Consider the following 57,671-nt stretch of genomic DNA (forward strand, 5'->3'; position numbering starts at 1 on the left):
ATTGTGACTGGTGAACTCCTGGAATTACAAGAAAAATTGGTTGCAGAACGCGTGCAAAATATCACAACGATACTTGTCGATCTATCTGGCGAAGTGGTTGATGAAGATATGCCTTATGGTCCACTTGAAACGCTGTGGCATCTGGATGCAGATTTAGCAATACGCCAGCAATTTCCAGCCCTTCATCCGATATATTCTACTTCTTCCATTCTTGAAGGGACAGATTTGGACCAACGTCACTTTAATTTAAGACAACGTGCACAAAAACTACTACGTAGATATCGTGAGCTACGTTCAGTGATGACTGTGCATGGTTTGGAGAAAATTCCGGCAGGTGAGTTGGGAACATATCAGCGGGGCGAGCGACTGGAAGCATACTTTACCCAGCCATTTTTTGTTGCAGAAGACTTTACAGGCCAACAAGGAAAAGCCGTACCGATGTCACAAACTCTACAAGATGTTGAATCCATATTAGATGGTAAGGCAGATCAACTGTCAGTAGATGAGTTGAAATATTGTGGAAGCTTAGTGTGATGTAACTAAGAGTGGAGAATTTTCCACTCTCTTTTTTTGTCGAAAAACGTGTAGATATCTAATCTTAAAATAAAGGGAATAGGTGTACATGTATCGAAATAGTATATAGTATGAATTTTTAATTTATTAACTAAAGAGGAGGAATTCTGATGACTTTTAAAGTTCAACGAATAGAAGATTTGAAGAAAGTCGACGTGTCGCAGTTGGTAACCGAAAGTGAAGAAGAAGGTTACCGTTTCTTAACTCGTTTAGTACATGATTATGAGGATGGATCTAATACGTTTAATAAAGATGGTGAAGCACTTTATGGTGTATGGGAGGGTCCTGAAAAATTAATCGCTATCGGCGGAATTAATCAAAACCCTTACACAGAAAATAAAGACGAAGCCCGTCTGAAGAGATTTTACACTCTTGGCGATGCACGCCGACAAGGTGTTGGGTCACAATTACTGTCTGAACTAGTAAATCACGCAAAAGGAACTTTCAAGAAAATTACGTGTCGTACAGAATCTGCAAAAGCAGATGCTTTTTATCGGGCAAATGGATTTGAAGAAACCCATGATACACCTGATACCACTCATGTACTGAAATTAGGATAAAAGCAAAATGAGGAAACGCTTGAGTATAGCGTTTCCTCATTTATTCATAAGACAAAAAACTCAATAAGGTTATTTAACGATTTTAAAGGTTTCTAACATGCGGTGGAACCTAGCACCGTGTCCTTCTGCAGCTTCCAAGAAGTAGTACTGTGTGATAACAAAACTTCCTTCTTGACCGTTACTAATCACGTAAGCATTGACGATTTTACTATCGGCTTCATTACCAGCTGCACCGTGTAAATTAAATCCTATGACTGGTTCGGTTACTTCTTCAACTTCTCTTAACTCAGGAAAGTCTTTTTTCAGCGCTGCTTCGATGGTATTTACAAKATCTTCTGGTTTTTCATCTGCAACTTGTCTAATTTCCATAGTTACTTCTGGATATTTTTCAGGTAGTGGGATGATGGTAGAAATGACATCTGAGTTTTCACCATTAGTTAGTTCGTAGCGAGTCTCATCGACGTAGATAATATACTCGGAATCCTTTCCTTCATTTAACTGAACTTCAGTCTCTTCGTCGGTGCCCTCTATGTTTTGTATTATTTGTTTTTCGGGAACAAAGATTTCTTTAATTTCTTTCACAAACGCAGTACCTGTATCTGTTTGCAAACTCAATGCTATAAGCAATCCAGCAGCAACAGTAATGATAAGTGATATTGCATAATTTTTCTTTTTCAATTTTTTCACCTCACTTCTTATTAATGGATCTTCACTAAATAGTTCTTGTTCTAATTCCTCCCATATTTGATCCTTTAGAACCTGTAGATGTTTATCTGTTCGCGCATGCAATTCATCAGTAGCTCTCTTGTCAAGATTACTCACTATTATTCAACCTCCTTTCAGTAGGAAACAGCTGATCTTTAAGTCGTTGCCTACCTTTGAACAATCTTGACTTTACTGTGTTGTGATTAAGTTCAAGAATTTCGGCAATCTCTTTTTCTGTGAACCCTTTTAAATATTTTAGAATGAGTGGGATTCGATGCGCGTCATCAAGTGACTGAATTACAGTATATAAATCAGAAAGACTATCAAAAGATTCTTCTGCAATGGATGGTTCATTTTCTAAGTCAGGATGTTCGAACTTCGAGTAAAATGAGTTTTTCTTTAGTAATCGCATACATTCATTAGTTAATATTCGGTAGAACCACGGATCAAAAGGAAGGTTTGGATTATAGCTATCTATTTGTCGGTATACACGTATGAAGGTTTCCTGTACAGCATCCTTGGCCATTTCACGATTCCGTGTAATCGCAGAGGCAGTTCGAATTGCATATTCTGCATATGCTTTGTACAAGTGACGAAATGCGTCTTGATCGCCGGCCTGTATTTGTTTATACCATCCATCGATATTCAATTATTATTCACTCCTTCCGGAACAACTGAAATCTGTTATTCTTACTATATTTACCCTTAGTAAGGCTAAGAAGTTTTCGACGTTTAAAATAAATAGTAAATGTAAATTAATTCGACCAAAGTGACAGGTGCACTTAACTTGATGTGCTTTTTCACATTCTTATCTGAAATGGAGTGATTTTATTTGGCAAGTGTGACAGGAATTGGTGGAGTGTTTTTTAAGTGTGAAAACCCTGTAACTTTACGAAATTGGTATAGAGAAAAATTAGGTATTGAATCAGATGAGTACGGTAAAACATTTCTTTGGAATTCAACAAAGCCATCAGAAGTAGGAAGTACAGTGTGGGCACCGTTTACACAACAGACATCCTATTTTGAACCTTCTCAGAAACAGTTCATGATAAATTTCCGAGTTGATGATTTGATTGAATTAGTTGGAGAACTTCAAACGAAAGGTGTAGAAATTATTGCACCAATTATAGAAGAGAGTTATGGAAAGTTTGCTCACATTTTAGATTTGGAAGGAAATAAAATTGAACTATGGGAGCCTGTTGATGAAGTCATGTTAGATTTGCTGAATCAAGAACAAAGTTGAATAAATAAAAACCTAGTTGAAACAGCCAAGTGCTACTTCAACTAGGTTTTCTGATTTTATTAAATCCATGTTTGACATCAAGCGTGAATCAATTTATACTAAGTTTAACTACTTTGTAAAACAAGGTAGTTAATTATTTAGTTGCTATCTTGTTTTACCATGTACCGTTTAGGAGGATAGAATATGTCACTTAGAAGTCAGCTGCTAAAAGGAATATTAGATGGTTGTGTACTGGCTGTAATTTCGAAAGCACCGGTTTATGGCTATGAACTTTCAAAGAAACTGCAAGATCTTGGATTAGGTGACGTTAGTGAAGGAACCATTTATCCTGTCTTATTACGCTTACAGAAACATGCACTAATAGTGGGGGAAATGAAACCTTCAGAATCTGGTCCCAACCGAAAATATTATTCGTTGACGCAAGAGGGTTTCGTAGCACTCGACAGGATTTCTTCAGAATGGCAACAACTATCGGTGCCGATTAATGCTTTATTAATGAAAGGAGAGAATCTTCATGAACGTTAAAGAATTAATCGAACAAAATAATGAAAAACGAAAAGACTTGAATGAGGAAAATAAAAAAACCTACACAGATTTGATGTTATACATTCGCACTAAGTTAACATTGTCTGAGAAGCAGTCAGAAGAAGTATTAATAGAAATGTTAGATCATTTATTAGATGCTCAAGAAGAAGGGAAGACGGCTAATCAAGTGTTTGGTGAAAATCCACAAATTTTTGCGGATGAACTCATTGAACAATTGCCGGAAGAAGAGAAGCGTGACATGGTCAAGTTTGTAGGACAGCTTGCCTTTAGCTTAGTGGGCTGGTTTCTAGTTGCGCGTGGGATAGTGTTGTTATTATTTTCTTCCTTTGTAGAAGTTAGCACTACTGTCTATATGATTCCGACCCTCATTATTTTTGGATTGCTTGCCAGTATTGTGTTTCTAGGTGTAAAAGTAATCTTTGGATTAATCCATCATTCACTCTTTAAAGAAAAATCGAATGATAAGATGAATATGGTCAAAGCAGGTTTGTTTGGGGGAGGGAGTTTCGCGGTTATACTAGCAGCTAATTATTACATCCGTGGTTTCGGTCCAACATTTGAATTTCCATGGACAGCATCAATTGGAGCGGGTACCGTATTTTTATTAATTTCTTGGTTAATGAAATTCAAAACGAAGATTTAGGCCGGGGTAAAGATAGTATTCTTGCATTGTTTAAAAAGAGACTGACTCCAGACAGAGTCAGTCTCTTTTGGTTAATTATTACTCTTAAGCGCCTTCAAGACTCATCAATGTTGCTTCATACTCAACTAATGCTTCATCAAGTAATTGCAATCCTTCTTCAATTTGTTCTTTTGTCACAACCAATGGAGGGATCATTCTAATGACTTCTCCATGGTTTCCGCATAGATAGAATAAAACGCCTTTTGTAAGCGCTGAATCAAGGATTTTTAACAATCCTTCACCATTTGGTTCACCTGTTGCTGGATTAATAATCTCAATACCGATCATTAAACCTACCGCACGGATGCTTCCAATAACACTGTGTCGTTCTTTCATACTCTCAAGCAGTTTGACTGCATAACTACCCATTTGTTTTGTGTTTTCAAGAAGATTTTCTTCTTTCATCACTTCTAATGTTGCTAGTGCTACAGAACAAGCGATTGGATTACCACCAAACGTTGTACCATGACTTCCAAGTGGCCATTGTTTCATTAGTTCACTAGACGCAACCGTTGCACTAAGTGGAAGGCCTGATGCAATACCTTTAGCAATCGCCATAATGTCCGGCGTCACATCAAATGTTTGCGCTGCAAACCATTCACCTGTTCGACCAAATCCAGTTTGTACTTCATCAAAGATAAGCAAAATTTGATGACGATCGCAAATTTCTCGAACTTTCTTTAACCAGCCTTTTGGTGGAACGACATAGCCGCCTTCGCCAAGGACAGGTTCTAAAATTACACAAGCTACTTCTTCAGGTGTTACTTGATGGCTAAATAAAGAGGCGAAATCTTTTTCCAATTTCTCGATTGAGTAAGCCTCAGGGTCGGAATCGGCTGGGCATTCTTTAACATTTGCGTAGGGTACTTGATATGTTAGACCAGATGGTTGCATAAATTTACGGTATTTACTTTTTGATGTAGTTACACTTAATGCTCCTAATGAACGTCCATGAAAACCACCTGTGAAGGACACGACATAAGGGCGTTTTGTTACATACTTAGCAAGTTTAAGCGCACCTTCAACGGCTTCTGTACCACTATTAGCGAAGAAGAAACAATCAAGATCCCCGGGCATGATTTCGGCAAGCTCATCTGCTAAACGTAAAATAGATTCATACATAATGACGCCTGAAGGACCATGCATCAAACCGTCTGCAGCATCTTTAATTGCTTGAACCACTTTTGGGTGACGGTGTCCAACATTTGTAACAGCAATTCCAGAAGTGAAATCAAGATATTTCTTTCCATCTACTCCGAAGTAATAACAGCCTTCTTCTTTGACAACCGGTAGATTTGGATGATCTTTCGCCATACTTGGTGCTAAGCGATTTGGCATATTTTTAACAAGATGATCCCATTTCTTTTCCATACAATTGACCTCCATAATCTAATTGCCATACTCTATAAGTTTACTAACAGGGAACAATGTCTTTATTTGATGGATTTCAAACTTTCTTCCCGTATTAGAGATAATAATTCGTCTTTATAATGCCCGAATTCTGGTGTGCTTTTCATACTGAACTCTCTTGGTCTTTCAAGTGTAATCGGAATTTTCTTCTTTAATCGTCCTGGTCTTGCTGTCATGACATAAACAGAATCTGCTAAGAAGATGGACTCGTCTACATCGTGTGTAATAAACAAAATTGTCTTTTTAGATTCTTCCCAAGCTTTTAGTAATACTTCCTGCATGATGGTTCTTGTTTGGGCATCTAATGCTCCAAAAGGTTCATCCATTAATAAAATTTTAGGGTCATTTGCCAAAGCACGTGCTATAGCTACACGTTGTTTCATGCCACCTGATAACTGTATTGGGTAATGCTTTTCAAATCCTTCTAAACCGATTAGTTGCAAGTAATGTCTCGCCAAATCATCGCGTTCTTTTTGAGAAACTCCATTTAACTCCAAACCGAATGTGATATTATCTTTGACATTTAACCAAGGGAATAAGGTATAAGATTGAAAGACCATTCCACGATCGGGTCCAGGACCATTAATTTCTTTACCATCCAGAAGAACTTGACCTGAATTAGATTCTTCTAAGCCTGCGACTATTCGCAAAATGGTTGATTTTCCACATCCAGAAGGTCCTAAAATAGTAACAAACTCACCATCAGCCACAGTGAAGGAAGTTTTTTCAAGTGCCGTGGTTTCTCCAGCTTTCGTTTTATATATTTTACCTACATCTCTAATTTCTAATTTAGGTGTAATGATTTGAGGAATAATAATCTCCTCACTTTTTGAAGCGAATTTTCCTGTTGTAGTGAATTCTGATTTTTGTGCAACCATGTTAAAAACCGTCCTTTCTCATCCAAGAAAATGAAGCTCGGTAGATGGATTTAAACATGATATCCGTAATAAGCCCAAGTAAACCGATAATTAATATACCAACAATAATTTTTTCGGGTTGTAGAAAACGAGAAGCTTGCATGATCATATAACCTAAACCACTAGAGGCCCCAACAATCTCTGCTACTACTAAATAAGTCCAAGCCCAGCCAAAGGTAATTCGAAGTGTATCAACGATACCAGGTAGGGAAGCAGGCAATATGACTTTCGTGAAAATTTGTGCATTTTTTGCTCCTAATGTATACGAGACATCAATTAAATCGTTTTGTACATTTTTTGTAACATCCATCACCATAAGAGTAAGTTGGAAAAACGTACCTAAAAATATGACCGCCATTTTTTCTGTTTCACCAAGACCAATCCAGAGAATTAATAAGGGAATAAACGCTGAAGCGGGCATATATCGAATGAATCCAATGATAGGCTCAAAAGCTCCTTCCATTATGCGTAATGAACCCATCAGTATCCCTAATGGAATCCCAATTAATGCAGCAATCATAAATCCAGTAAATACTCTTGAAAAACTTATGCCAATATCAGCAAATATTTCTCCACTTACAAACATCTCAGTTGCAGTTGCTAAAACGGCTGTAGGAGTAGGTAAAAAGAGTGGATTTACAAATTCACTGTAACTAAGTAGAGACCATATTCCAAGAACAAATATAAACGTTATAAATCCGGCTGATGAATAAATCTTCTTTGATATTTCTTTATTTGGAGTTAACCATTTTGATGCCATTAAAATCCCTCCATCTATGTATCTATTTGAAATAAAGTAGAACACAAGAGGCATAAACGATGCCTCTTAAGTTAAACTCTGTAATATCGTTATTGGTTCAGTGAAAAACGATACGCCTATACGTAGTCTATTACTTTATTCTTGAATAAAACTGCCATTAATTACATCGTCAGCCTTCAAGTCTTTTTCAAGCATATCTTGGTCTTTGTAAAACTGAATCGCATTTTCTGCTGATTGATAAATCGAACCTTTTTCGCTCTTTGTACCGAATAATGTTTCATTATCTTCTTTTGCAAAGAATTTCAATCCTGTTTCAGTTGCTTCAAACTCTGCTACATCAATATTAAGGCCTTTTGCCATAATTTCATTAGCTTCTTTTTTATTCTCTTTCCAGTAATCCATTGCTTCACCCATTGCTTTAACAAATGCTTTTACATCTTCAGGACGTTTATTAATAACGTCTTCTCTAAACGCAACCGTGTCAATGATAATACCAGGCAAATCTTTTGTTGATAATAATACTTTACCGTTCGCTTCTGCTCCTTTAGTTAACCAAGGTTCCCAAGTTACAGCGGCATCAACTTTTCCAGCAGCAAAAGCTGCCCCAGCATCACCAGCAGACATTTGAACGACTGTTACATCTTCTTCTGTTAATCCACCTTTTTCTAATGCAGTTAATGCAAGCATTTGGCTGGTTGAACCTACTTCAAATGCAATTTTTTTCCCTTTTAAGTCTTTAACATCTTTAATTTCCTTTTTAACAAGAATTCCATCCCCGCCGTATGAATCATCCAATAACCATACAACTTGTACTGGAATATCAGCACCTGCCAACGTTACTTGAACATCCAATGCTGTTGCCATTCCATCAATTTTGCCGCCAGCTAAAGCTGCTTTACGTTCTGCAAGTCCTTCAATAATTGATAGCTCAACGTCTAGACCATTTTTTTCGAAAAAGCCTTTTTCTTTAGCCAAGAACAGTGGTCCATATCCAGTCCAAGTAGGAAGCGTTACTTTTAACGGTTCTGATGACTTTCCATTTTCAGTCGCGGCAGATCCTTTTTCTTTTCCGCAAGCTCCCAACGCAAGTAGTAACATAAGTGAACATAAAATTAATAACCATTTCTTCATCCCAATTTCCCCCTATTTCATATTCATAAGTGAAGCTTCCATTAATGGCGTAGGCCATAGTAAGTGGTCCATGATGTATAAGTAATGTTAAGTAGGTCAATAAAGCAGCCCGCGCTAGTTATGTGTTTCTGTAGCAATGCTCTCCGGGTTTACTAAACACCTCCTTTACTATTTTCTATTGCCATAACGGGATTAAGGCATTTTAGGGAAATTACTTTAATCGTTTTCTTCTATTATTGAAGAGTTAGAATATTTTTTTAACTTACGAACGACAGAAGGTTGGCTAATTCCTAATACATGTGCCATCTCTGTTGTTGTTTTATAACGTTTTTGGGCATTCAATAATACTTTCTTTTCAACAAACTCCAAAATATGAGGCAGGGTTTGTCCATCGAACTCAATGCCGATATGTTCTCCTTCGGAAGGTTGGTACTGTAAAGGTAAGTCTTGAAGACTCATTTTAGTTGATTCACTTCCAATATAGAGTCGTTCAAAGACATTTCTTAACTCCCGAAAATTTCCTTTCCATTCGAGTTGAAGGAGGTGGATAAAGAGTTCATCTGCTATGTTTTTTTCGGATTTATACTGTTCATTTAACTCTTTTAAATAAATAAAAATGGCTTTTTGTAGATCTTCTGGTCTTTCACGTAATGGCTTTAACTGAATAGGAGCGATATGAAGTAAATAGAATAGATCTTCTCGTAATTTACCTTGTTTCACTAACTCTTCTAACGGAAATTCACTCATCGCAATAATCCTAAAAGATGACTGTTTATGAAGAAGATTAAAAAGAACTGATTGGGAAGCAAGAGTCAAGTGATCAATTTCTTTTAGTACAAGTGAACCACCATCTGCTAGGGTTAAATAACCTTGTGACTTAGAGTCTGGATAACCGGTGAAAGCGCTTTTAAAAATTGTATCGGGTATCGAGCCACAATTAACTTCAATAAAAGGTCCATCACTTCGATTGCTTTGCGAATGAATAAATTTAGCTAACGATGTTTTACCAACTCCGCATTCACCTTGAATAACAATTGGCGCATCAATTCTTGCCATTTTAAGAGCTGTCTTTACCGCACGGGTTGAAGATTGACTGACCATAATAGAGCCATTTATTTGAATGTGTTGATCTCTTAAATGAGCTAATTCTTCTTTTACTTTTGACATTTCAGTTTCTAAATCTTGCAAGTACTCTTTCATGACAATCAACTCAGAAAGTTCATAGGAATAACTAATAACAAACTCGACTTCACGAAGATCATTGAAAAGAGGAATCCCTGTAATAAGTACTTTGCGACCAGATGGAGTCGTTTGTACGGTAACTACTTTTTTCTTTTGCTTAACTACTTCAGGTGTAATGGCAGGTGAAAAAATCCCTTGTGCTTCTAAGTCATAAACAGACTTACCTAAAAGCTCTCCTGGCGATAGGCCGTAATGTTCGCCACTAATTTGCGTTACTTTAATAATTTTTCCTTCTCGCGTAGTGATAATAATATCTTCGTCATGTGTATCTATGATTTCCTCATCGGTATTTGGAAGTAATAACATTGAATTCATTATTGAACTCCTTTATTCATTCTTGTATAAGACTATACAATACTGAATAATCTAATTACAAGTACAATTTAAATAATTCTAATAATTTATTTTTTATAAAGAATTAATAGGGAATTGCAAGTGTGAGATAATTCCCTAAAAATCAAAAAGACGCCCTATTAAGGCGTCTAGTTTAGGCGATTTTTGTTATGAATCACTCAGAATGAATGGCTTATTGCACTGTTTTTACAATTATTTCTTCCGGATGACTTTCCATGAAGTCCTTGATATTTCTTCGAGTTCAGAAGCATCAAGTTTGAATGTTAAAGCACCTACATTGTCTTGTGCATGATGAACTTTAGTGGCACCTGGAATTGCAAAAACCGTCTCTCCGTGATAATGAATAGTCCAGTTTAAAGCAACTTGGCTAGCACTTACATTGTATTTTTCGCCAATTGCATCCAATAAAGAAATGAGGGGTTTAGATTCTGCTAACCCAGATTCTTTAAACTTACGTTGATGTCTTCTTGGACCTTTAGCATCTTGAATTAACGAAGGATTATCATGAAATTTCCCTGTCAGCAATCCTTGTTCAAGAGGTGAATAGGCAATAATAGAAATACCAAGTTCCTGTGCGCGTTCTAATGTTCCGTTCTCTTCAATTCTTCGATCAAGTAAACTGTATTTCACTTGATTTGAGGCAAGAGTTTGGCCGTTATCCTTCAAAATTCGATGTGAATTGCCCATGGCTGAAGCGTTAAAATTACTTACACCAACATGGTTGATGTGACCGTCTTCCACAAGACTAACCATCGCTTTGATTTGGTTTTCTACAGAAGAAAGAGAATACGGTTGATGGATTTGATACAAATCAATCGGTCGGTTACTTAATGCTTGTTTTCGAGTCTCAATTGTTTTTGTAATAGAGTTCGCCCTTCGAAACATTGGCCACCATTTGGTTGCAATTTTAGCATCTTCTGGTGAGGCTCCGATATTTTCAAGGGCTTTTGCTAATATCTTTTCGGACTCTCCACCACCATACACTTCGGCAGTATCGAACCAATTGATACCACCATCTAAAGAAGTTTTGATAATTTCTTCCGTCATTTGGTCATCTAAAACGCCCCAAAACTTACCTACGACACCAGTCCCTTTACTAAACTGCCATGTTCCGAGTCCAAGGGGGGACAAGAGTAATTCTGTTTGACCTAAAGGTCGTTTCTTTATGTTGTTTTGCATAGACTTCAATCCTCCAAAAGAGCGCTATTTGGGGTAAGTGTAACACTTTTTCTCTGAAGTTAGCGAATCTCTAACAGTTTGAAAGTTTTGTGAAATTACTCCATAATAAAAATTAGCAAGTTTACTTCATAAGGGGGAAAAACTGTGAAAAATGATTTAGAATTTGATATGGAAATGGCAAGAGAATACGATAAAGGAATTCGTCGTGCTTTGCCTACTTATGATGCAATGTTTCGCATGGTTCAGTCCTTTCTAAGAGCTCATGTAAAAGACGAAGCAAACATCTTAGTCGTCGGTGCTGGTGGAGGAAATGAAATCGTAACGTTTGGAAAAGCTAATCCATCATGGACTTTCGCGGGTGTTGATCCTTCTGAAGCGATGCTTGAAGTAGCGATGCAAAAAGCGAAAGATGAAGGCATTGAAGAACGAGTGTCAGTTTATACGGGGACGATTGAACAAATGGACTTTAAAGAAACATTCGATGCCGCTACCTGCTTACTTGTATTACATTTTGTAGAAACAGTTGAAGGTAAACTAAGTCTATTAAAAAAGGTAAAAGATAATTTAGAGCCAGGGGCTCCTTTCGTTCTAGTGTCAATGTATGGAGATCAGTCTAAACCGGAATTTGATGAACGTATGAATTTATGGAAGTCAATCTGGTTAGATTTAACTGACTTAACTCAAGAGGATGTAGAAGGGATGGAGGAATCGGTTCGTGAACTATCCTTTATTCCGTCCGATCAAATTGAAGACCTTTTAGAATTAGCAGGATTTGAGAGGGTTACACAATTCTTTTCTACCACACTATTTGGTGGATGGATTGCACATTCAACAAAGTAAAAAGACAGGGCCTAAGCCTTGTCTTTTTATTCTGTGTAGGGTGCTTGGAAATAAAAGTTAGCTTTTTTAGAAAGCTCAAGGGGATTCAACTCATGAAAATCAGTGTTATTTAAGTTTTTTCGCTCAAACACCATATTGAATATGGCACCATCATAATCTGGATTTCCGTTTAAATCCTCAATCGGAGTTTCGATGATTAAATCCACTTCTTGAACCTTCCGTTGTTTCTTAATATCTTGCAGAACATTTACACAACTAGCGAGGGTATCTGCTTTAAACTCTTCATAAGATTCATCTTCAAAAGTATAGGTAAAAACGATGATTTTCATCTTGCCAGTTTCCTCATTAAATTCAATAAGCTTTACTGCATCTTCTTCAATTTCATGACGATATCCGAAGTTTTCCATGATGGTGTGTCTAATTATTTGATCCGATTTGCTAATTGTTGTCCTTTTTTCTTCCGAATTGGCTTGTCCAGAACAGCCAGCAATTAAAGTTAAAAGGAATATCATAACTATTTTTTTCAATCGAACTCATTCTCCTTCAATTGGATTCGATAGAATTATAATCTAATACGGAAGTAATTGGTATATATTCCATTACAAGTTGTTGATTACCTCATTTCCCAAAGAAATTCTCTATTTAAATCAACTATGTTGTAAAAAGGTTTCTACTTTTACTATAACGGGAACTTTACATATAAGATTACTAGTAGAGGAAGTGCCTTAAATGGATACAATATCAAAAACCGAAGCTAAGAATAAAATGAAGGAAGCAAAACCATGGGTACGTCGATTTGGGCGATTCGGCTATATGACAAAAGGCGTTGTTTACGGAATGATTGGAGTTCTAGCAGCACTTGCGGCTTTCGGACCTAGAGGGGATACCACAGGTGCTTCAGGTGCGTTACAATCCATTTCGGAAATGCCTTTTGGAGAAGTGGTACTATGGATAATTGGAATTGGTTTAATTGGATATATTGTATGGGATTTCATCAAAGCCATTAAAGATCCTGAAAACGAAGGTACGGATGCAAAAGGTCTCATTAAACGGACTGGTTATTTTATTAGCGGAATCATTTATGCGAATTTGGCTTTTGGTGCCATTAAATTGGCAAGTCACACTGAAAACGCAGGTGGTGGTGACTCCGAAAAACCGATATCTGCTAAGTTAATGGAACAACCATTTGGTGTGTGGTTAGTTGGTATAGTAGGCGCCATAATAATTGGGTATGGTCTGTATGAACTGTTAAGTGGGATTAAAGAGAAGTTTATGGAGAAATTCAAAACATATGAAATGAACGATAAAGAACTTAAAGTAGCACGTATTTCTGGGAAGATTGGATTAATTGCACGTGGAGTAGTACTAAGTATGGTTGGATTCTTTTTTATCGAAACTGCCTATACCCATGACCCGAACCAATCGAAAGGTCTTGGAGGAGCTTTAGACGAGATGGCAAGTCAACCATTTGGTCAATTCTTGCTCGCAATGGTAGCGGTTGGTCTAATCCTATACGGTATTTATCAAATTATTCGAGGTCGTTATCAACATATGAATTTTGGCAACAAAGGAAAATAAAAAAGAGAACCTTTCATATATGTGAATGGTTCTTTTATGTTTACACACTTAATAATTCAGAAGAAATAGAATGTGATAATATTAGAAAATAGAAAGATTAGATACCTAATTAACGAACGAAGGTTCAGTAAAGGAAGAATTCATTATGCGCGTGTATGTAGCACTCGTTACTCTTAGTCTCGTTTGGGGACTTTCTTTTGTATTTATTTCAATTCTTAGCGAACCCGCAGGTGTATGGGGGACCGTTTTTATTCGCTGTTTAGCTGGGGCATTATTATTATTACCATTATTGTGGTATAGAAAAAAAGACATCATAAAACCTATTCCATGGAAACCATTATTATTAGTTGGTGTGATGAATGCTGGTTTGCCATGGGGATTGATTGCTCTTAGTCAAACTCAAATAGACAGTAGCCTAGCTGCCGTCCTAAATGCCTTTACGCCCATATTCACAGGATTAATGGGGTTACTGTTTTTTGGTTCCATATTACTAAAACAGCAATGGATAGGAATAGCGACTGGCTTCGTCGGCATTTTGATTATAATGGACTTTGATATTTCGTTATTATTTGGAGAAAGTTTTGTAGGAATTGGTACGATGATCATAGCCACCATGTGTTATGGTTTTTCTTCACATTACGTACGCAAACATTTAAAAGATGCAGGAATTATTATTGTTACAACTTGTACGTTAATAGTTGGAGCATTTGTAGGTGGATTAATGATGATTTTTACAGAACCTAATCAATTACTTACGCTCTCACAAAATTTGAATGGTGAAATCCTATTTGCCATTATTGGGCTTGGTTTCTTTGGTTCAGGAATCGCTCATTTATTATTTTTCTATTTAATGAGAGAGCGAAGTCCAGAATTTGCGACTTCTGTAACTTATTTAATCCCAATTTCCGCTATTTTCTGGGGATATTTTTTATTAAAAGAGCCTATTTCCATTCATATGATTATTGGATTACTGGTCATTTTATGTGGTGTATACTTAACAACTCGCCCGAATCTAACATTCAATTTTTTCGCAAAAAGAAATAACCTATAAAATCTTCAAAACCACAACTATGCCGTTGTGGTTTTTTCTATGTCAGCAGGAACATTTTCGATAAGGAACCTTTCCACTATATAATCTGGATTAAATCGAAGACTTTACAGGAATAGTAAAAAAGGAGTGGGAAACTTTTATTTGCTGCATGTTTTGCTTAACAAGCACATATAAAGAAATAGACATTCTAAATAGTCTCTATGAGAAAAGAATGTTTTTTAAAAAGTTTCCACAAAATACATAATATTCAAACTATATTATGATATGCTCATTTCCATACTAGCTATTAGGAGGGTAAACGTATTGAAATTTAAAAAATATATAATCTTTATGGTAATTGCAGTGCTTGCATTTTTACCATTTCTAATTGAGGATAGTCAACCAAAAGTAATTGCTACGGATGAATATGCCCAGTTAGGAAATAGCATCAATAAAATCCTTCAAGACCAACGGCTCGATGGTGCTACAACCGGAGTCAGTATTCGAAAAGCTACTACTGGTGAAATTGTGTATGATCATTTTGGTGAAACTAGATTACATCCGGCATCCAACATGAAACTATTGACAGCAGCAGCTGCTCTAGAAACTCTAGGTGAAGATTACCGTTTCACTACGGAAGTGTTAACTGACGGTCAACTTAAGGGTGGTGTTTTAAAAGGAAACGTGTACTTGAAAGGGAAGGGAGACCCAACATTACTGAAACAAGATTTCGATGCTTTTGCCCAAAATCTTGTTTCTAAGGGGATAAAGAAAATTAACGGAGATTTGATTGGAGACGATACTTGGTACGATAAAATCCGTTTATCATCAGATATAAACTGGTCGGACGAATCTTATTATTATGCTGCCCAAGTCTCTGCGCTTACTGCATCCCCAAATGCAGATTTTGATGCGGGCTCAGTCATTGTGGAAGCACATGCAAACTCAACTATTGGAGAGCAAGCTACAATTAAGGTGTCACCGGAGACTGATGTAGTGAAAATTATCAATCGCTCCACGACGGTTGCTTCAGGAACGAAAAACRTTACGATTGAGCGGGAACATGGAACTAATAATGTCGTTATTGAAGGCACAGTTCCAGTTGGGGGAACCGTTACACGTGAATGGATTGCAGTTTGGGAGCCTTCATATTATGCGCTTGATCTTTTCAAGAAATCATTAACGGAACAAGGCATAAAGTTTGTCGGCAGTAAACCTCAAGTGACTTTGGGGAAAGCGCCAAAACAAGCTCAATTGCTAACATCAAAAGATTCGATGACGCTTAAAGAATTATCGATTCCATTTATGAAATTGAGTAATAATGCACATGCAGAGGTATTGGCTAAAGAGATGGGCAAGGTAGTATATGGTGAGGGAAGCTGGGATAAGGGACTTCAAGTGATTGGGGAAAATTCTTCTAAACTAGGTTTGGATATGGAGAGAATTATGATTCGAGATGCCTCAGGGATGTCACATATCAATTTGATTCCATCAAATGAAGTAACAAATCTTCTCGTTTCTGTTCAAAAAGAACCTTGGTATCCTACATTTTTAAATTCTCTTCCAGTAGCAGGTGTAGCTGAAAGGTTTGTTGGAGGGACTTTGCGTAATCGTATGAAAACAGAGCCAACAGTTGGCAATGTCAAAGCCAAAACGGGAACATTAACTGCCGTTTCTGCTTTATCGGGATATGCCACTACGAAAGATGGAGAGTTGCTTGTTTTCTCGGTGCTCATTAACAATGACTTAGCAGCTGTAACTCCAATTGAAGATCAAATTGCCACTGCTATAGCCAACTATACAAAATAAAAATAACGACTAGCTTCCCAAATGAAAATGTGGGAAGCTATTTTTAGGTAGTACAAATACGAATTTAAGGAGACACAAATGTTAACGACTAAGCAATTAAAGGATATTGAAATACTTCAAAAAGAATGCGAAAGATATGACAGCTTACAACTAAAACTTAACTGGGAAATGCTACGTAGCCGTGAGACGGATCAATTTGATTTTCTAAAGTATGAAAATGAAGAATTGATCGCATTTTTGGGTGTATATTCATTTGGTTCAACTGCAGAAGTATGCGGAATGGTGAAACCTAACGAACGCCGTAAAGGTTATTTTAATGAGATGTTTAATAAAGCAAAAGAAACGATCAAAGATCAAGGTTTTAAGAAAGTACTACTTAATGCCCCAGCAAGCTCAGATGCAGCAAAAACATTTCTAGGCAAACATGGAGCTAGTTACAAATTCACTGAACATCAAATGCATTGGCAACCACAAATACTCGAAGCATCAGACGGTTTCATTTTGAGACACGCAACGATAGAAGATATAGACATGAGAGTTCGATTGGATATTGAAGCGTTCGGAGTGCCAGAAGAAGACGCTAGAGCGATGGAAAGTCGGATTGACAGCGATGAAGACACCGATATGCTCATGATTATTGTGGATGACAATACGATTGGAAAAGTCAGAGTGAAACGTGAAGAAGGAGAAGCTTGGATTTATGGTTTCTCCATTCTACCCGAGTACCAAGGAAAAGGAATAGGACGAAATGTACTTCGTAAAGTTGTAAATGAACAAAATGAATTAGGACATTCCGTTCATTTGGAAGTCGAAACAAAAAATGCACACGCATTAAAGCTATATGAATCGGTAGGATTTAAGGCAGTACATGCACAAGATTACTATGAGTACAAAATAAAAACCGACTCAAAGTGAGTCGGTCCGATTAAAGTGTATCTAATTTTTCATAAAAAAGCGAAAGCATCATTTGGATTTGATTAATATTCTTTTAACATATTGCTTTTCTTTTCATCGTTAAACTCAAGAACTTCATGTGAAGGGTCATAAGATTCACCATAGAAATGTTGATCTTTAAAAGTATGAATGTTTTCATATGTCCATTTCATGGCTTTATAAATATCTAATTCATCTTCATTAACTGGAGACCAATATAAAATTTCTAACACTGTATTTTCGCCTGTCGCGAGAGATCGTCGAATGTAACCTATGCGTGATGCATGTTTGAAGTCTTCACGAGCATAGAATTTAAGACGTTTTTCAGTGTCGGTATCTTCATAATTTACTGGTTCCACTTCGAGTAATATAGGCTTGTTTTTTTCTTTTAATTGATTTAATAGCTTACGACCTAATCCTTCACCTCGAGCATCTTTAGATACAAATAAGTAATCAACAAATACAAAATTCTCAAACTCAACGTACATAAGTACGTGTTTTGGACCTTCATCTTTTATATAAACATTACCTTTTTCAGCTAGTAATGTTTCCATGTGCTCTTTTGATTTCATTTCTTCAACTGGGAAGTATTGATTGAGTTTTTCGTACCAATTCATTTAAACAGTCTCCTTAAAAGTGTATTTACGCGGAGTTTTTGTTTGTGTAGTATCTTAAGAGGAAAAAAGTAGGCGATAAAAAATCCTCGGTATTATATTTACCCACTTTTCTAGATGTCTAAACATTTTTCTGGAAAGTTTTTATTTGAAGCTAATAGTTGATCGGGAAAGTTGTCAATTGGAAAGAAACCCGACCTAAAAGTTTCTTCTTTGTTTGCTTGAAGTGTTCCTTTAAAGGTGTTTGTTCGATAAACCACTGTTACTGAATAAAATTCATTTCCATTATCAATTTTAAATAATAGTCTGGACCAGAAAAAACGTGAAGTAGTTCTAAATTTGAAACGAATAATCCAGTCTCTTCTAAAACTTCCTGACTTGCGGTTTCTTCCAAACTTTCACCTAAATCCATAAACCCACCTGGTAAACCGAATAATCCTGGTTTACGTTCTTGCAACAGTATTTCATTAAATTCATTTTGAATGATGACCAACGCTCCCGGTAAGATAAGGGAAAGGTTTCCCGCATATTGACGTATTTCTTGATAATATTCTATGATTTTATCCTCCCTAAAACATTTATACTATGTATACCCTTTATTGCCAAAAATAACTTATAATAAGAGTCACAATCATATTCAAGGACGTGAAATTTTTGACGAAAAAGCTTTGGTTTCAAGTAGGAGTAGGAATACTACTCGGGTTAGTTATTATTAGAATGTTTATAGAAGTAAAAGGAATTTTCTCACCGCTGTTTATTATCGGTCAGACAATCTTCCTACCACTTTTACTTGGGGGAGTATTATTTTATTTAACAAGACCGATTCTGAATTTTTTAGATTCAAGAGGATGGAAGAGATGGACAAGTTTATTAGCCATCTTTGTAGCATTGGGTCTCATTTTCTGGATATTCTCATCCATCATTGGTCCTGCAATAACAAAACAAGTTAACCAATTAGTTGAAGAGGCACCTGCAATTACACAAGGCGTAGAAGACATGATTAATTTTGTTATAAATCAAAAGGACCGGCTTCCAGATTCTATAGAGCAATCAATAAACGATCAATCTAGTAAAGCAACAGATATTGCTAAAGGATTCAGTAATTGGGTAGTTGTATTCGTTCAAAGTATTGCTCAAGGGTTATTTGCATTAGTATTAGTTCCGTTCTTTCTTTTTTATATTTTGAAGGATCATGAAAAGTTCGCCCCTTTTATTGCTAACTTCTTTAGTGGCGAACGTAAAACATGGATTCGCAAAACTCTGGTGGACATCGATGGGACTTTAAAGGCATACATTCAAGGTCAGCTTGTGGTTAGTGTTGCAGTTGGGATTTTGTTGCTGATAGGCTACTTTATAATTGGTCTAAAATACGCACTCCTTTTAGCGTTTTTCGGATTGTTAACAAATGTTATTCCGTTTTTAGGTCCTTTTATTGCCGTCATTCCCGCATTGATTATTGGTTTCATTCAAGAACCACAGATGGCCATTTATGTAGCAATAATCATGCTTATCGCACAACAAATTGAAAGTAATTTAATTTCGCCAAACGTAATGGGAAGAGCACTGGATATTCATCCTCTAACCGTCATAACCATTATTTTAGCTGCAGGAAATATAGCCGGTTTATGGGGGGTCATTTTAGCTATTCCTACGTATGCAGTTATTAAAACAATTTTGAAAAATGCTTATGCTAGACGATCAGAAATTAAAGAAGCAGCAACATCAACAGTAGAAGAAGAATAGCAAAACAACAAAACCCGGTCACTGGAGCGACCGGGTTTTGTTTATTTTGGATATCTTTCTTCACTTGCTGAAGTGTCTTTAGAATGACTTTTATATTCTTCGTCTTTAACTTTTTGATTTAATTCCTCAACGGGGACGGCATCAACCGTTTGCATATCTTCATGCATATCGAAAAGACTTTCTTTTTCTGTTTCAACTAAATCGGGATTGTCTAATTTACGGCCTTTTTGATTTTTGTGTTCTTTATCATCAAAAGGTTTGTTCGTCATATCAATCCGTCCTTGCACATACTTATTTTCTCACCATATTAACTAACATGTGAGCTAAAGCATGTTGTTGATCTTTGTCGCCTGACTTCCATAATTCTTGTAACAAGTTTTCTTCACTGTTTTTTGGCTCTTCATTATTTGCTAAATATCCAGCTACTTTCTCAGCTGTTTTCGCTAGTTGTTCTTCACCCAGACCTAATTTTTCACCCATTGCAACTTTGTCGCCAAGATAAGATTTAAAGGTTGAAAAATTCGCTAAAATTTCATCTTTCTTTTCAGGACTAACGTTTTTTAATTCTTCTTGAACTTTACCTTGAATGTTTTCCATGTCGTAGACACGCTCCTTTTCATCTTCTTAGGTTAGGTTTATCCTAATTCCACTCAAGTAAAACATCCCAATGTGTAAAATGGGTATTTCATCCTATTCGTGAGGGCAAAAACCACATTTTAGCAAACCAGGGACATCTTTTGAAAAACAACATGTCGTACGAACTGTGGTATTCAATAATTGAGCAGGTTCTAAACCTTTTAAATACGTGTTGAAGAGAGATTTTGGAGCTATTCCATCCCAAACTTCATCTGATTTTAATATTTCCAAATCTATTTTGGCTTGCTTTGAAGTAGAGGAGTGGGAGAGCATAACTGCATAATGCCACAACAGAAATCCAAATACATTTTCCCATAATGTTAAAGGAGAAACAGATGAATGCTCACGGATTTTTATAAGCAAGCTATGTATTTGATCCTTTAATATTTTTCGGATTATTACTTGACGAGGCTCGTTTTCAATATCGACATAGTGATTTTTATTGATATACATGCTGATGCCTTTATTTCCGTATTCCACATTTGCAGCAAACTGTAAGTCATCAAGTTCACCTAACCATACTTCATCGTAAGTGGCTAACATGACAAATTGTGTTGATGCAAACATGCCATAGCGACGCATGAGATAAGAGGCGGCAACGGTTCTGTTGTCTATCCCTGTAACTGCTTGTACAACAGACAAAAAATCAATGTCTTGTAATTGTTTCAGTGTAAATAATGCATGAGCTGGTGGAGTTACATAGGTGCTGTACATATTTAATTGTCGGATTTGATCGTTCGTTAAAGTAGTCATAAATTAAGTATACAAAATTTTACCGAATAAAGTATTGACTTGTTAAGTGATAATGATTATCATTATCGTATAAGAGAATTTCTTTCTGAAAATTAGGGAAGAAACCATGTCAGCGACTTTTCTCCAAATCGACGCTGATTAACTTCAAACTTAACCCCCCTCATCGTTAAGTTGTGGAAGTCTAGATTATCGGATCCGTGCTCAATGCATGGATTTTTTTTGTTTCAGTGACTATTTTTTTATAGTTTGTTGTGACAATTTATATAAAGGATGATTGATTTCTTTGATGTAAGAGGGTTTTCAGTGCTCTTCTGACGCATCTTTTGTTGCACTATAATCTAGAGAATAAAGAGGTAGGCTTGCAGAAGCCGAAATTGTATCTTCAGCTACTTGGTTTGTTGAAGAGAGTGATGATTCATTAGTAAATCAAAATTTAAAAATCTAAAGGTTGTAGGTGAGCAACGAAGGCGTCCAAGCTGCAAGATTAACTGTACTAGTAAAAGGGGGACGTGACAAAGTCACATCCCCCTTCAAAAGCTCACCGGAAACCTGCGTATTTTTGTCGCTAAAAGGTTCTCAGTTTGCTTATTTTTATTATGCTCCTGTAGCTGCGTGTAATTCAGGTACTACACAGCGTCCGCGTCCAAAAGGAATACAATGAGGTGTACCGAACATTGGATCTTTGGAAACCTGACACTCCATTCCAAAAACAGAACGTACTAAATCACAAGTAACAATATCCTCAGGTTTTCCTTGTTCATGAACTTTTCCATCTTTAATAGCGATGATATTGTGTGCATAACGTGAAGCTAAATTTAAATCATGTAACACCATCACAATGGTACGATTTTTTTTCTCATTTAATTCAAATAACAAATCTAATATTTCTATTTGGTGTGTCATGTCTAAGTAAGTTGTTGGTTCATCGAGTAATATGATCTCGGTATCTTGTGCAAGTGTCATGGCAATCCAAGCGCGTTGACGTTGACCACCAGATAATGTATCAACTGCACGGTCACGTAAATCGCTAATGCAAGTTGCTGCCATAGCTGCTTCAACTTTTTCTGTATCTTCTTCTGTCCAGCGCTTTAACCATGATTGGTGTGGATAACGACCTTGTTTCACCAAATCATGAACCGTTAAACCTTCGGGTGATACAGGGGATTGTGGTAAAATACCCATTTTTTTCGCAACTTCTTTTGAAGACATACTGTGTACATCTTTTCCTTCTAATAAAACAGAGCCATTTGTTGGTTTTAATAGGCGTGCAATCGAACGAAGAAGTGTAGACTTCCCACAACCATTGCTACCTACAAAAACAGAAATTTCTCCACGGGGTATATGTAAATCCAAATTCTCAAATAATAATCGATCTGTATATCCAATTGATAGGGATTCAGTTTTAACAGCAGTAACCATGATTGTATAGCCTCCATCGAACTGATAGGTATTCTCACTGTGGTTATCATATCACATAATTGTCATCAAGTGAGAATGATTTTCATTGTTTGTTGAAAAGTCGTTTCAAACTTGTGAACAAGACAAAGGAACGAAGAATAAGTAGTTACGTTCATAAGAACGAAAGGCGAGGTATCGGACAAACCAGCTAAGAAGATAGTTATAGATATGGCTAGTTAGATTCCCGACGATACCAGTAGAATTATATGCCACTTGGTGCCATAATAGGCGTAAAAGTGGCCAAAGAAAACATCTTATTGAGTTCTTGGAAAAGCAATTTTTAATCTGTTACTAGAGACTGGGGCAATAGTTATAATGATAAAACAAAAAAACAAGCAAGATCTGTCTAAGAGACGGATCTTGCTTGTTTTTGTTTCAAGAGTTTTGTGTAAAAACTGTGTAAAAAGAGTCCAATAATAATGATAACTAGCCCGATAAACGCTACGGGTTCAGGTAAAGGAACACCTAGTAACATCATTTCGCCAGCTATTACAAATAAAATTTGTGTAGCTTGGGTTGCTTCAACTGCAGCAAGTTTCCCTTGATTCTCTCGAACACGATCTGTAGCCATGAAAAACAAGGTAGTTGCAATTACTCCTGAACTAATGCCAACTATCAAACTTTGGAAAACTTGGCTACTAGAAGGAAGGCCGACAGATAAGGCAGCATAAACTGCTAGTAAAATCCAGACCGGAAGTGATGCGATTGTCATCCCAAGGACGCGACTAATCGAATCGAGACGGCCCCCAGTTAGTTCCATCATTTTACGATTACCAAGTGGATAGGCAAATGCTGCAACCAACACTGGAAATGTTCCGAGCACAAGTGTACCTGTGGACACGTTGTTTGCATGTGGAATTTGAATTAGTACAATTCCAATCAAGATGACCATGGAAATGACAAGTGACACTAAAGGGATTTGTTGTCTAAACTTACGAATCCCATTAGAAGTATGAATCGTTATAAAAAACAGAGGGGCTAATAAAACACCAGCTATAATTGTCACTTGCCAGGTTCCCGAAATTAGCCAACCAGGACCGTAAGCAGCTGCATATGTAATAGGTGCATAGAACAAAACAAATGCAACAAAGCTCCAACCAGACCAGGGAAGAGGTCGACTCTTCATTTCAGCTAGGAGTGTTGCCATTCCTCCTCGAAGTACAACGATTAACATTAAAAAAGGTACCATGAAGAAATACCGTAATGAAGCACTCCACATCCAACTTCCTCCGGAAAGTTCCATTGACCGGTTTAAAATAAAAGTTACCGCAAAAAATAAAGATGCCAAGATTCCAAGCCCTATTTCTTTCAAGAATTCAACCCTGTTACTTGTTTTTCAAACAGTTGTATCATTTCAATCATTACTTGTGTAGCCTTTTCCATGTTATCAACCGAAATATATTCATATTTTCCGTGATAGTTTTCACCACCTGTGAAGATGTTTGGAGTAGGTAAGCCCATATAAGACAATTGAGATCCATCAGTTCCGCCACGAATCGGCAGGACTAAAGGATTAATAGATAGATTTGTCATTGCTTGATGTGCGATATCTACAATTTCTTTGACGGGCTCAATTTTTTCACCCATATTGTAATATTGGTCATTTAGTTCAACTGTAATAGCATGTGAACCATACTCTGCTTTAATTTCAGCCACTGCTTTTTCAAACAATCCTTTTTTTGCGTCGAATTTTTCCCGATCAAAGTCACGAATTATATATGACAACTGTGCTTCTTCTACATGACCGCTGAAATTCATTAAGTGTATAAATCCTTCATAGCCTTCAGTCTTTTCAGGCACTTCAGATGCCGGCATATAAGATTGGAACTTCATCGCAATAGTTAAGGCGTTGACCATTTTGTTTTTTGCAGATCCAGGGTGAACGCTAGTTCCGCGTGTGATGACTTTTGCCCCAGCAGCGTTAAAACTTTCAAATTGTAGTTCCCCAAGAGGACCTCCATCCATCGTGTAAGCATATTTTGCATCGAATTTTTCAACATCGAATTTATGAGGTCCGCGACCAATCTCTTCATCAGGAGTGAAGGCAATTCTGAGTTTGCCATGTTTGATGTCTGGATTATTTATCAGATACTCCATAGCTGTCATTATTTCAGCAATACCCGCTTTATTGTCGGCACCAAGTAATGTCGTGCCATCTGTTGTTATTAAAGTGTGACCGATATAATTGTTAAGCTCAGGAAAATCGGTAGGAGACATTACTGTTGTTTCGTTTAATGAAATGTCGCCGCCTTCGTAGCAATCGATGCGCTGAGGATTCGCATTTTTCCCAGTGTAATCCGTTGCTGTATCAACATGAGCTAAGAATCCAATTGTAGGCAATTCATGGTCTATATTTGAAGGTAATGTAGCAAATAAATAGCCATTATCATCAAGTGAAATGTCTTCCATTCCGATCGCAGCCAACTCTTTTTCAAGTTCATGGAGTAAGTCCCACTGACCTGGTGTTGAAGGGCAAGTTGAACTGTTTGCGTCAGATTGTGTATCAATTTTTGCATAACGCACGAGGCGTTCGATTAATATTTCTTGCATGACATTCCACTCCTTAATTTCATAAATCTATTATTAGTTTATCATTTTCAGAATCATCTAGGAATATTGAATGCTATTAAAAATCAGATAGGATATTTTTTAACCTAATAAGAGGCTGCTGCCAAACAGGTAAATGTAAGAAATATAGTAAATCCTCTTAGAATTCCTGTGGAGATGTCGTTTTTTTCTTTTTCATAACAGTAGACACTTTAGGTTCAGTTCCTTGCTTTATACGTAGAATGTTTTCTCTATGTTTCCAAATAGCTAAAGTGAAAAGAGCTAATGAGATGAAGTTCGGCCAAAATCCTCCCATAAACCAAAATACATAAACCAATAATGTAAGGTATAAAAAAAGAACGCCAATTGGTAAATAGTCTGTTATGAGAGTTATTAATATGAGCAAGGTCAATCCAATACAGCCCATTCTCCAATCGACAGCAAACATAATCCCAATGATTGATGCAGTTCCTTTGCCACCATCAAAATTCATCCACAAAGGATAATTATGTCCGATAACGACAGCTGCTCCTATTAATAAAAGTAGAGTAGGTGTGTAGCCATTAAAGAGACTTTGTGTATCTAAAATATAGGCCAATAATAGAACGGCGATAAATCCTTTACCAATGTCAAATAACGCAACTAAAGCCCCGAATTTCCATCCTAACACGATGGTAGCATTAGACGCCCCAGAATTCTTTACACCTTGATCTTTTACATTAACCCCTGAAATCCATTGTGCGATGTAGGACCCATGTAACCCCCCAATTAAATAGCCTGATAGGATAATCATGAGTGACAATAAAGCAAGATTCAAAATCTCAACTCCTTTTTTCTTCTCACTCTTTAAACGTTTGACTATTGGCTGAAGTTTCAAAAAAAATAATTATTTCTTGACTTTTTCTTCCTGGAAAACATATACTGTTTCTCAAGATGGAAAATTGAATCAAATACTCTTATCAAGAGCGGCAGAGGGACTAGGCCCTACGATGCCCAGCAACCGGCAAGTGATGAACTTGCAAAGGTGCTAATTCCTACAGATTTCTTCATGTGGATCTGAAAGATAAGAGGAGGTATACGCAATTGCGAGCCCCCTCTTCTTAAGCGAAGAAGGGGCTTTTTGTATTCCAAAACTCCTCTTTCGCCTCCACACTTCCATCTAAACCACAAACCAGGAGGGAAAAACAATGACTAATCTTCAACCAGAAACGCTACTTTTACACGGAGGGCAAGAGCCGGATCCGATTACTGGCTCACGTGCGGTACCAATTCATAAAACTACTTCTTTTGTTTTCAAAGATACAGAACATGCTCAAAAACTTTTTGCGCTGCAAGAAGCTGGAAATATCTATACGCGTATAGGCAATCCAACAGTCGATGTATTTGAACAGCGTGTTGCTTTGTTAGAAGGGGGTACAGCTGCAGTAGCTTTATCAAGTGGAATGGCAGCGATCGCTTTTTCTATTTTAAATATAGCAGGAGCAGGAGATGAAATCATTGCTGCTAGTAATTTATATGGTGGTACTTATAATTTGTTTGCTAAAACACTTCCAAAGTATGGAATCACTGTAAAGTTTGTCGATTCAACTAATCCGGAGAATTTCCGAGGAGCCATTTCTGAAAAAACGAAAGCCATTTTTGGGGAAATTATCGGCAATCCAAGTCTCCATGTTCTAGATATAGAAGCTGTGTCTACTATAGCCCACGCGCACGGAATTCCGTTAATTGTTGATAATACATTTGCTACTCCATATGGAAGTAATCCTATTGAATATGGTGCTGATGTAGTAGTACATTCAGCAACAAAATGGATTGGTGGACATGGTACTTCAATTGGAGGTGTGGTAGTTGATGCAGGAAAATTCGATTGGAATAGCGAGAAGTTTCCTGAGTTTACGGAACCAGATACTAGTTACCATGGATTGCGTTATGGGATTGACGTGCCTCAAGTTGCATTCGCTATTAAACTTCGAGTTCAACTACTTCGTGACTTTGGTCCATGTCTAAGCCCAGATAATGCATTTTCTTTCTTGCAAGGTCTCGAAACGTTACATTTACGTGTGCCGAGGCACAATGAAAATGCATTGGCGGTAGCTAATTTTCTAGAGAATCATCCAGCGGTGGAGTGGGTAAGTTTCAATGGATTTGAATCTCATCCATCTCATCAATTAGCTAATAAATACTTGAAGAATGGATACGGTTCAATTGTGAATTTTGGAATTAAAGGAGGACGAGATGCAGGGCGTAAAATCATCGATAACGTCAAAATCTGGTCTCATGTTGCCAATGTAGGAGATGCCAAATCGCTTATCATTCATCCGGCTTCTACGACACATCAACAGTTAAGTGGAGAAGAATTAAGAAAGTCAGGTGTCACAGAAGAATTGATTCGACTTTCAGTGGGATTAGAGTCGGTAGAAGACTTATTAGCTGATTTAAGGCAAGCGATAGATCAAGCAATCGTCGTACCGATTTAACTTGGAGGTGGAATTAGTGGCAACAGGAAGTGTAGAAATCGGAAACTTCCAAACAGAGTCTGGGAATCTACTGGAACAAGTTGAACTTTCATATGAATCTTGCGGTCCATTAGATGCACCTGTTATTTTAGTTTGTCATGCTTTGACTGGAAATCAATATGCTACTGGAACTCAGGAAAAACCAGGTTGGTGGAGTGGAATGATTGGACCTGGAAAAGTTATTGATACGAATGTATTTCAAGTAATTACATGGAATGTTTTAGGGGGATGTTCCGGTTCAACTGGTCCAGCTACAATTAATCCTACAACAGGTGAACCATATCGCTCATCCTTTCCAACCATTACAATTCGAGATATGGTCCATGCTGAAAAACAAGGATTACTAGCTTTGGGAATTGATAGACTTCATGCAGTAGTTGGAGGATCGCTTGGTGGGATGCGTGTGCTGGAGTGGGGACTACTCTACCCAAAAGATATGGATTTACTGATTCCATTAGCAGTTACCCCTTATTTAAGTGATACAGGTATTGCCTATAATTATATTGGCATTCATGCAATTGAAACAGATGCAAACTATTGCAATGGAAACTATAAGAGTTCATCAGATATAAAAGGGTTTGAAACAGCACGCATGGCGGGGTTAGTCACTTATCGTAGTGAACAATTACATAAGGACCGTTTTGCAAGAAAGACCAGAAGTGATGGTTTGTTCGAAATCGAATCCTATATGAAATACCAAGGGACAAAACTTACGGAACGTTTTGATGCGAACAGCTATCTTACCTTATTACGGGCAATGAACACTCATGATATCGGGAGGGATAGAGGCGGAATAGAAATAGCGGCGAAACAATTTGAAGCAAAAGTAATCACCATAGCATTCACACATGATTTACTATATCCACCTGAGGACATTTGCTCTTTTGCGCATCTCGTTCCTGATCATCATTTCTGCATGGTCAACACACGATTCGGTCATGATGGCTTTCTGACTGAATTTGAGACATGGGGAGATATATTAACTGTTCACTTGGGGGTAAAGTCATGGCAACGATTCAAGCAGCAATCTTAGGTTTTGGAACAGTTGGTCAAGGCATATTCCAAATTCTTAATGAAAGAAAACATCAATTAAAACAATCATTAGGATTGGATATAGAAGTAAAAGCAATTCTAATACGAGAACCAACAAAAAGTCGTATGGCAACGCCAGGCGTTATGGTAACTGACAACTTTCAAGACATTGAAGACATTCCCGATATTCAAGTTGTATTTGAGGCAATTGTAGGTGAAGAACCGGCATTTCAATATCTATGTAGGTCTATTCAAAAAGGCTGTCATGTGATTACAGCTAATAAAGTAATGTTCTCAAAGTATGGTTTAGAATTACAAGAACGAGCAAAAAGACAAGGTGTCCATGTCGGATATGAAGCAACAACAGCAGGGGGCGTACCAATAATAAAAACCTTGAAAAACCTTCTGCTTGTGAATCAGGTGCATAGAATTCAAGGGATATTAAATGGAACATCAAATTACATTTTAACTCAAATGCGAATACATGAAAGCTTGTTTCATGATGCCTTAGAAGAAGCAAAGGTACTTGGCTATGCAGAGTCAGATCCTTTTAATGACATTTCTGGTCAAGACGCATTTCGAAAGCTTATGATATTAAGTACTTTGGCATTTGGTAAACAACCGAATTGGGATGATGTAACGATTGCTGGAATTGCTGATATTACACTTGAACAAGTACAAAGTGCAACAAGAGAAGGTTTGCGTTTCAGGCATGTGGCAGAGATTATTGAAGAGCAAGACGGGTCCTTACATGCAAGCGTTGGTCTAAGATTAGTAGATCCCGAGCATCCGTTGTATGCAGTTGAGGGTGTAAACAACGCGATTGCGCTTGATACAAATTACATTGGGACTTTAACTTTAATTGGACCAGGAGCTGGTAAATTTCCCACAGCAAGTGTCATGGTGGAAGATTATGCAGAAATCATAGGAAAACACGCTCAATTTTTAGTTACCTTATAAGAAAATAGAACCGTTGCATTTGTCTCCATGTGGAGGAATGCAACGGTTTTTATGTATGAAAAAAACAAAAAAATATCGTTAATTATTATATAGAAGAAATACGTTCATAATATAAAAAATTTATTATCTTGATATCAGGATATGTGGTAATAGATGGGAAAAATAAAGAATCGATAGTCCTGTTTAATACCAAAAAAAGGGTGAAAAATGGATAATTTGATTTAACCTGGAAATAAATTCACTTTTTTGAAATGTCTATATATCAACGTTGATTGAAGTGGGTGAAAATTAATGACATAAAGTAGGTTTATTTACATAGTACAAGGGAACTAGCATATCAAGTTGTTATAGTTAGCTAACTTTGACAATTTAGAAAGGTAAATGGTAAATAGTAAGTGACCTTATACATAATTAATACAGCATTATACCTATTTCGGTATAAATCACCATTTTGAAATGAGGAATTGTTAAATGTTAGAGGCAAAAAGGAGAGCGGCTATATTTTTTATTATGGCATTTATCTTAGCAGCTGCAACTGGATACATGGTGCTGCAAAAAGTAAAGGATTTAAATTCTGATTTAGGTGCAATGACAAAGATTTATGTAGCAAAAGCGGATATTCCATCAAGGACAGTTATTCAAAAGAATCAAATCACCGTAATGGAGTTACCTAATAAGTTTGTTACTGAGTCGCATATCACCTCTTTTGGTGATCTGGAATCTCAAGTATCAGTCGTCCCTCTTTCTAAAGGTGACATGATTACACGAAATATGATTAAACCAGCTTCCAATCTACAAAATGAGAACAATAGATTAGTCACTTTGCATCGAACGGATAAAGTTCAATTCGATCAAGTAATCGAAGCACTAGACCGAGTAGATATTATTGTATCTACTGAAAATAAAGGCGAGCGTAATACATCTGTTTTCATGAAAGACGTTGTTGTCCGATTTTCTCAAGGTTCTGGTGAAAAATTTGCGGGTGTTGCAGTCGAAGTGACGGCTGAACAAGCACCGAAACTTATACATATGCAAAACTATGCTGATCACATTCGTATTTTAAAAGCTAATGTTGGTCAAAACAGTGTACCTTCCGAAGAAACAGAAGAAAAAGAGGCACGACAGGAAGAGCCTGCAAAGAAGAAAGTTGAAAAAAAACCAGCGACAACACCACCTAAAGAGAATGGTACTAAAAAAGAAACACCGAAAGAAGGACCTACTTCCGGGAGTGGACAGTAAGATGGAAAAGAGGCTGACGTGATGGAACTATCGGCAAATATCTTAATTGTTAGTGAATGGGAACAGAATACAGTGCTATTAAAAACGATTTCTGAAAGCTTCTCAAAACAAGTAACTAGTGTGAAATATTCAGATGCTATAAGAGAAATGAACCGAGAAACTCGTGACATTGTCATCGTTTCTCAATCGGAAACGGAAGCGTCTGTAGAGTTAGTCCAATCAATACGAATGGTCAATCCGGCTTGTCTCCTATTGTTTGTTGCAGTTGCTTCTGACTTTACATTGCTTCGAAATATTATACGATCAGGTGCGGATGAATTTTTCGTCTTTCCAGATGAAACTAGTTTATTCACAAGTAGATTTCCAACAATCGTCCAAAATTATGAAATCAAAAAAAATTCAATGGAAGAAGCAGCTGTAACTTATGGACGCAATCGAGGACAAATTCTGTCATTCTACAGCGGAAAAGGTGGAAGTGGACGTACATTGATTGCTTCTTCAGTTGCTCAAACTTTAAAGCTAGAGTCAACGGCTGAAGTGATTTTGATTGACTTGAACACCCAATACGGTGGGATTGAAAACGTCTTTTCCATTGAATCCAACCGATCGCTAGCTGATTTAATGCCTGTTGTTGAGGAATTAAATGAAAGCCACATTCGGAATGTATCTGAAACACAGGTGGATTCCAAATTGGAAATTCTCATCAGTCCTTGTGATGCGGAGATTGCAGAATCGATTGATGAAGAGTTTATTGCCAAATTGATTCGAACATGCAGACGTTCATTTGACTACGTTTTAATTGATCTGCCAAGTCATATGAATGGACAAGTCGTTACAGCTTTAGAAGAGTCTGACAAAGTTTTTTACATATTAGCGCCCGAAACATCAGCCCTCAAAACGTTAAAGCAGTTCGAAACACTAAGCACAAGACTTGGCATTCCATTGGCAAATCGTATGGAAATTGTACTGAATGAACTGTCCAAAGAAAACGAAGTCCAGCAAAGCGATTTGAAAAACGTGCTACGTTTTCCAGTGGCCGCTTCCATTCGCAGGGACATTAAAGGGTTGCAACCATATATCAATAAAGGGATGCCTGTCCGGAAAGTCCAGAAAGAACGTAAATTAATCCCATTTGCCAAAGATATTCGTAAGTTTGCACGAGATGTATTAAAGCAATAGGAGGTGAAGAGGGATGAGCTCACTGTTTGAAAAGAGAAAAGGGAAGCTTGTGCAGAAAAAGCCAACCTCTTACGAATATGAAAACCACCTCGTCGATGAATTAGTCGAACATTATAAGGCCCGTTTATTGCGAGACACAAACTTGGAAGCTTTAACGCAGCTGTCTTCAGGAGAAATGCGGTTGCGAATTGAGCAATATGTTTCAACTTTTATGTCCGAAGAAAAGGTCATTATTTCAAGGCATGATAAAGAACTTTTAATTACGAGAATATTAGATGAGTCAGTCGGTTTCGGTCCGCTCGAACCGCTCATAAATGATCCGGATATCACGGAAATTCTGATTAATGGGTACCAGGAAGTTTATGTTGAAAGAAAAGGAAAACTTCAAGAAGTACAAATTGCATTCCGGAACGATGAACATGTACGGCATATTGTGGACCGTATCGTCGCACCACTCGGTAGACGAATCGATGAAAGCTCACCAATGGTAGATGCCAGATTGCCCGACGGCAGCCGGGTAAATGCAGTAATTTCACCGATCAGTTTATCGGGCACACTTGTTTCCATCCGGAAATTCCGAGCAGAACCTTTTAAAGTGGAGGATTTACTGCAATTTGATTCTATGAGCAAAGATATGGCGACATTCCTGGATGGGATTGTAAGAGCCAAAATGAACACGCTCATCAGTGGAGGAACAGGCTCTGGTAAAACAACTTTGTTGAATGTAATCGCTACATCCATTCCTCATGGTGAACGTGTCATTACGATAGAAGATTCCGCAGAGCTTCGTCTAGACCGTCCAAACGTCGTTGGAATGGAAGCCAGACCGGCGAATGTTGAAGGAAAAGGGGAAGTCAGCATTCGCAACTTGGTGCGAAATGCTTTACGTATGCGGCCGGACCGCATCATTGTCGGGGAAGTTCGGAGTGGAGAAGCATTTGATATGCTCCAGGCTATGAATACGGGGCATGAAGGGTCAATCACAACTGTGCATGCGAATAATGCCGACGATGCATTGAGACGAGTTGAAGCGATGGTCATTATGGCAGGAATGGATTTACCTTCAACCATTATTCGGGAATACATTGTCGGTGCTTTAGACATCATTGTCCAAGCAACACGACTGACAGATGGAACACGGAAAATCGTATCCATTTCGGAGGTCCAGAAAAATGACGGCAAACATCGGATTGTTGAAATCTTCAAGTTTCATAGGACCGGTTTAACGAAAGATGGAGAGGTAGAAGGACATTTTACACCAACTGGTGAAATTCCGCAGTGTCTAACTCGTATACGTGTCTTTGGAATTGACATGAATGAATCTTTGTTCGAGCCAGTGAAACGGGGTGTGGTCGTATGACGGAAGCATTACTCGCGATGCTGACCATTCTTGTACTCGTCATCGGTTTTTACTTTTACCTTGGCTATCGGAAAGAAAAAAGGGAGTGGCGTAAACAAGTCCAACAGTTTTATCGGGACGGAGAACGTCGTAAAAGTGTGTTGGTGGTCATTGGAACCAAGTACGATCAGACCGATTCTGCAAAAGCACTGGAACAGAAGTTGATAGATGCAAATATTGGCTTCACACCATCAGAGTTTATCGGTGCGCTCATAGTTTCTTATATGGCATTGGTTATTGGTCTTCAAAACTTCTTTAATTTGAACATGCTTGCAAGTTTAGTCATAGCTCTATTGATTGTCGAAGGTGGGCGTCGAATGCTTTTCCTGGTTCGGAAAAATAAAAAGAAACAAATGCTGGTCGAACACCTTCCTGAAATTTGTCGCATCCTTGCCAATGCCACACGTTCTGGCATGACGCTCAATCAAGGAATTCAACTTGTTGCTCAGGAAATTGGTGAACCGGCTAAATCTGAGTTCAAGAGATTGGCACATGAGTTATCGCTAGGAATTGATTTCAGTGCTGCCATCCGTAGCATGGAGAAACGCGTGGATGACAAAGAATTTCAACTGTTCACGGCAACCATGCTCATCCAGAAGAAAGCAGGAGGTAATTTGTACGCAGTGCTGGACGAAATGAGCCAGACGCTGGATGAACGCAAGTTATTGAAACAAGAAATCAAAACGATGACTGCTGAACAACGCTATATTTCGTATATTGTTCCCGTCATTCCAATCTTTCTTGTACTTATGATGAACAATATTGTGGAAGGATTTTTAGATCCTCTATTTACCGGACTTGGACTAATTCTATTCGCTTTCTTTTTGACCGGAACAATTCTAACATTCGTGATTGTTCGTAAAATCACCAATATAAGGGTGTGATGAAATGGATGGGATTATAGCTTTATTTGTCTTGCTGTCTGTAATATTTGTTGGAATTGCACTTCGTTCATTATATGTGTACTGGCGTGAACGAAAAGCATTGAAAGAAGAAGTGGAAGAATCACTATTTATTTATGATGCCTTCCATCGGAAAGTCACCCGTAAAGAGAAGTTGGTTGCCAAGATGTTCAAATTTGCAGATGATTTCGCGGATTTGGGGCAACGTATCAATTTCTTTAGTGAAAATCAAGAAGTTAAAAAGTGGCTGATTCAGGCTGGATATCCGTATGAATTAACGGTGGAACGCTTCCAAGGATTGAAAATTTTCTTAATGATTATTGGCTTCTTTACAGGTGGGATTTCTCTAATATTACTTTTGCCATTTTCACAATTCATGATTATCCTGCTGCCGATTTTTGGCTATATGAGTGCTATTTTATGGATTCGCTCCAAAGCAAAAAAAAGGCAGGAAGAAATTTCCTATCAGTTGCCTGATTTTCTTGATACTATGAGCGTTACTTTGCAGGCTGGGGTTGCAATGGATCAAGCAATTCGTGACATTGTTCCATATTTTGAAGGACCGGTGAAAGAGGAATTCGGACGATTCATTCAGGAAATAAGCGTTGGTGTGCCACGAGCGGAAGCCTATCGGACGTTACTTGTCCGTAATGATTCAAAAGAGTTTCAAATATTGATAAAGTCCTTGATTCAAGGAGAGCGATTGGGTGTACCAATTGCAGATACTTTCAAACAACAAGCCGAAGAAATGCGAAAGTTGAAGAAAGAGATGATTAAAGAGAAGGCGGCGAAGGCTTCACCAAAAGTAACACTCGTTACGACATTTTTGGTTCTGCCATCTTCGCTCGTATTAATCGGCGGCTTGATGATGATAAATATGTTCAACCAAAACAAAGGCATTTTTGATTTATTCCAATAAAAAAACAAGTTCAAAGGAGAGAAAACAAAATGAAAAACTTATTAATGAACGCATGGATGAATATCGTAGGACCGGTGAAAAACGAAAAAGGTGCACAATCGCTTGAATGGTTGGGGCTGGCAGCATTATTGATTTTAGTATTAGGGATTATCTCGACAGCAGTAAATGGACAATCTGGGGCAATCGGAGATTTGATTGGTAAAATCGTTTCCAAGATCAGCGGTATGGTCGGCTAATTCCTTATACATGGACAAACACCTTAGAGAGGCGGTATCAGAATGAGTAAGAAACAACTCATCTTGACTGGTTTACTCATAATGGCTTTGACTGGCTGTGATGAGGAAACAAAGAGGACAGGGATTGTTCCAGGAGAAGAAATATCGAATAAAAACGATACTTCTGGTAAATCTGAGCCTTCAAATGTTTCTGAGCCCGAAAAGGATTCAGAAACTAACAATAAAATGATCGTTGAACCTTTACCTGAAAATTTGAATGAATTGTCGGCATTAACACCAGGATATACCGGCTACTTGGCTGTCATTGAGGAAAATGATCAAAAGAAAATTGATGAATTGACGAAAGACTTGCCTGACATTTCGAGCAAACCGTCAAACGAAGAACTGGACCATTACTACAATGCAATTCTCAGCGTGTTTCAACAGGATTATGAAGGTCCTGAAGATTTAATGCAGGAACTTAAATTCCAATCAATTGGGAGTCCCGATATCGATGATCCACGTATGCAGTTTAAAGAAAACTTGAACGTAATGGTCATTTTGGATGCTTCAGGAAGCATGGGCAAAGACATGAATGGTCAAACCCAGATGGAAGCGGCAAAATCAGCCATTACGAATTTTGTAAAAGGACTTCCGGAAAATGCAAACGTAGGTCTACGCATCTATGGCCAAGAAGGTAGCGGCAGCAAAGCTGATAAAGAACTTTCCTGCAAAAGTAGCGAGCTTATTTACCCAATCGGCAACTATGAAGCGAATGGGTTTGAACAAGCTTTAGCGAAAGCAATACCTGCAGGATGGACACCAATTCAATTAGCTCTGAACGAAGCCCAAAAAGATTTGGCGTCTTTCAAAGGCGATAAGAATACAAATATCGTCTATCTTGTCAGCGATGGCATTTCTACTTGTGACGACGACCCTGTCACTGCGGCAAAAACATTGTATGAATCTGATATTACACCGATTATGAATGTCATTGGCTTTAATGTTGATAGTGAGGGCCAAAAGCAATTACGTGCGGTAGCAGAGGCTACAAAAGGTAGTTATCAAGACGTTCAGGATGCACAAGGATTGCAAAATGAATTGGATCAAGCAAAAAAGGTAGCGGAAAAGTGGGGATTCTGGAAAACCTCAACAGAAGGCAATGTAGGATATGAGCGTACTAATAATGATTTAGACATTTTTGGCTATCATTCGAAAGAATTTAAAAAATGGGTGGACGAAAGACAGCAAGTTGGATTTACCTTAACTTACTTGCTTCAAGAACATGAAATGATGTCGCAGGAAAGCCACGATTATTTACAACAGAAAAATAAAGACTATCACACTTGGGTAGAACAGGAATATGACAAACTACGTGATGAATTGAAAGTATTGAATGAAATGAATTACAAAGAAGCCATGAAGCTATTAGAAGATACGTATAAACAAAACAGTACTCCATAACAAGGAGGTGCACGAGTGGAGATAGGTGGATTAAGAAGGTTTTTTGCCATAAGCATGATTTCATTTATTTTGTTTTGGTCAGCTGGACCTTCGATTATATTAGCCTCGTTCATATCGCCAGGAACACCAATAACTCCAGGTTCTCCTATAACAGGCGGAAGCCCAATTACAGGTGGACAGTTCATTGCGCCTGGTGAAGTTATTGGACCCGGCGAGGCAATTGCGCCTGGACAAGCGGTTCAAGGTGGTAATTCAACCGTATCTGGACAACCAATTATCTCGGGTCAACCAAGTTCGAATGGTTTCTTCATTACGCCAAATTTCATACCGATTCCATATAATGGCTGGCTGCAAACGGGAACTCCGATTACTGGGGGACAGGGACCTTCAAGTGGCGATGCGAACGGTGGAGGGACTGGCTCAGATGGTTCATCTACAGGCGGTGGTCAAGGTGGCACTGGTGGAACCGGACCGGGTGGAACATTGCCAGGCGGAGGCCAAGGTGGCACTGGTGGAACCGGACCGGGTGGAACATTGCCAGGCGGAGGCCAAGGTGGCACTGGTGGGACCGGACTGGGCGGAACATTGCCAGGCGGAGGCCAAGGTGGCACTGGTGGAACCGAGCCGGGCGGAACATCGACTGGCGGAGGCCAGGGTGGCACTGGTGGAACCGGACCGGGCGGAACATCGCCTAGCGGTGGTCAAGGTGAATCAGGTGGAACTTCGGGAAGTGAGTCTGGAATTGGCGACAACGTAAAAAGTGGTTTTGAATTTGCTAAAAATGCAAAAAAAGCTCTTATTACTGTACCTGGTGATTTAGGTAAAGTTCTTGATGGATCACTGTCCATTTATGCAGGTTTTAAAATTACGGATTTGAAGAATGGCCATGCCAAATCCAACCGTTGGTTAATCGAAGGAAATAGCCGAGCTGTGGATGGCAATGGTAAAATGTCAAATTGGCTCAATAAACGCTACTCGAATTATTTGAATTCCTTCGAAAACTCGAAGGCTGTTGTAAAGAGTAAATCCAGTAAAGTAGTTACCTTGAATCCAGACGGGACCAAAAAAGTAACGTATGATCCAACTTATTCCCCTCGAACGAATTCAGACTTTAAACAAACTAGGTTACAAGGATTTATTGATGAAAATATTTCAGCAAAGACAATAGCTAAAAAAACGGGTTCATATTTTAAGAAAAATTGGATTCCAATTGATAAAGGGAAGTTTAATCCTTCATTTTTCAACCTTAGTCCTAAAGGTCCCAATTTAGCCAAGGCAAATGGGATTGCCAATGTCGTGTTGAGTGTAGGGTACCGCCTTGCTGAGAATGCAGCTGACCCATCCAGAACCGGATTGGATCTTGCAGCAGGTATTAGTACAGATGTTGTCATTGGTGCAGGAACTACTGCACTTAGCGCAGGCGCTGGATGGTTGGCAGCGGCAGGTACTGCTGCAGCTGTTGGAAGTGTAGTCCCTGGTGTTGGTACGTTGGTCGGGGCTGCTGTAGGAATTGGAGTAGCTATATTCATGTCAACACCAGCCGGGAAGAGTATTTCCAAAGGTATTGAAAAAGGAATTAAAAATACGATGGAAGCAGTTGGGAATTTTGGGAGAAAAGTTTTCGCGAAGTTTGGCTGGGGCACTTAGTGCCCAGCCTTTACTATTCATAGATAGGAGAGAGACATGAATATATTGCGGATTATAGGGATTGCCCTTATTGTGATGGTAGGACTTGGATTTTTACTTGTGCCAGTCATTCCTAATTTTATTATTCACTCTATCGTCTTAAGTATCATCGTCTATTCCCTAGTAGGAATCTTAAGTCTTAAGAGTGAATTTCCTTATTATATGGGTTATATGGCTAGTTTTTGTTTAGTTACACTTAATCAGCTGTTTTATCATTTCATTCTGAATGTACCCGTACTTTTTGATCCTGTCACGATTTTCAGTAGCTATTTACCAGCATTATTAATTGTTCTGATTACTGTTTTTATTGGGAATCGATTACTATCCAAAAAGGAGGTAGTGGGTTATGAAAGAGGCGGCGTATCATTATAATCAGCAACTACTGATTATATTATTGTTCAATATTCTCATTGGATTGCCTATCTTCATTGTATTGTTTGGATATACTTTTTATCTAATGCAATTGGATTTGGGTGGTATTGAAAACCTATTGATTATTTTTGCAAATATATTGATGTTTGCAGTAATAGTGAAACCTTTCATTTTAATTTATGAACGCTCAGAAGAAGGCGAACCTTTGGCAATAAAGGAAGTCATAAAGGAATTCTTAGTTACTGTTGGTCCTGTATTTATTGTTTCTCTTGTCTCTTTAGGCTTAATTTATTTGGGCCTTGCTCTGTATGTAGTTCCCGGAATCATCATGTTACCTCTTATATTTTTCCTGCCTCTTCAATACCGTTCTCATTTTAATTTAAGTGAATGGATAAAAAAATCCATCGAGCTTTATAAAAATAGGTTTGTAGAAATGTTATTCGATATTTTATTGTGGGTTTGTGTCATTTATATCTTATGGTGGGCTTTATTGCAGTTAACCGTATGGATTGATATGACACCTTTGGTTTTCGGTTTGTTGAGAATGGTTATGTATCTATTCCTATTTCCTTATATTATCTTTTATTTAGCTGGTAAATATCCTGTGTCTATAGAAGTGGAGGGATATAGAGCATGAGCGAATACAAATTCAAGCAGTCTAATCCAGGAATACTGTTCCTGCTATCCAATCTTACGTTGGGTGCTTATGTGCCATACTGGTTCATTTCCAGAAAGAATACTTTACAATATTTGACTAGCAAACTAAATTTTTCAACTCTATACATAATGCTGGGGCTTTATATCTTTTTTTTGGCGTACTATGTGATGGGTGGCGTCTTTCTGAATGAATTGGGTCAAAATTTAATGGACAGTATCAGTTGGATTGTTACCTTTTGGGGGTTTGGTATTCTCTATTATTCAACTTTTAGAATCGTTGAGGCTGTTGAAGAAAATATGGGTGAACGGGTTTTCAATCGATTTTTTGTCCTACTCTTACATATCTGGTATATCCAATTTGTGCTTAACAAAACGCAATTAGTTAGACGAGAGGAATGAGTAATATGCCGAAGCCATCCATTTTTGTTTTTTTACTGCTTCCATTGATATCTGCACTGATCTCACTGGGGATTCCCATTTATAAGTCCGAGTATATGATATTAACAGCCATCATTTACTTGGGGTATGCATTGTTACTCTTCATCGTTAAAGCAATGTCCTCATCTAAGGGGAAAATGGATTTTCCTAAATTTGCAGGATATGCAATGTTTACTGCTTTCGCATTTTTCTTTATTATGCCTTTGATTAAAATATTTGATGGCGAAATTGGCATTCAATTGCTCTTGATCGTGATTTGGCTTGTGCTCCATATAATCTTTTTTGTCAAAGTCGAGACGTTCTACAAGATTGTCATACCGACGGCTGGTGAACAAAAATCAAAATGGACGATTGTCTACTATCTAGGTTTCCTTGTACTTGCTTTAATTTCAGGTGGAGGAAACTTCATGGTAACGCGAATTCTGACGGAAAGTTATGGACAGGAACCAATCATGAATTATTTCTCATATGTCCTATATATCATCGGTTGTTGGCTAGGTACACTTGCAGCCGTTATGAGCATTGGAATGCAAGGGAAGTTGCCGAAAGGTCGAATTGAACGAATAGTACAAAAGGGAAAGTTAGTACGTAATAAATAATAATAGATTAGATGAAGTCATATTAAGCCCAAATTTTTATATGGTAGTTGCTTGTTTCAGAGGAGATAGATGTGAGATTGAAAGAACCTCAACATTATTAAATAGAATTCCATTCTGCAATATTTGAAGATAGAGGTGATCCCATGAAGGGCTTACAAACTTTAAGGAATGAAAAAGGTGCATTAAGTATTGAATTTCTAGGAATTCTTCCTTTTTACTTCCTGTTTTTCCTGTTGCTTTGGCAAGTCGTCGCTTCCGGTTATGCGGTCATGAGTTTAAAATCGGCTGCAAATGATGGCGCTTCAGTGTATGCCATGACGGAAGATGCGGGAGAAGCTCAAACAACAGTCATGCAATCCATTGGCGGCAGTGAGCTGTTAGCCAATGCAAATGTGTCGATTAATGCACAAGGAAACGGTGCATTCACTTTGACAGTGAGCGCCCAGCATCCCCTCGTCTTTATTCCGGCTGAATGGAAGAAAGAGACCGCCATTTCATTGAAATCGAAAGCAGCGGGTAAGGTGTTTGTCCCATGAAGTATTTAAACAATGAACGGGGTAACTCCGCATTTTATATCATCTGGCTTTTGGGGATATCTGCAGTCATTTTTGTTATTGTCGTGAATATTGCCAAAGTGTATGTGGTCAAACAACATGCAGCAACTGCTACTCAACAAGCAGCTTTTGCTGGAACGGTCGTTTTATTAGAAGCGACACAAGAAGGAATCGAAAGTTTTGATAGTGATCTGACAAAGTCCGCTTCCCAAAAAGTAATAGACAAAGGGAAATCCATTCAAGATCAAATTGATGAAAAAGTAGATGAATTTGTCGCACAAGATGAAGATTTACAGCTAGCATACATTAAAGCATACAACGAGGTACTTCCTGAAAAAATAAAAAAACATCCTCAATTCAAAAAAGAAATGGAAGATACTTTTAGGGATTCCGGGCTTAGCGGGAAGTTACTTAGTGCTGTCCAATCAACCATCACAGCAAACGAAGCGAATGCCGATGACGTTGAAGTGCTGCTATCCGATTCGAAATGGCGTTTGGAAGTGACAGCGGATGCTACATATAAGACGATTACGGATGGAACCTACCTCAAGTCATTCACTTCCGATATTAAACAAAAAGGGGTGGGCCCATCACTTGAATATCTGGAAAGTGTACCTTTCTAATGAATCAGTCCTGGAATAATCCCTTTAAAAAAAGTAGATCCAAAACCATATAAGTATTTCTTCGGAATTAAAAAAAGCCAATCACTCAAGTGTGCAGAGTGATTGGCTTTAGTTTATGATTTAGAAATTTTCCTTCTTTTCACTTCATCTGTGAGTGAATTAAAAAGGGAAGGCTGCCACAATAAGCAAATTTTGCAATGCATTCAAACTGTCTATTAATGCCTGTTTTCAATGAGAGTTAAATCATGTATTTGAGTTTTTATACATTGTGGAATTTCACATTTAACGCCTTGAATCAAAGGGCAAGTATTTGATTCAAGGAGTTAACCATCATGGCAAGCAAAGAGATAATAGAGGCTTGCGTTTTCCTTTTTCCGATTAGTCTTCGTCTTTTACATCGATGTCATCTGGAATCGGGGTGTTGCGCCATTCATCGATTTGGCGTTTGACGTATTCAACTTGTTCTAGATGGCGTTCGAATTGGGCTTGATTAATTAAATATTGTTCCCCATCATGAACTGATTTTATGCGTCCATCTAATACATATCGGCGTACTTGTTGTTCAGGCATACTTAAAAAATCAGCAGTTTCTTCTATTGATAAATACACAGGCGACACACTCCTTTTCTTAAGTATAGTTTACGAGTTTGCGTATCTCAATATACATAAAATATGGTAAAGTACAGACATCAACTATTTGAGGTGACTTTATGAAAACAGTGATCCCTTACTTCCTTGTATTACTAGCAGCTGTGTTATGGGGCACAACTGGAACAGCTCAAACTTATTTACCTCAAAATGCTCAGCCCTTAACCATTGGCGCATCTCGATTAGCTATTGGCGGATTTTCATTATTAATTATTATGATGCTCATGAAAAAAATCAACTTCAGAACATGGCCGTGGAAAGAAACGGTTGTTGCAGCTCTATGTATGGCGTTATTCCAACCTTTGTTTTTTACGTCAGTTCGAGTTACTGGAATTGCTATTGGTACTGTTGTTGCTATCGGCAGTGCACCGATTTTTTCTGGTTTGATCGAGTGGTTCATTTTGAAATTACGACCTTCGCGCGCATGGGTAATTGCAACGGCACTTTCAGTTATTGGATGTAGCCTGTTGTTTTTAAACAAAGATGCATTAACGGTAAATCCACTTGGAGTAACTTTATCATTAATAGCTGGATTTGTATTTGCGATTTATACAATTGTTAGTAAAGCATTATTAGCAAAAGTAGAAGCGATTCCTGCAGTTGCTATGACATTCTCCATCAGTGCAACTATATTAATGCCCTTTTTATTTATTTTTGATAGCTCATGGGTTACTGAACCTTCAAATATAGCAACCATTTTATATTTAGGTTTTATGACAACGAGTGTAGCGTATATTCTCTATTTAACAGGACTCCAAAAAGTACCTTCTTCATCTGCTGTAACGTTATCTCTTGGAGAGCCCTTAACTGCAGCTGTATTAAGTGTATTTGTAGTGGGGGAAGTGTTAAGTGCAGTTTCTTGGGTCGGAGTGCTTCTTCTGCTCGGAGGGATTGTTGTTCTAACCTTTAGTGGGAGAAAAAGAGCAAAGAAAATCGAATAAATGCAAGGTGTCTCTGTAATTAGGGACACCTTTTTAACGTTTAACTAAACGTAGATGTGTAACTGATGCGTAATAAATGTGGATTGACAATGAAAAAGAAGTGCCTACACTTCTTAAGAAAATCTTCATTTTTATGCTAACAGATTGTTAAGAATTAGTGGCTACAATTGGTATTATAAGAAGTAGAGATGAGGTGCAACGGATGACACAATTTACAGTACTCGTTACGGATGACGATCAGGACATTCGAGATGGCATAGAGATTTATTTGAAAAATGAAGGTTATCGTGTTTTAAAAGCTTCTGATGGATTAGAAGCTTTGACTATTTTAGAGACAAATGATGTACATTTGATCTTACTTGATATTATGATGCCGAATATGGATGGAATTCAAGCGACGTTTAAGATTCGCTCAGAGCGTAACATTCCCATCATAATGTTAAGTGCTAAGGCCGAAGACTCCGATAAAATACATGGTCTATCTGTAGGGGCTGATGATTATGTCACGAAGCCCTTTCATCCTATGGAACTAATGGCAAGAGTGAAGTCACAATTGCGTCGCTACGTTCACCTTGGAACATTTAAAGAACAGAAATCAATTATTCAAATAGATGGACTTGCACTAGACATAGAAGCAAAAGACGTAACACTCGATGGGGAATCCGTCAGATTAACGCCGATTGAATACAAAATTACCGAACTGTTAATGACAAATGCGGGCAGAGTATTTTCAATTGGCGACATTTATCAACGTGTATGGAATGAACCTGCATATAACGCGGAAAATATCGTCGCTGTTCATATTCGTAAAATTCGAGAAAAAATCGAAACTGATCCTAAAAATCCGAGATATGTAAAGGTGGTTTGGGGCATTGGTTACAAAATCGAAAAGTAAGGCATCACATTGGTTATCCATTGTCGCACTCGCTATTGGGATGCTCAGTCTCATGTATTGCTATTCTTTTATTCAGCAACTTCTTGAACAAGGTTTATTTCATTCTAATCGAACGATCGTGCAATTGACTCGAATATTAAAAGGAGGTGCGTAATCGATGAAGAAAATGGCTGGGGTGTTTTTTGTTTTAATTAGTATAACCTTATTTGCGGTTACCACATTCGTTTCAATTGGACCAACTTACATTGGAGGCTCTTATTATGAATCTGGAAACTTCCAGGAGTCTTTTGATTATAAAATTCAAGAAATAGGACCAGTTTTATTAAGTAGATTGGATGTTGATGAAGAAATTAAAAATCTACAAGTCGAGCCATTCGAAGTAGAACAATACCGTGAATATTATGGTTCCCAAATAGACCAAATCATATCTGTTCAAGATCAATACCAGGAATTGATTAATAATGCTGACAGTAATGGCGATGACGTTCTAAAGACCGAACTTGAAAAAGTCCGCGACACTAAAATCGCTGATATACGGAAAAACTTTGAGGATGATGATACTGTAAGCGAGAAAATATTATCCGCAAAAAAAGAAGCGTTGCGAAAATATGATGCACAAATTTCAAATGCTGTTTCACAAGCAAAAATAACTCAAAAATCAATGGCTTATAATTTGACCAATGTCGAGACAGGTGAAAGTTTTGTATTTGGAGATATTAAGGAAGAAGCAGCATACACGAAAGTTTTTAACCAGAAAGAAGGATATTTGACCGTCTCTTCATTAGACCAACATTTAAGTGAATTGGAAACTGATGAATTACAAGCTTTGTCAATTCATAATGTATACGAATTGGTGGGAGATGAGTCATCTCAATTTACCGGCACATTTATCCTGCCAAAAAGCATGATTTCAAATGATCAACTTGTAGAAATGCGTCATTATGAGCAGAGCAAATTGTTTTTTATTGCAACTTTCATATTAGGATTATTTTCAGCAGCGGGAGCTTTTTGGCTGTACAGAACGAAAAAAGAAGAAGTGCTTACCATTCCTATTCCCGGCAGGATAAAACAGTTAAAACTTGAATGGCGAGTAGTCAGCATTTTAGTTACAGTATTTGGCTTGCTTAATACGTATTATCCATTATGCAACCGTATTGATGGCATAGACTACAATCATCTACTTGGAGATAATATCGTAAATACAGGACTATTATTCATCTTTATGATTGTGTTCTTAACATTAACTATCGTTCAATTAATTTGGTTGTTAAATGACTACCGGAATAATGAAATCAACAAACTATGGGAAAATAGCATGTCCCAAAAATTAATGGGTATGATGCAGGAAGTCTTTTTAAAACGATCTCTAGGAACCCAATTAGTGATGCTTTTGTTTGTCGTTTTTTTTGCAGGATTAGGTATTGGAGGCGTAATCGTATCCCCAGCACTTATCCTTGTATACGCACCACTTTTTGTGATTGTTGTGCTACCGGTTATTTATAATTTGTTAAAACGCGTGGCAAATTACAACAAGCTAGCCATCGCGACTGAACAAATGGCACAAGGACAATTAATTGGAGATGTAGAGATTCGAGGGAAATCTGTATTTGCAGATCATGCAAAACATTTGAATAAACTTCGAGAAGGAGTGCGCATGTCCCAGTCTGAACAAGCTAAAAGTGAACGTTTAAAAACCGAGTTAATTACGAATGTTAGTCATGACTTACGAACACCGTTAACATCCATCATCACGTATACGGATTTATTGAAAAAACCGGAGTTATCAGATGAAGAACGTCTATCTTATGTGTCGATTTTGGATCGGAAATCACAACGACTTAAAACATTAATCGAGGATTTATTCGAAGTGTCGAAAATGGCTAGTGGCAATATGGAGCTCCATAAACAAAAGGTCGATTTAACACAATTGATGCAACAAGCTTTGGCTGAGCATGAGGAAGAAATTCAAAGTGCAAAATTAGATTTCCGCGTTACTCCTCCTACTAAATCTTTATATGCTTATGTAGATGGTCAAAAGTGGTGGAGAGTCCTAGATAATTTAATCGGCAATTCAATTAAATATACGTTACCTGGAACTCGCGTCTATGTAACGCTAAAAGAAGAAGATGATTGTGCTCTTTTTATTATCAAAAATGTTACGAGATATGAACTTGGCGAAAATGTGGATGAATTATTTGAACGTTTCAAACGGGCGGATACTTCGCGTCATACAGAAGGATCAGGTTTGGGCCTAGCTATTTCCCAATCTATTGTTGATTTACATGGAGGTTCCATGCGCATTGATGTAGATGGGGATCTATTCAAAGTAACCGTGTCGATTCAAACAATTTAAAAAGAACGTGGGGGAATGATTCCCTCACGTTTTTTAGTTGAATTAATAAGAAAGTATAAATTTATGGATATTAGTAGAAGAAAAGACATCAGCTTGCGCCATTGTACGCGCAAGCTGTGGTTCTTTAAAAATAAAACATGTAAACCCCTATAAGAAGAACCCCTATATCTGCAAACATATGTATGATCCATGAAGGATAGATGGTTCCACTTGCTTCATTTATCCATTGAAATAACAACCCACCAATAAAGAGGCCTACAACAGCCACGATTAATATGGGCCACTCAAACCACGGGAGGAAAATCGCAACGTGATAAATCGCGAAAAAGAAACTTGGTAGAATCCATTTCAACTTGGATTCTTTTAAAAAATCTATAAGCAATCCTCGAAAGTAAAATTCCTCTAAAAAAGAATTACCGATCAATATGTAAAGTGCGACAATAGGGAATACTAATGCGGTGACGCCAACTCTCGTTTCTAAATCCACCTGTAAAGAATTTAAATCTATGGAACTTCTGAGAAAAATAAAAGCACCTAGAATCGTCATCATTACTGCGAAACCTAATACTATTGCTATAAAGATGCTGGTTTTTTGTGTTTTTCTCATATATAAAAAATCCGATTTTTTCACCTTCAAAAACAACAAAGGGATAGCTAGAAAAAAGAGAGCTTTTGCTGCTGTTTTCCATAAATATGGTGCTTCTAGAACTTGTTCAATCCAAAGCAAGAGAGCGATGGATACGAGTGGAAATAGTATTGTCCAATTTTTCATGATTTTACCTCCAATTTAAATGGACGATAATCGTGTTAAAAGGATGCCAAAAGGGTAAGTAAAAGAAGGATGAATAAAAATGAGTAGGTGATTAAATGAAGACATCTAAATGGATGGATTTACGCACGCGTTTCCGTCATATATTATTTGCTATCGTGGGTTTAATTATATTAGTGATTATTGCTACAAGTGGTTTTATGGTACTAGAAAATATAGGTCTATTTGATGCTTTTTATTTAACGATTATTTCCTTAATGACAGTAGGTTATGGTGATATAGTGCCGGAAACGGACGCAGGAAGAAGATTTGCATTAATACTTATCCCGCTTGGTGTGGCTGTTGTTACATATGCCATGGGGGCAGTTGCTTCTTATTTCATTGAACATCAACTTTCAGTAAGGGTGTGGAATAAACGAATGGAACATACTATTAAACATTTGGAAGGTCATATAGTGGTTTGTGGTTTGGGGAGAGTTGGTAGACAAGTTTTTGAACAATTAAAAGAAGAGAATGTTCAAGTTGTTTATATTCATGATTCTGAGGAAGAAATGGTCGAATCTTTGCCAGAAGGCACACTGCGTATTGTTGGAAGCCCGTTAAATGACGGGGTATTAAAAGAAGCGAATGTCGAAAAGGCTAGAGGTATAATCGCGACATTGCCAAGTGACTCAGATAATGTGTTTATTACAATTAAAGCAAAAGCTTTAAATGAAAAGATTGATGTGGTAGCTCGAGTAGAAAATGCTGGTTCAGAGGAAGTATTACTTCGTGCAGGCGCTAGTCGGGTTGTAAACCCTTCTACTATTGGAGGACGTGAATTAGTGAGTTCCGTATTGCGACCAGAAGGTACTGATTTAGTTAATTTACTTATTCATACAAAAGAAAAAGAACAATCTTTAGAGGAAGTAACACTTCAAGATGCGTGTACATTCGTTGGGAAAACATTAAAAGAAGCAGCCATTCGCTCTGAGATGGGAATTACAGTACTAGCTATTCGCCGTGGAGAAAAATTAATTAGCAATCCTTCTGCGGATGAAAAATTACAAAAACAGGATATCCTTATTATTTATGGAGAGAAAGAGGTAAATGAAACGTTTAAAAAGAAATGCCAAGGGTAAATGAAGATTGTAGAGTAATTACAAATAATTACGAATTTTCAAAGGAGGCTACGTTATGATGGATCAGTTTTATTGGAGAGATACTCTCTCATTTTTACCAGAACTTTTGCTAGCATTGTTGGTATTATTAATTGGATTTTTTGTAGCAAAGTTCTTAGAAAACCTTACGTACAAATTGTTGCGTAAAGCACGTGTAAATGAGCGATTAGGTAATAAAAATGAAAAATGGACAGTAGAAAAGATAATAAGTAAAGTCATATTCTTTGTTGTCTTAATTCTAGCTTTTGTTCTATTCTTTAATATTTTGAACTTGAATACAATGGCAACACCTTTTGTATCTATGTATTCGGGTTTAACAGGTGCAGTATTAAACATTTTAAAAGCAGGATTAATTCTATTATTTGCATGGATTTTAGCAACTGTTGTGAAAAAAGTTATTCAGATGGCTGGCAACAAACTTAACTTAAACAAATATGTTGAGAAGACTGGAATGGATGCAAATCCTGCAGACCAAGCAAAATGGACGGATACTGCAGCAAACGTTGCATATTACCTTATTTTCTTGTTATTTATCCCAGCAATTTTAAATGCGCTAGGAATTGACGGATTAAGTGGACCGTTTGAAGGAATGTTAGCAAGCTTCTTTAACTTTATACCGAAGTTAGTATCTGCAGCGATTGTATTTGTTATTGGATGGTTTGTTGCGAAACTAGTTCGTAACTTACTAGAAAAGTTTTTACAATCAGCAGGCGCAGATCGATTAGCAGATCGTTTGAATATTTCTTCATTTTTTGAAGGGACAAGCCTTTCGAAAGTAGTAGGAATCATCGCTTTTATCTTAATTATGATTCCAGTATCAATTACGGCACTTGAAATCTTAGATTTAGATGGCATTTCAGATCCTGCAGTAGGGATGTTAAATGATATATTAGCGATGTTACCAAAAATCGCAATTGCTATTGTTCTAGTTTTAGTTGGTATCGTAGTAGCAAAATGGGTGAAAGATTTAGTTGTTTCTTTACTTGAAAAACTGGGTGTCAACTCTATTTTCGGTAAAATGGGCTTCAAATCTGGAACTGGTTCAGCACCAACGTTTGCAACATTATTAGGAACAGTTGTACAAGTTGTCATAATCTTATTGTTTGTAGTAGAAGCTTTGCAACTACTTGAACTTGAATTTATGGTGACATTAGCAACAGCAATATTTGCATACTTGCCATCAGTTCTCGCTGCTATTATTATTTTAGCAGTTGGTTTCTGGTTAGCGAATATGGCTGAGCAATTAGTAGGTAGCGTGATGAGTCATTCTTCAGGCACTCCTCATGTACTACGTTATGTAGCAAAATATGCGATTCTTGCATTCGCATTCTTTATGGCTTTAGATCAATTAGGAATTGCAGCTTCAATCATTAACTCTGCGTTTATCCTAATCTTAGGTGGCGTTGCATTAGCATTCGGTCTAGCGTTTGGACTTGGTGGACGCGAACATGCATCTCGTTACTTAAGCAAAATGGAAAAGAGTTTACAAAATGCTGAAGTTTCTAAAGAAAACTATAAAGCTGAAAAAGAAACAATTAAAGATTCACTAAAAGAATCATTTAAAACTGATAAAGAAACTGATCAAAGTTTACGTGGCTTTTCTGCTCATGTGGATGAAGCAAATGAAGTCGCAGCAGCAGACGAAGGCTACAACACACCTGCTGCCGATGAAGTACATCCATATGATGTGACTCCTCCAAATGAAGGGTCTTCATTCAACAAAGATGCGCATGACAATTGGAATAGCACTAAACCAAATGATGATCCATTTCGACCATAATTAGTAAAAAAGCAGTAACTCCAATAAAACGGAGTTACTGCATTTTTTGACGTAAGTTGGTGAGCGGACGGTCAGTCTGACTTTTAGGGGTTCACGTCTGAAAAAAGAGAGTTGACGTCTGAAAAAGGGGGCTTCACGTGTGAAAAAACACGCTTCACGTCTGATTTTATCCAGAAAGCCATCCAACAAAAAAGGCTGCCAGTCCAACCGGCAGCACCATTCAAGAACTTCCAAGAACTGAACACCCCCGATCGCTAGCGCTAATCGGGTTTTTCTGTGGGCGAGTATCTGTTTTAAAGGGTGAGCGGAGCTCAGTTCAGGGGGAAAGTCCCTGAACTTTTTTATTTATCTGTTTCTTTTTCGAAAGGATTCAGCTAAGCTTATTTTATTCTGAAATGAAGAGGTGGATGAATATGGCAACATTAGGTCAAATGAAATTTGCACGAGTTTATACACAAGGTCGTTTACAATCAGTGAAAGATGCTCAATGGGATATTCAACCTGAAGGGTTCAATAACACAATTCGCTGGAATGTTGGTCATATATTTGTATCATTAGAATCGTTTGTTAAAAAAAGTATTCCTACCTATGAGCCAGTCCATCCCGAATGGATTCCTCTGTTTAAAGGCGGTACTAAGCCAGAAGATTGGAATGTTGAACCACCAACAAATGAAGAACTTTTGGCAGCATTGGCAGAACAACCAAAACGAGTGGAAGAGATTTTATCAGGAAAACTTGACCAACCGCTCGAAGAAGTTATGTCGCTTGGTCCGGTTCATCAAATGGCAACAATTGATGCGGTAATTCAATTTTTGAATTGGCACGAAGGAATACATGCTGGAATTATTTATTCATTGAATAAAGCAACGGCAGGAGAATAATAAAAAAGAGGAGTGAAGTCGACATATACTAATGTCTACTTCACTCCTCTTTTAAATGCTATTTGCGAGTAGAGTAAGGGTCTTAACTTTTTGGCACTAACCCTTGTTGAAAGGCGTAGACCACTGCTTGTGTTCGATCCTGCACGTCAAGTTTAGATAATACATTACTTACATGAGTTTTCACGGTCTTCAAAGCGATAAATAATTCATCGGCAATGTTTTGATTACTATACCCTTTAGCCATTAACAGTAATATTTCTTGTTCGCGATCGGTTAACTCATCGTGAAGAGGACGATCTATTCCTTGGCGCATACGTTTCATCATTTTATTTGTTACTTCTGGTTCCAGTACGGTCTGACCATCTAATGTTTCGCGAACGGCCTTTGCAAGTTGTTTTGCATTAGATGTTTTTAAAACGTAACTGACAGCACCTGCTTCTAGAGCAGGATACACTTTGTCATCATCTAAAAAGCTTGTAACAATCATGATTTTTGCTTCTGGCCACTGTGAAATAATCTCTTTTGTGGCTTCAGCACCATTCATAATGGGCATGACCATATCCATCAACACAATATCAGGGCGAAGTGATAGTACTAAATCAACTGCTTCTTTGCCATTTACTGCTTCGCCGATAACTTCCATATCAGCTTGTGATTGCAAATAAGCAGAGACCCCGATTCTGACCATTTCATGATCATCCACTAGAACGATTCGTATCATCTACTTCGACCCCTTTCTCGACCGGAACTTTAACTTCTACAATGGTACCTTGTGATGGAACTGAAACAATTTTACTTGTTCCACCCATTTCAATCGCTCGTTCTTGTATGTGGTGTAACCCGTAAGAACCAGCATTTCCTTCTTCTTTCATAAAACCAATCCCGTTATCTTGAACACGGAAAATGGCAAGACCGTCACGTTCTACAAAGAGAATATCAACTTCACTAGCATTGGCATGGCGTAACGTATTAGATAACGTTTCTTGTGCGATACGGAATAAGTGATCTTCAACACCTTTTGAAAGGGAAACATCTTCTAAACGAAAGCGAATAGTGAAATGAACTTTTTGTTGCAACTCGAAAAGTAATTCTTCGAGACCTTGTGTTAATGACTTATTGTGAAGTGCAGCCGGACGTAAATGAAGCAACAGTGCACGCATTTCAAGTTGTGCTTGTTGAACGATTTTTTCTGCTTGTGCCAATGGTTTTGGTATTTCTTGATTATCACTTTCTTGTTGTTCAGTAATAGCTGATAACAACATGGAAGCGGCAAATAATTGTTGAGATACTGAGTCATGAAGTTCGCGTGCCAATCGTTGACGCTCTTGTATGATGCGTTCTTGAATTCGTTTATCTTCGCCTTCAGCTCGTTCGTCTGACATTTTTAGCAAACTCTTCTTTTGAGTCGCTATTAACATGGTTACTTCGCTAAGTGATTTCTTTAACTTAGTGGAAACCGCAGGAACGCTCATATCGTTACTTTGTTTGTCGGCAGTCAAAACAGATTGTAAATAGGCATCAATTGCACGTTCTTTTTTCTTAGCCAGTTGTGTGGATGATATGGCAACGCCCATACTAATTCCAAGTAGTGCTATGGCTAACCAAATGGCAATGGGCAAATTCGCTTCTTCAAATGTCCATAAAGGTAGCCATGTCTCATAAGATGGCCATCCTAAGAGGAAGGTCAATAATGAAAATATCAAAGTGGCAAGTAATGAAAATAACATAAAACTTCGCCCGATAAATCCGCTCATTTACGAATCACCTCAACATCTCCAAGCCAGGTAGACACAGCGATGATAAGTTGGGAAGATGCGCTACCTTGTGCTTCGATATAGCCATCTTTTAGCACAATCGATTGGTTCCATAAACGTTTTTTACTCGCACCAAAGAGTCGAGCATCACCGAGGAGTGTTGTGTAATGAATGCGAACTGGAATTTCATACGGAACGTGAATTTGGATTTTCCCAATGCCTTGTCTAACGGATATAAGAGAAGTTCCTTTTGGCAAAACCGTTTGAGTGGCATCAATAGTAATGTTTCCATAGAAACCCTGTACGTGGATATCCTGCCATTCATATGCTTGGAGAGGAGTGCTTTGGACGGAAAAAAGTTTATTTTGAATGAGTGCGTTAGGCGTTTCGGTTTCGTCCCCAAGAAATGGTTCAATGATCTGTTGTGTTTCGTCGCCTTTCCAAAGACGCACTAAGATATAGACCATGGTTGCAACAATAAATAAACGAAGACTCCACATAGAAATCAAGGCAACACCTAAAAATCCTACACCGATCCAGAAGAATAAACGGTTTTTTCTCCGCAAACTGAAATAAATTAACCCGACACCAAAAAGAACGAATAACACATTTCCATTATGAAAAAACATTACCTCTACAAAAACGAGTAGCAAGGCAGATAATAGCCAAAATGTAATGCGATCCGTTGGTATTCGTTGCATAGCTATTCCTCCTTTTTCGAAACAGGTTTCAAGTGAGAAAATGGAGAAGACAAGTGCCTCCTCCGTATTTCTCTATTGCTTAAAGCTTTTCCTTATATTTTACACAATTTCAGGAATTGATTGTTCTTTTTTTTCTAATTGCTCTAAACGACGTTCCATCGAAGACACATCATGCTCTTTTTCGATACGTTGACCAAGACGATCAATATATTGTTCCATTTCTTCAAAAGCCACTAAACGTTTTTCAGCATTATTCGATGATTCAGGTTGTAGCATACGGTCCATTTGGTGATGAGCTCGAGTAACATTCTCTTTGCCCATTAATTGAAGTTGACGTACTTTCATATCTTTTACTTTATGTTTCATCTCTTCATATTTCTGTTCAAGCCCAAATAACTCATCAGTTGTACGAGAGATACTAGCTTGGAGTACATCCGTCCGATTGGTATAGGCTGAAACCTCTGCTTGTGCAAACTCAATTAATTCACTTTCATCTGTTTGGCGTGCAAGTTCCAATTGGGAAGTTCGTTTAACTAGCATTTCTTGCGCTTCTTGAAGTTCTTTTTCTAGCTGCATCTTTAGTTGAGATTGTCTTTCGATCCATGTACCTGTTTTCTCTGTTTGCTTTTCAGCTTCTCGAATATATTGGTTTAACATGGCAATGGGATTTTTTTGTTCCTTTTTATCAAATACGTTGTGTAAATCTGCTTCGAATGCATACTTAAATCGTTTCCATAATGTTGTCATGTATGTTTCCTCCTTATTTGTTTAGCTCTTGCCATTGTTTTTCAAAGTTTGTGAAAGGGTCTGAAGAAAAAGCTGTTGCTTGATTAGATGGTACAAATGATTGTTGTTTCCACTTTCGAACGACATACCATAAACCGGCGATTGCAATAATTCCGAAGAAACCCGGTACATTTGCAACTGCAGTTAGTAATCCGGTAATTCCGACTGCTACCCAAAATACTTTTGACAGAGTGGAACCTCCTTTTAAATAGTAATGCATGCCTGCGAATACAAGTAATGCAGATAGAGCGAGTCCAAGTAACGGGCCAAGATTTACAAGTGCTACAATTCCTGCGACGACACCAATGAAGACTAATCCGAATTTTTTCATGTGTTTGTTTCTCCTTTCAGTTTGTACATTTATCGTACCAATTTGATTGAGATTGCCAAACGGTCTTGAAATGCATTTTTGACTAAGACCTAAGACGTAGAAAATTCTAAGATGAAGGTAGAAAATTAAAGAAATCTTCTGTAAAATAAGAGTGAGTGAATATTCATTCAATTTAGATAAATGAGGTGTAACGATGAAAGAAGTCGTGATTATAGAAGGAATACGTTCTGCAGTAGGAAGAAGAAAAGGAAAGTTAACATATACGCGCCCAGATGAATTGGCGGCAACCGTATTAGAAAAATTAATTGATCGTGTAGGCATTAAAAAAGGCGATGTAGAAGATATTATTTTAGGATGTGTCTCACAAGTCGGTGAACAAGGTGGAAATATTGCAAGAACAGCCGCACTTATTGCTGGGTTTCCAACAAAAGTGCCAGGCACCACAATTGATCGTCAATGTGGGTCTAGTCAGCAAGCGGTTCATTTTGCCGCACAAGCAATTGCTTGTGGAGATATGGATATCGTGATTGCAGGTGGCGTTGAAAGTATGACACGTGTGCCGATGATGTCAAATATGGGCGATGCTAAACCTAGCAAGAAATTACTAGAAAAATATGAAATCATCAATCAAGGATTATCAGCTGAACGAATTGCAGAAAAGTGGGATTTATCTCGTGAAGAATTAGATGCATTCTCTGTTCAAAGTCATGAACGTGCCTTTCAAGCAATCGCGGAAGGACGCTTTGAAAAAGAAATCGTGCCAATTGAAGTGACAAAAGAGGATGGAACGACTGAGCTGTTTTCAATTGATGAAGGTCCACGAGCAGGAACGACGTTAGAAACACTTAATGGATTAAAGACCGTATTCGATGCTAATGGAAGAATTACGGCCGGCAATGCTAGTCAAATGAGTGACGGAGCCTCAGCCGTTCTATTAATGTCACATGAAAAAGCACAACAATTAGGATTAACACCACGTGCCCGCATTCATACACGTGTCGTTGTTGGGTCAGATCCAACATTAATGCTAACAGGTCCAATTGCAGCGACTCAGAAAGTGTTAGAGAAAGCGCAGTTAACAATAGAAGATATGGACGTTTATGAAGTTAATGAAGCATTCGCTCCAGTACCACTTGCCTGGTTAAAGGACATCGGCGCTGATCCAGCAAAATTAAATCGCAATGGTGGAGCTATTGCTCTTGGGCATCCACTAGGCGCTTCAGGCACGAAACTACTTGTCACATTGTTACATGAACTAGAACGAACAAAAGGCCGCTATGGACTCCTTGCGATTTGTGAAGGCATGGGTATGGCAAACGCGACGATTATTGAGAGATTAGAAGAATCGGAGGATTTAGCATGAAAACATCTGAAGTAATCGCTATAGTGACGGGTGGCGCATCAGGACTCGGAGAAGCTACAACTCGTCACCTTGTAGAAAAAGGTGGAAAAGTCGCTATTTTTGATTTGAATGATCAGCGTGGGGAAGCATTGGTTGAAGAACTAGGTCACGAGCAAGTTATTTACTTCCAAACAAATGTTACGAATGCACAACAAGTTGAACAAAACGTAGCTCAGGTAGTTGAGCATTTTGGCAAAATAAACATGTTAGTGAGTTGCGCAGGGATTGCTACACCAGGAAAAGTAGTGTCCCAAAAAGGACCACTAGCACTCGAACGATTTGAACAAGTCATTCAAGTGAACTTGATCGGTACATTTAATGTGCTACGAGTTGCCGCACAAGCTATGCAACAAAATGAACCAAATGATGAGGGCGAGCGGGGGGTCATTATTAATACCGCTTCAGTGGCAGCATTTGAAGGGCAAATTGGTCAAGTCGCATACAGTGCATCAAAAGGTGGTGTCGTCGGAATGACTTTACCAATTGCCCGTGAATTTGCGAGAGACGGCATTCGTGTAATGGCGATTGCCCCTGGACTTATTGAAACACCTCTGTTTGAAGGACTGCCAGAACCAGCACGCACGGCACTTGCAAAATCTGTACCTTTCCCCAATCGCTTAGGCAAACCAAGTGAATATGCGCAATTAGTAGAGAGCATTGTCATCAATCCCATGCTAAATGGCGAAGTGATTCGGTTAGACGGCGCTATAAGAATGCAACCAAAATAAGGAGGAATTTGATGGGGAAGTATCGTTTTGAGACAGATGAGCATGTGATGTTCCGCAAGTCCCTTCGAAAGTACTTAGAAAAAGAAGCGGTTCCACAATATGAACAGTGGGAAGAAGACCGCATGATTCCTAAAACTTTTTGGAGAAAGCTTGGAGAAATGGGGTATTTATGTCCTCAAGTTGAAGAAGCCTACGGGGGTCTAGAAACTGACTTCCGCTACGCAGTAATTATTGGCGAAGAACTGGAACGCGTAGGAGCAAGCTTAACTGGGGTTGGCTTGCACAATGATATAGTAGTTCCTTACTTCGAAGCGTATGGCACGGACGAACAAAAATCACGCTGGTTACCTGGGTGTGTAACTGGCGACCATATTACAGCCATTGCCATGACAGAGCCAGGAGCTGGATCTGATTTAGCGGCGATTCAAACTACTGCTGTAAAAGATGGAAATCATTATGTTGTTAATGGTTCAAAAACGTTTATTACTAATGGCATAAATGCAGATTTAATATTAGTTGTGGTGAAAACTGATACAAAAATCGAA

Annotated in this window: 62 protein-coding genes and 1 riboswitch (2 of these 63 cut by a window edge); of the genes, 37 read left to right on the forward strand and 25 right to left on the reverse strand. The window is 37.9% G+C overall.

Going from position 1 to position 57,671, the window contains the following annotated elements:
* On the forward strand, positions 1-534 hold the 3' portion of the coding sequence (locus AC1DOS_RS01200; RefSeq protein WP_477536086.1) for a P-loop NTPase family protein. It extends 507 nt beyond the left edge of the window; only the last 534 of its 1,041 coding nucleotides appear in the window; its start codon lies beyond the left edge, outside the window; it ends in the stop codon at positions 532-534.
* A 149-nt stretch (positions 535-683) separates the two neighbouring features.
* Entirely contained in the window at positions 684-1,133 is a 450-nt protein-coding gene (locus AC1DOS_RS01205) for a GNAT family N-acetyltransferase (RefSeq protein WP_108584943.1), read from the forward strand.
* A gap of 69 nt (positions 1,134-1,202) precedes the next feature.
* Here the strand turns inward: AC1DOS_RS01205 and AC1DOS_RS01210 are convergent, their stop codons facing one another.
* Together AC1DOS_RS01210 and AC1DOS_RS01215 are read right to left on the reverse strand one after the other, a co-directional pair.
* Positions 1,203-1,955, reverse strand: a complete 753-nt coding sequence (locus tag AC1DOS_RS01210) for a hypothetical protein (protein WP_477536087.1) — start codon at positions 1,953-1,955, stop codon at positions 1,203-1,205.
* The gene (locus tag AC1DOS_RS01215; protein WP_477536088.1) at positions 1,948-2,487 is read right to left on the reverse strand and encodes an RNA polymerase sigma factor; all 540 of its coding nucleotides are present in this window, start codon (positions 2,485-2,487) and stop codon (positions 1,948-1,950) included. Before AC1DOS_RS01215 ends, AC1DOS_RS01210 begins: the two co-directional genes overlap by 8 nt.
* Before the next feature lie 192 nt (positions 2,488-2,679).
* On the opposite strand from AC1DOS_RS01215, the gene AC1DOS_RS01220 reads away from it, so the two are divergent.
* From AC1DOS_RS01220 to AC1DOS_RS01230, 3 genes are all read left to right on the forward strand, one after another.
* Positions 2,680-3,081 carry a VOC family protein gene (locus AC1DOS_RS01220; protein WP_477536168.1) on the forward strand — a complete coding sequence of 134 codons (402 nt, stop codon included), beginning with the start codon at positions 2,680-2,682 and terminating at the stop codon, positions 3,079-3,081.
* 183 nt (positions 3,082-3,264) lie between these two features.
* Complete coding sequence (locus AC1DOS_RS01225; protein WP_108584946.1) at positions 3,265-3,606, forward strand: PadR family transcriptional regulator; 342 nt, start codon at positions 3,265-3,267, stop codon at positions 3,604-3,606.
* Positions 3,596-4,270 carry a DUF1129 family protein gene (locus AC1DOS_RS01230; protein WP_477536089.1) on the forward strand — a complete coding sequence of 225 codons (675 nt, stop codon included), beginning with the start codon at positions 3,596-3,598 and terminating at the stop codon, positions 4,268-4,270. Before AC1DOS_RS01225 ends, AC1DOS_RS01230 begins: the two co-directional genes overlap by 11 nt.
* A gap of 84 nt (positions 4,271-4,354) precedes the next feature.
* Here AC1DOS_RS01230 and AC1DOS_RS01235 read toward each other — a convergent pair whose 3' ends face one another.
* From AC1DOS_RS01235 to AC1DOS_RS01260, 6 genes are all read right to left on the reverse strand, one after another.
* Positions 4,355-5,680 carry an aspartate aminotransferase family protein gene (locus AC1DOS_RS01235; RefSeq protein WP_477536090.1) on the reverse strand — a complete coding sequence of 442 codons (1,326 nt, stop codon included), beginning with the start codon at positions 5,678-5,680 and terminating at the stop codon, positions 4,355-4,357.
* 62 nt (positions 5,681-5,742) lie between these two features.
* Positions 5,743-6,597: an ABC transporter ATP-binding protein gene (locus AC1DOS_RS01240; RefSeq protein ID WP_477536091.1), complete on the reverse strand. Its 855-nt coding sequence runs from the start codon at positions 6,595-6,597 to the stop codon at positions 5,743-5,745.
* A 1-nt stretch (position 6,598) separates the two neighbouring features.
* Positions 6,599-7,396 carry an ABC transporter permease gene (locus AC1DOS_RS01245; RefSeq protein ID WP_477536092.1) on the reverse strand — a complete coding sequence of 266 codons (798 nt, stop codon included), beginning with the start codon at positions 7,394-7,396 and terminating at the stop codon, positions 6,599-6,601.
* Between the two features lie 135 nt (positions 7,397-7,531).
* Positions 7,532-8,527 (reverse strand): ABC transporter substrate-binding protein, encoded by a 996-nt coding sequence (locus AC1DOS_RS01250; RefSeq protein ID WP_477536093.1) that lies wholly within the window; start codon positions 8,525-8,527, stop codon positions 7,532-7,534.
* A 216-nt stretch (positions 8,528-8,743) separates the two neighbouring features.
* The gene (locus AC1DOS_RS01255) at positions 8,744-10,084 is read right to left on the reverse strand and encodes a sigma 54-interacting transcriptional regulator (RefSeq protein WP_477536094.1); all 1,341 of its coding nucleotides are present in this window, start codon (positions 10,082-10,084) and stop codon (positions 8,744-8,746) included.
* Positions 10,085-10,315: 231 nt separating this feature from the next.
* On the reverse strand, positions 10,316-11,302 hold the full coding sequence (locus tag AC1DOS_RS01260; RefSeq protein WP_477536095.1) for an aldo/keto reductase: 987 nt from the start codon (positions 11,300-11,302) through the stop codon (positions 10,316-10,318).
* 144 nt (positions 11,303-11,446) lie between these two features.
* Between AC1DOS_RS01260 and AC1DOS_RS01265 the strand changes: the two genes are divergently transcribed.
* The gene (locus AC1DOS_RS01265; protein WP_477536096.1) at positions 11,447-12,142 is read left to right on the forward strand and encodes a class I SAM-dependent methyltransferase; all 696 of its coding nucleotides are present in this window, start codon (positions 11,447-11,449) and stop codon (positions 12,140-12,142) included.
* 26 nt (positions 12,143-12,168) lie between these two features.
* On the opposite strand, the gene AC1DOS_RS01270 is transcribed toward AC1DOS_RS01265, so the two are convergent.
* A complete protein-coding gene (locus AC1DOS_RS01270) occupies positions 12,169-12,669 on the reverse strand; it encodes a hypothetical protein (protein WP_477536097.1) in 501 nt (166 codons plus the stop codon).
* A gap of 202 nt (positions 12,670-12,871) precedes the next feature.
* Here AC1DOS_RS01270 and AC1DOS_RS01275 point away from each other — a divergent pair, with 202 nt between their 5' ends.
* The 4 genes from AC1DOS_RS01275 (at position 12,872) to AC1DOS_RS01290 (ending at position 17,474) form a co-directional block, all read left to right on the forward strand.
* The gene (locus tag AC1DOS_RS01275) at positions 12,872-13,720 is read left to right on the forward strand and encodes a DUF1206 domain-containing protein (protein WP_477536098.1); all 849 of its coding nucleotides are present in this window, start codon (positions 12,872-12,874) and stop codon (positions 13,718-13,720) included.
* 145 nt (positions 13,721-13,865) lie between these two features.
* Positions 13,866-14,771, forward strand: coding sequence for a DMT family transporter (locus AC1DOS_RS01280; RefSeq protein WP_477536099.1), 906 nt, complete (start codon positions 13,866-13,868; stop codon positions 14,769-14,771).
* A 330-nt stretch (positions 14,772-15,101) separates the two neighbouring features.
* On the forward strand, positions 15,102-16,559 hold the full coding sequence (gene dacB, locus AC1DOS_RS01285) for a D-alanyl-D-alanine carboxypeptidase/D-alanyl-D-alanine endopeptidase (protein WP_477536169.1): 1,458 nt from the start codon (positions 15,102-15,104) through the stop codon (positions 16,557-16,559).
* Between the two features lie 78 nt (positions 16,560-16,637).
* A complete protein-coding gene (locus tag AC1DOS_RS01290; RefSeq protein ID WP_477536100.1) occupies positions 16,638-17,474 on the forward strand; it encodes a GNAT family N-acetyltransferase in 837 nt (278 codons plus the stop codon).
* A gap of 62 nt (positions 17,475-17,536) precedes the next feature.
* On the opposite strand, the gene AC1DOS_RS01295 is transcribed toward AC1DOS_RS01290, so the two are convergent.
* Both AC1DOS_RS01295 and AC1DOS_RS01300 read right to left on the reverse strand, forming a co-directional pair.
* Positions 17,537-18,109, reverse strand: coding sequence for a GNAT family N-acetyltransferase (locus tag AC1DOS_RS01295; RefSeq protein ID WP_108584957.1), 573 nt, complete (start codon positions 18,107-18,109; stop codon positions 17,537-17,539).
* 259 nt (positions 18,110-18,368) lie between these two features.
* Positions 18,369-18,599: an NUDIX domain-containing protein gene (locus AC1DOS_RS01300; protein WP_477536101.1), complete on the reverse strand. Its 231-nt coding sequence runs from the start codon at positions 18,597-18,599 to the stop codon at positions 18,369-18,371.
* A 161-nt stretch (positions 18,600-18,760) separates the two neighbouring features.
* Here AC1DOS_RS01300 and AC1DOS_RS01305 point away from each other — a divergent pair, with 161 nt between their 5' ends.
* A complete protein-coding gene (locus tag AC1DOS_RS01305) occupies positions 18,761-19,849 on the forward strand; it encodes an AI-2E family transporter (RefSeq protein ID WP_108584958.1) in 1,089 nt (362 codons plus the stop codon).
* Between the two features lie 41 nt (positions 19,850-19,890).
* Here the strand turns inward: AC1DOS_RS01305 and AC1DOS_RS01310 are convergent, their stop codons facing one another.
* The 7 genes from AC1DOS_RS01310 to AC1DOS_RS01340 all read right to left on the reverse strand — a co-directional run bounded on the left by AC1DOS_RS01310 (position 19,891) and on the right by AC1DOS_RS01340 (position 26,060).
* Entirely contained in the window at positions 19,891-20,118 is a 228-nt protein-coding gene (locus tag AC1DOS_RS01310; protein ID WP_477536102.1) for a hypothetical protein, read from the reverse strand.
* Between the two features lie 22 nt (positions 20,119-20,140).
* The gene (locus AC1DOS_RS01315; RefSeq protein ID WP_477536103.1) at positions 20,141-20,446 is read right to left on the reverse strand and encodes a DUF3243 family protein; all 306 of its coding nucleotides are present in this window, start codon (positions 20,444-20,446) and stop codon (positions 20,141-20,143) included.
* Positions 20,447-20,539: 93 nt separating this feature from the next.
* Entirely contained in the window at positions 20,540-21,238 is a 699-nt protein-coding gene (locus tag AC1DOS_RS01320; protein ID WP_477536104.1) for a hypothetical protein, read from the reverse strand.
* Positions 21,239-21,832: 594 nt separating this feature from the next.
* Entirely contained in the window at positions 21,833-22,657 is an 825-nt protein-coding gene (locus tag AC1DOS_RS01325; RefSeq protein WP_477536105.1) for an ABC transporter ATP-binding protein, read from the reverse strand.
* 385 nt (positions 22,658-23,042) lie between these two features.
* Positions 23,043-24,008 carry a DMT family transporter gene (locus AC1DOS_RS01330; RefSeq protein ID WP_477536106.1) on the reverse strand — a complete coding sequence of 322 codons (966 nt, stop codon included), beginning with the start codon at positions 24,006-24,008 and terminating at the stop codon, positions 23,043-23,045.
* Positions 24,005-25,246, reverse strand: coding sequence for a peptidase T (pepT, locus tag AC1DOS_RS01335; protein ID WP_477536107.1), 1,242 nt, complete (start codon positions 25,244-25,246; stop codon positions 24,005-24,007). The genes AC1DOS_RS01330 and pepT overlap by 4 nt, the downstream gene beginning before the upstream one ends.
* Positions 25,247-25,403: 157 nt before the next feature.
* Positions 25,404-26,060, reverse strand: coding sequence for a glycerol-3-phosphate acyltransferase (locus tag AC1DOS_RS01340; RefSeq protein ID WP_477536108.1), 657 nt, complete (start codon positions 26,058-26,060; stop codon positions 25,404-25,406).
* A gap of 136 nt (positions 26,061-26,196) precedes the next feature.
* Positions 26,197-26,313, forward strand: a riboswitch (SAM riboswitch).
* A gap of 117 nt (positions 26,314-26,430) precedes the next feature.
* Between AC1DOS_RS01340 and AC1DOS_RS01345 the strand changes: the two genes are divergently transcribed.
* The 17 genes from AC1DOS_RS01345 (at position 26,431) to AC1DOS_RS01425 (ending at position 41,997) form a co-directional block, all read left to right on the forward strand.
* Positions 26,431-27,720, forward strand: coding sequence for an O-acetylhomoserine aminocarboxypropyltransferase/cysteine synthase family protein (locus AC1DOS_RS01345; protein WP_477536109.1), 1,290 nt, complete (start codon positions 26,431-26,433; stop codon positions 27,718-27,720).
* A 16-nt stretch (positions 27,721-27,736) separates the two neighbouring features.
* Positions 27,737-28,792: a homoserine O-acetyltransferase MetX gene (gene metX, locus AC1DOS_RS01350; protein WP_477536110.1), complete on the forward strand. Its 1,056-nt coding sequence runs from the start codon at positions 27,737-27,739 to the stop codon at positions 28,790-28,792.
* Positions 28,765-29,751: a homoserine dehydrogenase gene (locus tag AC1DOS_RS01355; RefSeq protein ID WP_477536111.1), complete on the forward strand. Its 987-nt coding sequence runs from the start codon at positions 28,765-28,767 to the stop codon at positions 29,749-29,751. Before metX ends, AC1DOS_RS01355 begins: the two co-directional genes overlap by 28 nt.
* A 471-nt stretch (positions 29,752-30,222) precedes the next feature.
* Entirely contained in the window at positions 30,223-30,990 is a 768-nt protein-coding gene (cpaB, locus tag AC1DOS_RS01360; RefSeq protein ID WP_477536112.1) for a Flp pilus assembly protein CpaB, read from the forward strand.
* Positions 30,991-31,011: 21 nt separating this feature from the next.
* On the forward strand, positions 31,012-32,169 hold the full coding sequence (locus AC1DOS_RS01365; RefSeq protein ID WP_108584970.1) for a CpaE/TadZ family protein: 1,158 nt from the start codon (positions 31,012-31,014) through the stop codon (positions 32,167-32,169).
* Positions 32,170-32,182: 13 nt separating this feature from the next.
* Entirely contained in the window at positions 32,183-33,529 is a 1,347-nt protein-coding gene (locus AC1DOS_RS01370; protein ID WP_477536113.1) for a CpaF family protein, read from the forward strand.
* Positions 33,526-34,452: a type II secretion system F family protein gene (locus AC1DOS_RS01375; RefSeq protein WP_477536114.1), complete on the forward strand. Its 927-nt coding sequence runs from the start codon at positions 33,526-33,528 to the stop codon at positions 34,450-34,452. The genes AC1DOS_RS01370 and AC1DOS_RS01375 overlap by 4 nt, the downstream gene beginning before the upstream one ends.
* A 4-nt stretch (positions 34,453-34,456) precedes the next feature.
* The gene (locus AC1DOS_RS01380; RefSeq protein WP_477536115.1) at positions 34,457-35,389 is read left to right on the forward strand and encodes a type II secretion system F family protein; all 933 of its coding nucleotides are present in this window, start codon (positions 34,457-34,459) and stop codon (positions 35,387-35,389) included.
* A gap of 29 nt (positions 35,390-35,418) precedes the next feature.
* Positions 35,419-35,625, forward strand: coding sequence for a hypothetical protein (locus tag AC1DOS_RS01385; protein ID WP_477536116.1), 207 nt, complete (start codon positions 35,419-35,421; stop codon positions 35,623-35,625).
* Between the two features lie 42 nt (positions 35,626-35,667).
* Entirely contained in the window at positions 35,668-37,068 is a 1,401-nt protein-coding gene (locus tag AC1DOS_RS01390) for a vWA domain-containing protein (RefSeq protein ID WP_477536117.1), read from the forward strand.
* Positions 37,069-37,083: 15 nt separating this feature from the next.
* The gene (locus AC1DOS_RS01395; protein WP_477536118.1) at positions 37,084-38,715 is read left to right on the forward strand and encodes a hypothetical protein; all 1,632 of its coding nucleotides are present in this window, start codon (positions 37,084-37,086) and stop codon (positions 38,713-38,715) included.
* Positions 38,716-38,751: 36 nt separating this feature from the next.
* Positions 38,752-39,126 (forward strand): hypothetical protein, encoded by a 375-nt coding sequence (locus AC1DOS_RS01400; RefSeq protein WP_477536119.1) that lies wholly within the window; start codon positions 38,752-38,754, stop codon positions 39,124-39,126.
* Complete coding sequence (locus AC1DOS_RS01405; protein WP_477536120.1) at positions 39,101-39,763, forward strand: hypothetical protein; 663 nt, start codon at positions 39,101-39,103, stop codon at positions 39,761-39,763. The genes AC1DOS_RS01400 and AC1DOS_RS01405 overlap by 26 nt, the downstream gene beginning before the upstream one ends.
* Positions 39,760-40,182, forward strand: coding sequence for a hypothetical protein (locus AC1DOS_RS01410; RefSeq protein ID WP_477536121.1), 423 nt, complete (start codon positions 39,760-39,762; stop codon positions 40,180-40,182). Before AC1DOS_RS01405 ends, AC1DOS_RS01410 begins: the two co-directional genes overlap by 4 nt.
* A 5-nt stretch (positions 40,183-40,187) precedes the next feature.
* Positions 40,188-40,820: a hypothetical protein gene (locus AC1DOS_RS01415; protein WP_477536122.1), complete on the forward strand. Its 633-nt coding sequence runs from the start codon at positions 40,188-40,190 to the stop codon at positions 40,818-40,820.
* 143 nt (positions 40,821-40,963) lie between these two features.
* Complete coding sequence (locus AC1DOS_RS01420) at positions 40,964-41,356, forward strand: pilus assembly protein (protein ID WP_477536123.1); 393 nt, start codon at positions 40,964-40,966, stop codon at positions 41,354-41,356.
* Entirely contained in the window at positions 41,353-41,997 is a 645-nt protein-coding gene (locus tag AC1DOS_RS01425) for a hypothetical protein (RefSeq protein WP_477536124.1), read from the forward strand. Before AC1DOS_RS01420 ends, AC1DOS_RS01425 begins: the two co-directional genes overlap by 4 nt.
* Positions 41,998-42,375: 378 nt before the next feature.
* On the opposite strand, the gene AC1DOS_RS01430 is transcribed toward AC1DOS_RS01425, so the two are convergent.
* Positions 42,376-42,606 carry a helix-turn-helix domain-containing protein gene (locus tag AC1DOS_RS01430; RefSeq protein ID WP_108584983.1) on the reverse strand — a complete coding sequence of 77 codons (231 nt, stop codon included), beginning with the start codon at positions 42,604-42,606 and terminating at the stop codon, positions 42,376-42,378.
* A gap of 101 nt (positions 42,607-42,707) precedes the next feature.
* Between AC1DOS_RS01430 and AC1DOS_RS01435 the strand changes: the two genes are divergently transcribed.
* The 3 genes from AC1DOS_RS01435 to AC1DOS_RS01445 all read left to right on the forward strand — a co-directional run bounded on the left by AC1DOS_RS01435 (position 42,708) and on the right by AC1DOS_RS01445 (position 46,834).
* On the forward strand, positions 42,708-43,586 hold the full coding sequence (locus AC1DOS_RS01435) for an EamA family transporter (RefSeq protein WP_477536125.1): 879 nt from the start codon (positions 42,708-42,710) through the stop codon (positions 43,584-43,586).
* A gap of 202 nt (positions 43,587-43,788) precedes the next feature.
* Complete coding sequence (locus AC1DOS_RS01440) at positions 43,789-44,481, forward strand: response regulator transcription factor (RefSeq protein ID WP_477536126.1); 693 nt, start codon at positions 43,789-43,791, stop codon at positions 44,479-44,481.
* A 157-nt stretch (positions 44,482-44,638) separates the two neighbouring features.
* Positions 44,639-46,834: a sensor histidine kinase gene (locus tag AC1DOS_RS01445; protein WP_477536127.1), complete on the forward strand. Its 2,196-nt coding sequence runs from the start codon at positions 44,639-44,641 to the stop codon at positions 46,832-46,834.
* A 124-nt stretch (positions 46,835-46,958) separates the two neighbouring features.
* Here AC1DOS_RS01445 and AC1DOS_RS01450 read toward each other — a convergent pair whose 3' ends face one another.
* Positions 46,959-47,606: a CPBP family intramembrane glutamic endopeptidase gene (locus AC1DOS_RS01450; protein WP_477536128.1), complete on the reverse strand. Its 648-nt coding sequence runs from the start codon at positions 47,604-47,606 to the stop codon at positions 46,959-46,961.
* A 95-nt stretch (positions 47,607-47,701) separates the two neighbouring features.
* Between AC1DOS_RS01450 and AC1DOS_RS01455 the strand changes: the two genes are divergently transcribed.
* The 3 genes from AC1DOS_RS01455 (at position 47,702) to AC1DOS_RS01465 (ending at position 51,424) form a co-directional block, all read left to right on the forward strand.
* The gene (locus tag AC1DOS_RS01455) at positions 47,702-48,724 is read left to right on the forward strand and encodes a potassium channel family protein (protein ID WP_477536129.1); all 1,023 of its coding nucleotides are present in this window, start codon (positions 47,702-47,704) and stop codon (positions 48,722-48,724) included.
* Positions 48,725-48,779: 55 nt separating this feature from the next.
* On the forward strand, positions 48,780-50,543 hold the full coding sequence (locus AC1DOS_RS01460) for a mechanosensitive ion channel (protein ID WP_477536130.1): 1,764 nt from the start codon (positions 48,780-48,782) through the stop codon (positions 50,541-50,543).
* Between the two features lie 413 nt (positions 50,544-50,956).
* Positions 50,957-51,424: a DinB family protein gene (locus AC1DOS_RS01465; protein WP_108584990.1), complete on the forward strand. Its 468-nt coding sequence runs from the start codon at positions 50,957-50,959 to the stop codon at positions 51,422-51,424.
* 82 nt (positions 51,425-51,506) lie between these two features.
* Here the strand turns inward: AC1DOS_RS01465 and AC1DOS_RS01470 are convergent, their stop codons facing one another.
* The 5 genes from AC1DOS_RS01470 to AC1DOS_RS01490 form a co-directional block, all read right to left on the reverse strand.
* On the reverse strand, positions 51,507-52,145 hold the full coding sequence (locus AC1DOS_RS01470; RefSeq protein ID WP_477536131.1) for a response regulator transcription factor: 639 nt from the start codon (positions 52,143-52,145) through the stop codon (positions 51,507-51,509).
* A complete protein-coding gene (locus tag AC1DOS_RS01475; RefSeq protein WP_477536132.1) occupies positions 52,120-53,178 on the reverse strand; it encodes a sensor histidine kinase in 1,059 nt (352 codons plus the stop codon). Before AC1DOS_RS01475 ends, AC1DOS_RS01470 begins: the two co-directional genes overlap by 26 nt.
* Entirely contained in the window at positions 53,175-53,879 is a 705-nt protein-coding gene (gene liaF / locus AC1DOS_RS01480) for a cell wall-active antibiotics response protein LiaF (RefSeq protein ID WP_108584993.1), read from the reverse strand. The genes AC1DOS_RS01475 and liaF overlap by 4 nt, the downstream gene beginning before the upstream one ends.
* Positions 53,880-53,978: 99 nt before the next feature.
* Entirely contained in the window at positions 53,979-54,626 is a 648-nt protein-coding gene (locus tag AC1DOS_RS01485; RefSeq protein ID WP_108584994.1) for a PspA/IM30 family protein, read from the reverse strand.
* Positions 54,627-54,639: 13 nt separating this feature from the next.
* The gene (locus tag AC1DOS_RS01490; protein ID WP_108584995.1) at positions 54,640-54,996 is read right to left on the reverse strand and encodes a lmo0954 family membrane protein; all 357 of its coding nucleotides are present in this window, start codon (positions 54,994-54,996) and stop codon (positions 54,640-54,642) included.
* A 193-nt stretch (positions 54,997-55,189) separates the two neighbouring features.
* Between AC1DOS_RS01490 and AC1DOS_RS01495 the strand changes: the two genes are divergently transcribed.
* The 3 genes in view from AC1DOS_RS01495 to AC1DOS_RS01505 are tightly spaced (at most 11 nt apart) and all read left to right on the forward strand, a layout consistent with a single transcriptional unit that may run on beyond the window.
* Positions 55,190-56,359 (forward strand): thiolase family protein, encoded by a 1,170-nt coding sequence (locus AC1DOS_RS01495; protein WP_477536133.1) that lies wholly within the window; start codon positions 55,190-55,192, stop codon positions 56,357-56,359.
* On the forward strand, positions 56,356-57,126 hold the full coding sequence (locus tag AC1DOS_RS01500; protein ID WP_477536134.1) for a 3-hydroxyacyl-CoA dehydrogenase: 771 nt from the start codon (positions 56,356-56,358) through the stop codon (positions 57,124-57,126). Before AC1DOS_RS01495 ends, AC1DOS_RS01500 begins: the two co-directional genes overlap by 4 nt.
* 11 nt (positions 57,127-57,137) lie before the next feature.
* On the forward strand, positions 57,138-57,671 hold the start of the coding sequence (locus tag AC1DOS_RS01505; RefSeq protein WP_477536135.1) for an acyl-CoA dehydrogenase family protein. 615 nt of this gene lie beyond the right edge of the window; 534 of the gene's 1,149 nt are visible here — the first part of the coding sequence; it begins with the start codon at positions 57,138-57,140; its stop codon lies off the right edge, out of view.

The organism is Paenisporosarcina sp. P5_A11, from assembly GCF_056400705.1.

Coding starts and splice junctions, on each gene's coding strand:
- AC1DOS_RS01205 (WP_108584943.1), top strand. CDS start 684: ATGACTTTTAAAGTTCAACGAATAGAAGATTTGAAGAAAGTCGACGTG.
- AC1DOS_RS01225 (WP_108584946.1), top strand. CDS start 3,265: ATGTCACTTAGAAGTCAGCTGCTAAAAGGAATATTAGATGGTTGTGTA.
- AC1DOS_RS01230 (WP_477536089.1), top strand. CDS start 3,596: ATGAACGTTAAAGAATTAATCGAACAAAATAATGAAAAACGAAAAGAC.
- AC1DOS_RS01235 (WP_477536090.1), bottom strand. CDS start 5,680: ATGGAAAAGAAATGGGATCATCTTGTTAAAAATATGCCAAATCGCTTA.
- AC1DOS_RS01240 (WP_477536091.1), bottom strand. CDS start 6,597: ATGGTTGCACAAAAATCAGAATTCACTACAACAGGAAAATTCGCTTCA.
- AC1DOS_RS01245 (WP_477536092.1), bottom strand. CDS start 7,396: ATGGCATCAAAATGGTTAACTCCAAATAAAGAAATATCAAAGAAGATT.
- AC1DOS_RS01250 (WP_477536093.1), bottom strand. CDS start 8,527: ATGAAGAAATGGTTATTAATTTTATGTTCACTTATGTTACTACTTGCG.
- AC1DOS_RS01255 (WP_477536094.1), bottom strand. CDS start 10,084: ATGAATTCAATGTTATTACTTCCAAATACCGATGAGGAAATCATAGAT.
- AC1DOS_RS01260 (WP_477536095.1), bottom strand. CDS start 11,302: ATGCAAAACAACATAAAGAAACGACCTTTAGGTCAAACAGAATTACTC.
- AC1DOS_RS01275 (WP_477536098.1), top strand. CDS start 12,872: ATGGATACAATATCAAAAACCGAAGCTAAGAATAAAATGAAGGAAGCA.
- AC1DOS_RS01280 (WP_477536099.1), top strand. CDS start 13,866: ATGCGCGTGTATGTAGCACTCGTTACTCTTAGTCTCGTTTGGGGACTT.
- AC1DOS_RS01290 (WP_477536100.1), top strand. CDS start 16,638: ATGTTAACGACTAAGCAATTAAAGGATATTGAAATACTTCAAAAAGAA.
- AC1DOS_RS01295 (WP_108584957.1), bottom strand. CDS start 18,109: ATGAATTGGTACGAAAAACTCAATCAATACTTCCCAGTTGAAGAAATG.
- AC1DOS_RS01310 (WP_477536102.1), bottom strand. CDS start 20,118: ATGACGAACAAACCTTTTGATGATAAAGAACACAAAAATCAAAAAGGC.
- AC1DOS_RS01315 (WP_477536103.1), bottom strand. CDS start 20,446: ATGGAAAACATTCAAGGTAAAGTTCAAGAAGAATTAAAAAACGTTAGT.
- AC1DOS_RS01320 (WP_477536104.1), bottom strand. CDS start 21,238: ATGACTACTTTAACGAACGATCAAATCCGACAATTAAATATGTACAGC.
- AC1DOS_RS01325 (WP_477536105.1), bottom strand. CDS start 22,657: ATGGTTACTGCTGTTAAAACTGAATCCCTATCAATTGGATATACAGAT.
- pepT (WP_477536107.1), bottom strand. CDS start 25,246: ATGCAAGAAATATTAATCGAACGCCTCGTGCGTTATGCAAAAATTGAT.
- AC1DOS_RS01345 (WP_477536109.1), top strand. CDS start 26,431: ATGACTAATCTTCAACCAGAAACGCTACTTTTACACGGAGGGCAAGAG.
- AC1DOS_RS01355 (WP_477536111.1), top strand. CDS start 28,765: ATGGCAACGATTCAAGCAGCAATCTTAGGTTTTGGAACAGTTGGTCAA.
- cpaB (WP_477536112.1), top strand. CDS start 30,223: ATGTTAGAGGCAAAAAGGAGAGCGGCTATATTTTTTATTATGGCATTT.
- AC1DOS_RS01365 (WP_108584970.1), top strand. CDS start 31,012: ATGGAACTATCGGCAAATATCTTAATTGTTAGTGAATGGGAACAGAAT.
- AC1DOS_RS01370 (WP_477536113.1), top strand. CDS start 32,183: ATGAGCTCACTGTTTGAAAAGAGAAAAGGGAAGCTTGTGCAGAAAAAG.
- AC1DOS_RS01375 (WP_477536114.1), top strand. CDS start 33,526: ATGACGGAAGCATTACTCGCGATGCTGACCATTCTTGTACTCGTCATC.
- AC1DOS_RS01380 (WP_477536115.1), top strand. CDS start 34,457: ATGGATGGGATTATAGCTTTATTTGTCTTGCTGTCTGTAATATTTGTT.
- AC1DOS_RS01385 (WP_477536116.1), top strand. CDS start 35,419: ATGAAAAACTTATTAATGAACGCATGGATGAATATCGTAGGACCGGTG.
- AC1DOS_RS01390 (WP_477536117.1), top strand. CDS start 35,668: ATGAGTAAGAAACAACTCATCTTGACTGGTTTACTCATAATGGCTTTG.
- AC1DOS_RS01400 (WP_477536119.1), top strand. CDS start 38,752: ATGAATATATTGCGGATTATAGGGATTGCCCTTATTGTGATGGTAGGA.
- AC1DOS_RS01405 (WP_477536120.1), top strand. CDS start 39,101: ATGAAAGAGGCGGCGTATCATTATAATCAGCAACTACTGATTATATTA.
- AC1DOS_RS01410 (WP_477536121.1), top strand. CDS start 39,760: ATGAGCGAATACAAATTCAAGCAGTCTAATCCAGGAATACTGTTCCTG.
- AC1DOS_RS01415 (WP_477536122.1), top strand. CDS start 40,188: ATGCCGAAGCCATCCATTTTTGTTTTTTTACTGCTTCCATTGATATCT.
- AC1DOS_RS01420 (WP_477536123.1), top strand. CDS start 40,964: ATGAAGGGCTTACAAACTTTAAGGAATGAAAAAGGTGCATTAAGTATT.
- AC1DOS_RS01425 (WP_477536124.1), top strand. CDS start 41,353: ATGAAGTATTTAAACAATGAACGGGGTAACTCCGCATTTTATATCATC.
- AC1DOS_RS01435 (WP_477536125.1), top strand. CDS start 42,708: ATGAAAACAGTGATCCCTTACTTCCTTGTATTACTAGCAGCTGTGTTA.
- AC1DOS_RS01440 (WP_477536126.1), top strand. CDS start 43,789: ATGACACAATTTACAGTACTCGTTACGGATGACGATCAGGACATTCGA.
- AC1DOS_RS01445 (WP_477536127.1), top strand. CDS start 44,639: ATGAAGAAAATGGCTGGGGTGTTTTTTGTTTTAATTAGTATAACCTTA.
- AC1DOS_RS01450 (WP_477536128.1), bottom strand. CDS start 47,606: ATGAAAAATTGGACAATACTATTTCCACTCGTATCCATCGCTCTCTTG.
- AC1DOS_RS01455 (WP_477536129.1), top strand. CDS start 47,702: ATGAAGACATCTAAATGGATGGATTTACGCACGCGTTTCCGTCATATA.
- AC1DOS_RS01460 (WP_477536130.1), top strand. CDS start 48,780: ATGATGGATCAGTTTTATTGGAGAGATACTCTCTCATTTTTACCAGAA.
- AC1DOS_RS01465 (WP_108584990.1), top strand. CDS start 50,957: ATGGCAACATTAGGTCAAATGAAATTTGCACGAGTTTATACACAAGGT.
- AC1DOS_RS01470 (WP_477536131.1), bottom strand. CDS start 52,145: ATGATACGAATCGTTCTAGTGGATGATCATGAAATGGTCAGAATCGGG.
- AC1DOS_RS01475 (WP_477536132.1), bottom strand. CDS start 53,178: ATGAGCGGATTTATCGGGCGAAGTTTTATGTTATTTTCATTACTTGCC.
- liaF (WP_108584993.1), bottom strand. CDS start 53,879: ATGCAACGAATACCAACGGATCGCATTACATTTTGGCTATTATCTGCC.
- AC1DOS_RS01485 (WP_108584994.1), bottom strand. CDS start 54,626: ATGACAACATTATGGAAACGATTTAAGTATGCATTCGAAGCAGATTTA.
- AC1DOS_RS01490 (WP_108584995.1), bottom strand. CDS start 54,996: ATGAAAAAATTCGGATTAGTCTTCATTGGTGTCGTCGCAGGAATTGTA.
- AC1DOS_RS01495 (WP_477536133.1), top strand. CDS start 55,190: ATGAAAGAAGTCGTGATTATAGAAGGAATACGTTCTGCAGTAGGAAGA.
- AC1DOS_RS01500 (WP_477536134.1), top strand. CDS start 56,356: ATGAAAACATCTGAAGTAATCGCTATAGTGACGGGTGGCGCATCAGGA.